This is a genomic window from Paraburkholderia sp. (genome assembly GCF_026225065.1).
In the GTDB taxonomy this organism is placed as follows: Bacteria; Pseudomonadota; Gammaproteobacteria; order Burkholderiales; family Burkholderiaceae; genus Paraburkholderia.
This window is the reverse complement of record NZ_JAMFSB010000289.1, coordinates 1-57671: the sequence shown is the minus strand read 5'-3', so window position 1 is coordinate 57671 and position 57671 is coordinate 1. Positions and strand designations below refer to the sequence as shown.

Here is a 57671-nt window from a genome sequence, read left to right as displayed (position 1 = left end):
GAACTTCTACCGTCCGCGCTCGGACAAGGTGCCGCCCGCGCTGACCGCGAAGTTTCCGAAGCTGAAGCTGTACACCGTGGATGACACGTTCGGCGGCTGGGCGAATGCGCAGAAAACGCACTTCGCGGATGGCGGCGTGTTCGATTCGATTTACTCGCCGCAGTAAGGCTGTCATTCGGCGCGCCTCAAGGGGCGCGCCGTTTGGCCATTTAGGTTTGTCCAGCCACGCGACACGGTTTTCACCCTGAAAGAGCATCCAGCATGACGACGTTGACCTTCCGCAAGCCGAGCGCCTTACCGGGTTTCGGCCTGACGCTCGGCATCACGGTGGCGTATCTGAGCCTCGTGGTGCTGGTTCCGCTTGCGGCGACCTTTCTCAAGACGGCCTCGCTCGACTGGGCGCAGTTCGTGCGCGCCGTCGCGTCGCCGCGCGTGCTGGCGTCGTACCGGTTGACTTTTTTTGCGGCGCTCGGTGGCGCGCTCGTCAATGCGGTATTTGGTTTTCTCGTGGCGTGGGTGCTGGTGCGTTATTCGTTTCCGTTCAAGCGGCTCATTGATGCCGTCGTCGATCTGCCGTTTGCGCTGCCCACCTCGGTGGCCGGGATCTCGCTCGCGGCGGTTTACTCCGGCAATGGCTGGATCGGCCAGTTTCTGGAGCCGCTCGGGATCAAGGTCGCTTTTACACCGTTGGGTGTGCTGGTCGCATTGACCTTCATCGGACTGCCGTTCGTGGTGCGGACCGTGCAGCCTGTGCTCGAAGAGTTCGAGCGTGAGCAGGAAGAGGCCGCTGCCTGCCTCGGCGCAACGCGCTGGCTGACGTTTCGGCGCGTCGTGCTGCCCGCGGTGTTGCCGGCGCTATTGACCGGTTTCGCGCTGGCCTTCGCGCGGGCGCTTGGCGAATACGGTTCGGTGATTTTCATTGCCGGTAATGTGCCGATGAAATCGGAAATCACGTCGCTCCTGATCATCACCAAGCTCGAACAATACGACTACGCCGGCGCAACGGCGCTCGCGGTCGTGATGCTGGTGGTGTCGTTCCTGATGCTGCTGCTGATCAATACGCTGCAGTGGTATTTGCAGCGTCGTACGCGTCGCGGTGCAGCGGCGCCTGCGCTGCCTGGTGGGGGGGCTGCCATCGGTGCTGCAGGTGGCGCTGCAGGTGTGACCGGAGGTGCCCAATGAGCCACGATTCTGCTGCGTTGCAGCCGGTGTCGCGTACCGGCTTGAACGCCGTGCGCCGTAACGATCCGGTGAGCGAGCCGCGTCTTGTGCGCTGGCTTCTGACGGGCATCGCGTTGCTGTTTCTCACGCTATTTCTGGTGGTTCCACTCGTTGCCGTGTTTTATCAGGCGTTGAGCAAGGGCGTTGGTTTTTACTTCGCAGCGCTCGCCGACCCCGACGCTATCTCTGCAATCAAGCTGACACTGTTGACCGCTGCGATTGCGGTGCCGTTGAATCTGGTGTTCGGATTGGCGGCGTCGTGGTGCATCGCGAAGTTCGAATTCAAGGGTAAGGCGTTGCTGACGACGCTGATCGACCTGCCGTTTTCCGTATCACCAGTCGTCTCCGGGCTCGTCTACGTCTTGCTGTTCGGCGCGCAGGGCTGGTTCGGTCCATGGCTGCAGGATCACGACGTGCAGATTATCTTCGCGGTGCCAGGCATCGTGCTCGCGACGATCTTCGTGACCTTCCCGTTTGTCGCGCGTGAACTGATTCCGCTGATGCAGGCGCAAGGCAATGACGAAGAGGAAGCGGCGCACGTGCTGGGCGCATCCGGCTGGCAGACCTTTCGCCGCGTCACCTTGCCGAACGTCAAATGGGGCCTGCTGTACGGGGTGATTCTGTGTAACGCGCGGGCGATGGGCGAGTTCGGCGCCGTCTCGGTGGTGTCGGGCCATATTCGCGGGCAGACCGACACGATTCCTCTGCACGTCGAAATTCTTTACAACGAATACAACTTCTCGGCGGCGTTTGCCGTGGCCTCGTTGCTGGCGCTGCTGGCGCTTGTCACGCTTGGCCTCAAGCTGCTCGCCGAGCGGCATCTGTCGGCAGAGCTGGCGGACTCGCGTGATGTTCCCGCACACGCCGGTCCAACAGTTTCGCAGTCGTCCGTGGCGCTTGCGCCGACGCAGCACCCGGTCCAGTAAGCAACAAAGTTGCATGGGAGTAGTCAATGGGCATCACCGTTCGTAACCTGCAAAAGCGCTTTGGCGATTTCACCGCGCTCGATAACGTCTCGCTCGACTTTCCGCCGGGCGAGCTGGTTGCGCTGCTCGGGCCGTCGGGTTGTGGCAAGACCACATTGCTGCGCGTGATCGCCGGCCTCGAATATGCGGATTCGGGTCAGGTTGTGCTACAAGGACAGGATGTCGCGACGGTGGGCGCCCGTGAGCGCCAGGTCGGCTTTGTGTTCCAGCATTACGCGCTGTTCCGTCACATGACGGTGTTCGAGAACGTCGCTTTCGGCCTGCGTGTGAAACCGCGCAAGGAGCGGCCATCGGAAGTGGTGATCCGCGAGAAAGTGCATGAACTGCTCAAGCTCGTGCAACTGGACTGGCTCGCACAACGCTACCCGTCGGAACTGTCGGGTGGCCAGCGTCAGCGCATTGCGCTGGCACGGGCTCTCGCGGTTGAACCGAAGGTGCTGCTGCTCGACGAACCTTTCGGCGCGCTTGATGCGAAGGTCCGCAAGGAATTGCGTAGCTGGTTGCGGCGCCTGCACGACGATCTGCATATCTCGACGATCTTCGTCACGCACGACCAGGAAGAGGCGCTCGAAGTGGCGGACCGCATCGTCGTGCTCAATCGCGGTCACGTTGAGCAGGTGGGCAGCCCGCAAGACGTGTACGATCATCCGCAGACTTCGTTTGTGTATGAATTTCTCGGCGCGGCCAACCGTCTGCACGGCAAGGTTGGCAGCAACGGTTTTGTGGTGGACGGCGCCGCGTTGCCGGTGGCCGCTGCGGCAGGGTTCGAAGGTCCGGCGTTCGCCTACGTGCGTCCGCATGACCTGCAGCTTTATCCGCAGGCGTTGGGTCATCGCGATGGGATTGTCGTCGATGTGCGGCGCGTCGTGACGCTCGGCGGCTCGGTGCGGGTCGAGCTGGCCGGCCGCGAAGGCAGCGTGCTCGAAGCAGAACTGGATCGCGAAGCGTGGCGCGCGCTGCAGCTGAATATCGGCGATGGCGTGACGGCTGTGCCGCGCGCCTTGCGCGTGTTTCCGGCGCATTGAGCGTGCGCCTGGCTCGCTACTACTCTATAACTTAACTCTGGCTGAACCGGAGACACACAGATGAACTTTCAGCAACTGCGCTTTGTGCGCGAGGCCGTGCGGCAGAACATGAACCTGACGGAAGTCGCGAACGTGCTGTACACGTCGCAGTCGGGTGTGTCGAAACAGATCAAGGACCTCGAGGACGAACTCGGCGTCGATATTTTCATTCGCCGCGGCAAGCGTCTTACTGGCCTCACGGAGCCGGGCAAGGCCGTGCATCAGCTGATCGAACGGATGCTGCTCGACGCGGAAAATCTGCGCCGCGTGGCGCGCCAGTATGCGGATCAGGATAGCGGCCACCTTGTCGTCGCCACTACCCACACGCAGGCACGCTACGCGCTGCCCAAGGTGATTCGCCAGTTCACCGAAGTGTTCCCGAAGGTGCATCTGGCGCTGCGCCAGGGCAGTCCGCAACAGATTGCGCAGATGATCATCAACGGCGAAGCGGATATCGGTATTTCGACCGAAGCGCTCGACCGCTTCCCGGACATCGTCACGTTCCCTTGCTATTCGTGGCATCACGTGGTGGTTGTGCCGAAGGGGCATCCGCTGGTTGGACGTGAGAACCTGACGCTCGACGAGATTGCCGAGTTTCCGATTGTCACGTACGACCAGGATTTTACCGGCCGCTCGCATATCGACCAGGCGTTCGCGAAGGCGGGTGCGCTGCCCGACGTCGTGCTGACCGCGATCGACGCGGACGTGATCAAGACCTATGTTGAGCTTGGCATGGGCATCGGCGTGGTTGCGGCGATGGCGTACGACCCGAAGCGCGACACGGAGCTGGTGGCGCTCGATACGCAGCATCTGTTCGAGGCGAGCACGACCCGTGTGGGCCTGCGCAAGGGCGCGTTCCTGCGGGCTTACGCGTATCGTCTGCTGGAAATGTTCGCACCGCAATTGAAGGAAGCCGAGATCGCTGCGCAGTTGCGCGCAGTGGATTGATGCTGGCGTGATAGAGAGCCGCCGCGTTGCATAAAGTGGCGTCGGTCATCTCCATCGAGCAGGGGCCGGATGGTCGACTAAGAGATCACTTTAACCCGGCAATTCTCGTTTGACCGCATGGCGGCGCGCAGCGCATCGCTTACAATCGCCGCCATGAATACTTCGACTCCTTCCTCTTCCGGCGCGCAGGGCGCCGGCTCTGCCGCCGCCGCTTCACCGGCCAGCGGCCCCCAGTCCGCCGCCGCGCACGCTTTGCCACGCATTGCGGTATTGGCTACGGGCGGCACGATTGCCGGTACCGCCGCCGATGCCGCCAATACCTCCGGCTATCAGGCCGGCGTGGTCGGCGTCGAGCGCCTGCTCGAAGCGGTTCCAGCGCTTTCGAGTGTCGCGCAGATTCAGCCTGAGCAGATCGCCAGCATCGACAGCAAGGACATGGCGCTTGCGCTGTGGACGACCCTCGCGCAACGTGTGAATGCGTTGCTGGCGAGCGACGACATCGACGGCGTAGTGATTACGCACGGCACCGATACGCTTGAAGAAACCGCGTACCTGTTGCATCTGACCGTAAAAAGCATCAAGCCAGTCGTGCTGACTGCGGCGATGCGGCCTTCGTCGGCGCTCTCCGCAGACGGTCCTCTGAACCTGCTGAATGCCGTAACTGTCGCGGCGAGCCAGGCTGCGCACGGGCAGGGCGTGCTGGTGGCATTCAACAACCGCATTCACAGCGCGCGCGATGTGGTCAAAACCAGCACCTATGCAGTGGACGCGTTCCAGTCTCCGGAAGTGGGCGCGCTTGGCTGGGTGCAGGACGGACGAGTGGAATTCCAGCGTAAGGTCGTGCGTCCGCATACGGTCGACACGGAATTCGTGATCGGCGCGAAGTGGCCGAATGTGGAGATCGTCGTGAGTTACGCTGGCGTATCGCGGATCGGCGTTGATGCCCTGGTAGCGGCAGGCGTACGCGGAATTGTGGTGGCCGGCACCGGTAACGGTTCGATTCACGCGTCGGTGCAGCAGGCGCTTGCCGATGCGGTGAGCCAGGGCGTGGTGGTGGTGCGCTCGTCGCGGGTCGGCTCGGGCCATGTGATGCGCAACGGCGCTGCCTCCGACGATGCGCTTGGCTTCGTCACAGCGGGCGCGCTCAATCCGTACAAGGCGCGTGTGCTGCTGATGCTGGCGCTCGCGGCGGGTGGTACCGGACCGGTTGCGCTGCAGAAGGCCTTCGACAAGTACTAACGTAGTGACCTGCGAAGTGTGCGTGATACTAATGAAGTATTGCGCGCGCTTCGAAACCTGCGTGCGAAACAAAAAACGCGGCGATAAGGGCTGATTGCCCTTATCGCCGCGTTTTTTTGCGTGGTATCAGTGTGCACTATCCGACAGCCGGACACCCGACGACGACGTCTGACCGACCAAGGCTTCCCCGCCGTCGACGGGTGCCGCTGCGGACCCCACTTGCCGCTCTCAGCCCAGAGCGGCACGATTTGTCCGATGCGCTACGCGTGCCGCGCACCGCACCGGACGCCCCACTTGCCGGTTGACGTGATGAATGGCATGGAGCTCACGCCAACCGATGTTGCAGCCGTTGATCGCCTCTAAACCTGTGGTCATACCGCAGGCAAAACCAGGGGCGTTTCAGCAGCGTATCCCTGCTATCGCGTCAAGCCGCCTTCGCTTCTTTGCCCGGTGCTTGAGCCACTTCGAAGTTCGCCATGATTTCAAGCGCACGCACCATCGCGGAGTGATCCCACGCCTTGCCACCGTTTGCTGCGCACACGCTGAACAGTTGTTGTGCGCTTGCCGTGTGCGGCAGCGCGATGCCCAGCTTGCGTGCGCCGTCGAGCGCGAGGTTCAGATCCTTCTGATGCAGTTCGATGCGGAAGCCCGGATCGAAGGTGCGCTTCGTCATCCGCTCGCCGTGCACTTCGAGAATCCGCGACGAAGCGAAGCCACCCATCAGCGCCTTGCGGACGCGTTCCGGATCGGCGCCCGAACGCGCAGCGAACAGCAACGCTTCTGCAACCGCTTCGATGTTCAGTGCGACGATGATCTGGTTCGCGACCTTGCAGGTCTGGCCCGCGCCGTTATCGCCGATCAGCGAGATGTTCTTGCCCATCAGTTCGAACAGCGGCTTGGCGAGTGCAAAGGCCTTTTCCGGACCGCCGACCATGATCGTCAGCGACGCTTCACGCGCGCCGACTTCGCCGCCCGACACCGGCGCGTCGAGATAGTCCACGCCGAGAGCGTTGATCTTCTTCGCGAAGGCCTGGGTGTCGAGCGGGGAGATCGAGCTCATGTCGATCACGAGCTTGCCTTTGGTGAGGCCGTTGGCGACGCCGTCGTCGGCGAACAGCACGTTGGCGACGTCCGGCGTGTCCGGCACCATGATGACGACGATGTCAGCAGCCTGCGCAACGGCCGTCGAGTTGGCGACCACCGTGGTCGTCTTGCTCAGGTCTTCCGGTACCGGATACGCGCCGTTCACGAACAGCGAATGGCCGCCCTTGATAAGGTTACGCGCCATGTGCGCGCCCATGATGCCGAGGCCGATGAATCCAATCTTTGCCATGTGTCTATGTCTCCAGTGGGTTGGGGTCGAGAGTGTTCAGGAGGGCGATCTGATCGATCAGCAGGCGACGTGCGCCGCGCCACGTGCCTGGCCCGCAACGCGCTGCACCCAGTCCAGACCTTCGGTGGTTGTCGTGCGCGGCTTGTATTCGCAGCCGATGTATCCGTCATAGCCGAGCGAATCGAGCAGGTCGAACAGGAACGGGTAGTTGATTTCACCCGTGCCCGGTTCGTTGCGACCCGGATTGTCGGCAAGCTGGATATGCGCGATCGACGCCAGGTTCTTCTTGATGGTGGCGGCGAGCTCGCCCTCCATCCGCTGCATGTGATAGATGTCGTACTGCAGGAACAGGTTGTCCGAGCCGACGGCGCGAATCACGTCGAGGCCCTCGGATGAGCGGTTCAATGCAAAGCCTGGGATGTCGTACGAATTGCACGGCTCGACCAGCAGCTTGATGCCTTCTTTCTTCAACGCGCCGGCGGCGAAGCGCAGGTTGTCGACCATCGTCGCGTGAGCGCGGCCGGCATCGACGCCTGGGCCAGGAATGCCGACGAGGCAGTTCAGCTGCGGCACTTTGAGGGCCTTGGCATATTCGATCGCGCGGCCGACGCCTTCCTGGAACTCGCCGACGCGATCCGGCAGGCAGGCAATGCCGCGTTCGCCGGCTTCCCAGTTGCCTGCAGGCAGGTTGTGCAGCACGAGCTTCAGACGGTTCTGCTGCAGGCGCTCGGCCAGCTCAGCGACTTTGTACGGATAGGGGAACAGGAATTCGACGGCGTTAAAGCCCGCGTCCGCAGCCGCTACGAAGCGGTCGAGGAACGGGACCTCGTTGAACAACATGGTGAGATTGGCTGCAAATTTCGGCATGGTGCTGGGGTCTCGCTGGTCGGTCAATGAAACAATTTCGATCCTGCGGGCAAGCGCCAACTACGCGCCGCACCGCCCGATCGATCAGGTCAAACTAGTCAGGAAAACTGAGCAAGATCAGTCGAGCATGCTGATGGCGCTCGGCGCATCTTCGCGCTTGGCCGCCAGTTCTTCGAACTCGTTGATGGCGTCGATTTCGGTGCCCATCGAGATGTTCGTCACACGCTCGAGAATCACTTCGACGATCACCGGCACGTTGAACTCGGACAGCATCGACTGGGCTTTTTGCAGGGCCGGCTTCAGTTCTTCCGGCTTGAACACGCGGATCGCCTTGCAACCGAGACCTTCGGCCACCGCAACGTGATCGACACCATAGCCATTCACTTCCGGCGCGTTGATGTTGTCGAACGCGAGCTGCACGCAGAAGTCCATATCGAAGGCACGCTGGGCCTGGCGGATCAACCCGAGGTACGAGTTGTTCACCACCACATGCACGTAGGGCAGCTTGAATTGCGCGCCGACGGCGAGCTCTTCGATCATGAACTGGAAGTCGTAGTCGCCGGAGAGCGCGACGATCGGACGTTGCGGGTCCGCGACACGCACACCGAGCGCTGCGGGAATCGTCCAGCCGAGCGGGCCGGCCTGGCCGCAGTTGATCCAGTTACGCGCCTTGTAGACGTGCAGGAACTGTGCACCGGCGATCTGCGACAAACCGATCGTGCTCACGTAGCACGTATCGCGGCCGAACACCTGGTTCATCTCTTCGTACACGCGTTGCGGTTTCATCGGCACGTTGTCGAAGTGCGTCTTGCGTTGCAGCGTCCGCTTGCGTTCCCGGCAGTCTGCGACCCATGCGCTGCGGTCCTTGAGCTTGCCGGCGGTCTTCCACTCTTTCGCCACTTCGACGAACAGTTCGAGCGCAGCCTTCGCGTCCGACACGATGCCGAGGTCCGGCCCAAACACGCGGCCAATCTGCGTCGGCTCGATGTCCACGTGCACAAACTTGCGGCCCTTGGTGTAGACCTCGACGCTGCCTGTGTGACGGTTCGCCCAGCGGTTGCCGATGCCGAGCACGAAATCGGAGGCGAGCATGGTCGCGTTGCCGTAGCGGTGCGACGTCTGCAGGCCGACCATGCCGGCCATCAACGGGTGATCGTCGGGAATCGCGCCCCACGACATCAGCGTCGGAATCACCGGCACGCCGATCGTTTCGGCGAATTCGACCAACAGGTCTTCCGCGGCTGCGTTGAGCACGCCACCACCGGAGACGATCAGCGGCTTCTCGGAATTGTTCAGGAGCGTGAGCGCCGCTTCGATCTGCTTGCGGGTCGCCTTCGGCTTGTAGACCGGCAGCGGTTCATACGTATCGATATCGAATTCGATTTCGGCGAGCTGCACGTCGATCGGCAGATCGATCAGCACCGGACCGGGACGGCCCGAGCGCATCAGGTGGAACGCCTGCTGAAACACGCGCGGCACCAGCGCCGGCTCGCGCACGGTGACGGCCCACTTGGTGACGGGCTTGGCGATCGATTCGATATCGACGGCCTGGAAATCTTCCTTGTACAGACGCGCGCGGGGCGCCTGACCCGTGATAGCCAGAATAGGAATCGAGTCAGCCTGAGCGGAGTACAAACCGGTGATCATGTCGGTGCCGGCGGGGCCGGACGTGCCGATACACACGCCGATGTTGCCCGGCTGCGCACGCGTATAGCCTTCGGCCATATGCGATGCGCCTTCGACGTGGCGCGCCAGCACGTGGCTGATGTTGCCTGCCTTGCGCATGGCCGAGTAGAACGGGTTGATTGCGGCGCCCGGTACACCGAAGGCGGTGTCGATGCCTTCTTTTTCGAGCACCAGTACCGCTGCGTCGACGGCTCTCATCTTGGCCATGAATGTCTCCTGAATGTCTTTGAATGCGGATCGAGGGGGTTGAGACAGACTTTAGGCCTCACCCAAAGGTTTGATAAGATCAGTCCGGGTCGCTTATTTCGAAACAAAAAGTATGGAATGGCAGTGACCGGGGAGACGGCGTGCAAGGCGGTTGCAACCCGCTTGCATGGGACCCGAGTAGCGCGCCAAAGGGCGAACTCGGGTCGACACAGGAGACGACAATGGACCGCTTCAAGCAGATCGAAACCTTCGTGCGGGTGGCCGACGCGGGCAGTCTGGCTGCCGCAGCGCTGGAGGAGGGTGTGTCGCCGGTGATCCTCGGACGGCGCATCGATGCGCTGGAAAAGCGCCTCGGCGTAAAGTTGATGTACCGCTCGACGCGGCGTCTCGTGGTGAGCGAAGAGGGCGCGGCGTTCCTGGAGCGCTGCCGCGGTTTGCTATCCGAATGGGATCAGGCGGAAAACGAGCTCGCAGCGGGCCGCCGGGCCGTGACTGGACACCTGATCGTGTCGGCGCCGGCAGCTTTTGGCCGCAAACATGTCGCACCGCTCGCGCCGCCGTTTCTTGCCGACAAGCCGGAACTGCAGTTGTCGTTCAATCTGACCGACCGGGTGGTGGATCTGGTGCGCGAAGGCTATGACCTGTCGATTCGCATCGGCGGCGCGGTCGATCAGAATTTCGTCGCGGTGAAGCTGGCCTCGAACCGCCGTGTGGTCTGCGGCACGCCGGAGTATTTCCGCAAGCACGGCAGGCCGAAGACGCTCGAAGACCTGCCGCAGCACAATTGCCTCGCCTTCAACCTGCAAGGGGGCCAGAACCGCGGCTGGTACTTCCGGCGCAACGGCAAGCTGGCGACAGTGCGGGTGGGGGGCACGCTCGATTGCAACGACGGCGAGTTGCTGCACCGCTGGGTCTCGGAAGGGCTGGGGCTTGGCTGGCGCTCGACGTGGGAGATCCAGCAGCAACTCGCGCGCGGCGAACTGGAAACGGTGCTCGACGAGTTCGCGCTGCCCGATTACGACATCCTCGCGGTCTACCCACAGCAACGTTACGTGCCGGCCAAGGTGCGTTACTTCATCGACTACCTGAAAGAAGTCTATGCGCGGCCAGGATATTGGAGCGGGGAGGCTTGATCAGAGGGCGCCGTGCGTGGTCAGGCGCGGGCTGGGAGCCGTCACATAGCCCTAAACCCTTGAAAACACACCCGAATCGCGTGGCAAATTAACGGGATATGTTGCAACCCGTCCCCATTCGGGCTACAATCTTCGGCTTCTCACTTGCCACACCGGTTCAGACGCCCGGGTGGCTCTAATCCACAAGTCCACAAGGAGTGTGTATGCGTCATTATGAAATCGTCTTTATTGTGCACCCCGATCAGAGCGAGCAAGTGCCCGCCATGATCGAGCGTTACAAGACCACGATCACCTCGCACGGTGGCCAGATCCACCGTATCGAAGACTGGGGCCGTCGCCAACTGGCCTACATGATCGAGAAACTCGCGAAGGCTCACTACGTCTGCCTGAACATCGAATGCGACCAAACCACGCTCGACGAGCTGGAACACGCATTCAAGTTCAACGACGCGGTTCTGCGTCACCTGATCGTCAAGCTGAAGAAGGCCGAAACCGGCCCGTCGCCGATGATGAAGGAAGTGCAGCGCGAAGAAGCCAAGAAGGCAGCTGCTACGACCACCACCACCACCACGCAGCCGTCCGAAGCGCAGGCTTAAGACACACTAATTTAAGCTACCAGGCAAAAGCGTCGCTCTCGCCAAAAGGTATATGAATCGGCTGCAACTTACGGCCAGCGTCGTTGAACGCGAACCGGTGCGGTACACCCCCGCCGGCGTTCCGATCGCAAGCTGCACGTTGCAACACCGCACTGAAGTCGTCGAAGCCGGCATAGCCCGGCAAGTTGAACTGACGATGGCGGCGGTGGCGGCCGGCGAGGCGAGCGGCAAGCTGGAAAGCTGTGCGATGGGCGTCGAAACGCTCTTCACCGGCTTCCTGGCGAAGAAAAGCCGCAACGCAAGAACCCTGGTATTTCACATCACAGCATTGCAGGACATTGGAAAGGACTGAACATGCCCCGCCCGACTGGTAAGAAATTCGACAAGCGTCGTCAGCAACAAAATCCGCTCTTCAAGCGCAAGAAGTTCTGCCGTTTCACGGCAGCTGGTGTCGATCAGATCGACTACAAAGACATCGAAACGCTGAAGGACTTCATTGGCGAAAACGGCAAGATCACGCCGGCGCGTCTCACGGGTACGAAGTCGCACTATCAACGCCAGCTGGATACGGCAATCAAGCGCGCACGTTTCCTCGCGCTGGTGCCGTACACCGACCAGCACAAGGCCTAACCCGACGACGCGACAAGGAGCATCAGAATGCAAGTTATTCTTCTGGAAAAAGTCGTCAACCTGGGCAACCTGGGCGACATCGTCAAGGTGAAGGACGGTTACGCACGTAACTTCCTGATCCCGAACAAGCACGCACGCCGCGCAACGAAAGACGCACTCGCTGAATTCGAAGTCCGCCGCGCAGAACTGGAAAAGGTTGCCGCTGAAAAGCTGGCAACTGCTCAAGCTCAAGGCGAAAAGCTGGCAGGCTCGACGGTTCAGATCGCTCAGAAGGCTGGCGTCGACGGCCGTCTGTTCGGTTCGGTGACGAACGCCGACATCGCTGAAGCCTTGGTCAAGCAAGGCTTCGCAGTGGAAAAGGCGCAAGTGCGTCTGCCGGAAGGCCCGCTGAAGCTGGTGGGCGACCACTCAGTGCAAATCTCGCTGCACACCGACGTTCTCGTCGATGTGACGGTGTCGGTGCTGGGCGAACACGTCTAAGCCGACTGCGTCAAAGCATCGAAGCAATATTTGCCGGGTAGTCTGACCGGTGAAAGGCAGGGGCCGGGTGACCGGCCCCTGCCTTTTTTGTTGGCCGTTCTATACCTTACGGGTAGCATTTGCCCGATAATTCCATCCCATGAACGCACCGTCCAAAGATCCCCAGATCGAGTCGCTAAAAGTCCCGCCGCATTCGATTGAGGCCGAGCAATCGGTGCTGGGCGGCCTGCTGCTCGACAATGCCGCGTGGGACCGCATCGCCGATTTCCTGTCGCAAAGCGACTTCTACCGCTATGACCACCGCATCATCTTCGAACACATCGGCAAGCTAATCGCGGCGACGCGTCCGGCCGACGTGATCACGGTCTATGAGGCGTTGGGCACTGCGGGCAAGGCGGAAGAGGTCGGCGGACTCGCTTACCTGAATGCGCTGGCGCAGAACACGCCGAGCGCGGCGAATATCCGGCGTTATGCGGAAATCGTGCGTGATCGCGCGGTCCTGCGCCGGCTGGTATCGGTCGCGGACGAAATCTCCGCCGACGCTTTCAATCCGCAGGGCAAGGAAGTTCGCCAACTGCTGGACGAAGCCGAATCGAAGGTGTTTTCGATCGCCGAGGATGGCGCGCGCGGTACGCAGGGATTCCTCGAAATCGGGCCTCTGCTCACACAGGTGGTCGAGCGGATCGACACGCTGTATCACACCGCCAATCCGAGCGATGTGACCGGCACGCCGACCGGCTTCGTCGACCTCGACCGGATGACCTCCGGCATGCACGGCGGCGAACTGATCATCGTGGCGGGTCGGCCGTCGATGGGTAAGACGGCGTTCTCGATGAATGTCGGCGAGTACGTGGCAGTTGAGTACGGTTTGCCGGTGGCGGTGTTTTCGATGGAAATGCCGGGCACCCAGCTCACGATGCGTATGCTCGGCTCGGTTGGCCGGCTCGACCAGCATCGGATGCGTACAGGGCGTCTCACCGACGAGGATTGGCCGAAACTGACGCACGCGGTGCAGAAGATGAGCGAAGCGCAAATCTTCATCGACGAAACCGGCGGTCTGAACCCGATGGAACTACGCTCGCGGGCGCGCCGGCTGTCACGCCAGTGCGGCAAGCTGGGTTTGATCATCATCGACTATTTGCAGCTGATGAGCGGCTCATCGTCGGCTGGCGAAAACCGCGCGACCGAAATTTCGGAAATTTCGCGTTCGCTGAAAAGTCTCGCCAAAGAACTCGACGTGCCGGTGATTGCCCTGTCGCAGTTGAACCGCGGTCTGGAACAGCGCCCGAACAAGCGTCCAATCATGTCGGATTTGCGTGAATCGGGCGCCATCGAGCAGGATGCCGACGTGATCCTGTTCATCTACCGCGACGAGGTCTACAACCCGGACAGCCCGGATAAGGGCACGGCGGAAATCATCATCGGCAAACAGCGTAACGGGCCAATCGGTCCTGTTCGCCTCACGTTCCACGGCCAATACACGAAGTTCGATAATTTTGCCGGCGCGCAAAACTTCTACGCCGAGTAAAGAGGAATCTGCCGCCCCTGTTGTAACGACGTTTTCAAAGGTGCGACCCTATCCCGGGGACGGTACAATATTGCCGTTTTATGTCAGTCGCAATGTGACCAATTCCCGGGATTCCAATGTTCGGTCGATTCATGCCCACCGAGGGCAAGTTCTTTGAAATCTTCAACCAGCACGCAAATTGCATTGTTTCGGCGAGCCACGAACTCGAGCTGCTGATCGACAACCTGCAAGACGCCGAGGTCCATAAGCAAAACGTGCAGAAGGCCGAAAAGGCTGCAGACAAGCTCACGCACGAAACCATTGACCTGCTGCACAAGACTTTCATCACGCCGCTCGACCGCGACGAAATCCACAAGTTGATCACCACGATGGACGACATCCTCGACCTGATGGAGGACGTTGCCACCGCGATTTCGCTCTATGACGTGCAGGCGGTGACCTCTGAGGCCAGCCAGTTGGCGCATATCTGCACAGCGACCGCCGAGCGCGTGCAGTTTGCGGTCAGCCTGCTGTCGGACATGAAGCAGGCAAGCCAGATCCTGAAGGCCTGCGAGGATATCGACCGTCTGGAATCCGAAGCCGACCGCGTGCTGCGCTCGGCCATATCGAAGCTCTTTCGCGAGGAAGACAACGTCAAGACGCTGATCAAGCTGAAGGCGATCTACGAACTGCTCGAAACCATCACTGACAAATGTGAGGACGTGGCGAACATTCTCGAAGGCATCGTGCTGGAAAACGCCTAATGCAATCGATACAACTCGCCATCTGGGTGGTCGTCACCCTGGTCGCCGTGTCGCTGGTGTTCGACTTCATGAACGGCTTCCACGACGCGGCGAACTCGATCGCCACCGTCGTCTCGACCGGCGTTCTCAAGCCGCAGCAGGCGGTTGCTTTCGCCGCAGCGTTCAACGTCATTGCCTACTTCATCTTTCACCTGAAAGTCGCGCAGACAGTCGGCAAGGGCACGATCGATCCGGCCATCGTCGACCACTACGTGATTTTCGGCGCGCTGGTCGGCGCGATCGGCTGGAACATCGTCACGTGGCATTACGGCATTCCGTCGAGCTCCTCGCATGCGCTGATCGGCGGTTTGGTGGGCGCCGCGCTCGCCAAATCGGGCTGGCATTCGCTCAACCTGGACGGATTGATGAAGACTGTCGCGTTCATCTTCATTTCGCCGCTGCTGGGTTTTGTGCTTGGCTCGTTCTTCATGCTGGCGGTGTCGTGGATCTACTTCCGCACACCACCGAGCAAGGTTGACGGACGCTTTCGGCGCTATCAGCTGATTTCGGCCGGCATGTATAGCCTCGGGCACGGCGGTAACGACGCGCAGAAAACCATCGGCATCATCTGGATGCTGCTGATCGCGACGGGCTATGCATCGTCGCTCGCCGACGCGCCGCCGCTGTGGGTGATCGGCGGCTGCTATCTTTCGATGGGGTTGGGCACACTGTTCGGCGGCTGGCGCATTGTCCGCACGATGGGGCAGAAGATCACCAAGCTCAAGCCGGTCGGCGGTTTTTGCGCGGAATCGGGCGGTGCGATTACGTTGTTTATTGCCTCGTTCCTCGGCATTCCAGTGTCCACCACCCATACGATTACCGGCGCGATTGTCGGCGTTGGCGCTACGCAAAAACTCAGCGCGGTGCGCTGGGGCGTGGCAGGCAATATTGTCTGGGCGTGGATTCTGACCATCCCCGCGTCAGCGGCGCTCGCTGCAGCGGGCTGGTGGCTCGGCCATCGCTTGCTGTAATTCTGGTCTTGCTTCCGAGGCTGGCTGGCGCGCCCGCGCTCAAATGATCGGCGCGCTGCACCCGTCCATCGGGACGATCGCGCCTGTTACGTAGCTCGCGCGGCGGCTCGCCAGAAACAGCGCGACGTCGGCGATTTCCTCGGGTTTGGCGAAGCGCCCGAGCGGCACCTTGGCTTCACCGCGTGCCAACGCCTCCTTGGTGTCGATCCCTTGCTGACCCGCTTCCAGTTGCAATGCCTCCTCGACGCGCTCCGTCAGCGTCGCGCCGGGATTGATCGCGTTGATGCGGATGCCATAGCGCGCGTAGTAGTGCGCGAGCCCGACCGTTGCCAGCATCAGCGCCGCATTGGCAGCGCCGCCGGCGATATGGATATCGCTCGCCATCTTGCCGCCCATGCCGATGATGTTGACGATCGTTCCCGGCTCGGCGCTGGCTCCTGATTTCACCCGTTCCGCCATGCGCTTCAACACTTCCTGCTGCGGATAGATGTACGGGAAGTATTTGGCTTCCATCGTCGCCCGGAAGGCTTCGGCATTGAGCGTTTCCGGGTCGTAGCGACGGGCGGCGCCGGCGCTATTGATCAGCACGTCGATCGGACCGACCGCGGTGGTGACTTCTTCGACGATATCGGCCGCGCCGTGCGGCTCGTGCAGGTCGGCGCGCGTGAGATGCACGTGCAGACCCTCGCTCGCCAGCTGCTCGCGGGCGCGGGCGAGATTCGCCGGATCACGCGAGACGATCGCAACTTTGGCGCCTTCGGCTGCAAACGCTCGCGCGCAGGCGAGGCCGATTCCTTTGCTGCCACCTGTGACCAGCACCACTTTGTTTTTCAGTCCAAGTTCCATGGTGAGTACCTTACCTGCCCGTCTTAGGAATATCGGAGACGATAGCAGATAGCTCAATCCTGCGTGTCAGACGGGGGCGAATGACCTTTCAGGCCACCAGCTACATTTCCGGCGGCGTCCGTCAGAAATTGCCGTTGGCGAAGTGCGCGATCGGATCGTCGCTGGACTGCGTAGGGGCCGTGATAGCACGTGACCCCGTTGAGGCTCGCATGATCTGCACACTGCCAGCGGAGCCCGTCGTGCCCACCTGTTGCTCCTGGCGAATAGCAACGGACGCGGGGGGCGGCGGTTCGAAAGCGTCGGCCGCGGCGTCGATCGGGTCTGGTGCGTGGGCGACACTCGCCGGCACGGGCGAGACCGCGCCTGCTTCACGCGCCTGCATCTGGGCGGCGCTCATTGCCGGAGGCGGCGGCTCGAACGCATCGTCAGACGCTGCGGCGGGCTGGCTCATGGCTCGAGCTGAAGTGTCGGTCAGTGGTGCCTGCATCGAGGCTGCTACCCGCTGCTGAGGCTCTTGCTGCAATGGAACTGCCGCAGGCGCAGTTTCCGTATAAGCCGGTTGCCGCGGTTCCGCAAGCGGCCGCTGCTGCTGCGCAGGGACTACCATCGCACCGTCCGCACCCGCATACGAAGCCTGTGGCAGCGCCTGCGACGGCACAGGAGCAACCTTCTCCGGCGGATTCGAAGCCTGATACGTCGGCGTCTCGAACGGAGCCGGCGCATGAGTTGGCGCGGCGACCCGGCGAATGCCGTCAAACCGCTTGGCCCAATACGGATTGGTCAGATAATCGATCCGCACCGTGCCGCCCGTCGACGGCGCATTGACGAAGCGCAGTTTGCCGACGTAAATACCGACGTGCGAATGGGGGCGTCCGGTGGTGTTAAAGAAAATCAGGTCGCCCGGCGCAACGCCATCGGGCTCGATCGATTCGCCGCTCCCGCTCATATCTGCCGTGGTGCGCGGCAGATTTACCGAGGCCGCGCGTGCCACCACATACCGAACCAGGCCGCTGCAATCGAAGCCGCTATCCGGCGTGTTGCCGCCCCAGCGGTATGGAATCCCGACGAGGCCCATCGCCTCAATGGAGATTTCCTCGCGTCCGACGCTGTGATCGACGAAGTTCGGGAAACCGGGCGGGGGAGTGCGATAAGCGCCGTTGGACGCCGAAGAAGAACCGCTTGAGCTGCGCGAAATCCGCTGCGGCTCGCTGGAACAGGCGGCGAGCAGCAAAAGGATAAGCAGCGAAAACCCAAGTCGACGCATTGAGACGAGGCGAGCGTAAACACTCGCTTAAAGCGGGCGATGTCGGGATGGTAGCCCGTCCACCATGGCGTGAGCAAGCAAAGTTGATAAATTACTTGAAGTTTACGCGCTAAGTGTGGCGCCACCGGGACGTAAAAGTGGGCCCGGGCGCGCCGGACATACAAAAAAAGCCGCGCCCGGTATAACCCTGGCGCGGCTTTGGAACAACTCGAAAACCGTGCAACAGCTCGGCTTGAGCTTGGCTTAGAGGATCTCGGACGCGTAATCCGCGAGACGCGACCTCTCGCCGCGCGCCAGCGTCACGTGCCCGCTATGCGCCCAGCCCTTGAAGCGATCCACCACGTAGGTGAGCCCCGAACTGCCTTCCGTCAGATACGGCGTATCGATCTGCGCGATGTTGCCAAGGCAGATGATTTTCGTGCCCGGACCGGCGCGCGTGACCAGCGTCTTCATCTGCTTCGGCGTCAGGTTCTGGGCCTCGTCGATGATCAGATACTTGTCGACGAAAGTCCGGCCGCGCATGAAGTTCATGCTCTTGATCTTCAGGCGCGAACGGATCAGTTCCTGGGTCGCGGCACGGCCCCATTCGCCGGCAGCGTCGTCGGTCTTCTGCAGCACTTCGAGGTTGTCGTCGAATGCACCCATCCACGGCTGCATCTTTTCCTCTTCCGTACCCGGCAGAAAGCCGATGTCTTCACCGACCGGCACGGTGGCCCGTGTCACGATGATTTCGTTGTAGCGCTTGTCGTCTAGCACCTGTGCAAGCCCCGCAGCTAGTGCGACGAGCGTCTTGCCGGTACCGGCCTGGCCAAGCAGCGTGACGAAGTCGATCTCCGGATTCATCAGCAGGTTGAGCGCAAAGTTCTGCTCGCGATTGCGCGCCGTAATGCCCCACACGTTGTTCTTGTGGTGGCCGTAGTCGCGCAAGGTCTGCAGCAGGGCGGTCTTGCCGTTCAGCTCACGCACCAGCGCGTGAAATGCCGGTTCGCCGTTCTGCGGCTCCAGATACACGAACTCGTTGACCAGCATCGAGGCGCACAACGGCCCGGTCACGCGGTAATACGTGGTGCCCGTCTTGGTGTCCTGCCAGCTTTCCATGCCCTTGGCATGTTTGGTCCAGAAGTCCTGCGGCAGCGCGCGAATGCCGGAATAGAGCAGGTCCTTGTCTTCGAGGACCTGGTCGTTGAAGTAATCCTCGGCAGGCAGACCCAGCGCATGCGCCTTGATCCGCATGTTGATGTCTTTCGACACCAGCACGACCTGGCGGTCCATGCGGTCGCGCTGCAACGCGCGCACCACGCCGAGAATCTGGTTGTCCGCCTTGCCTTGCGGCAGGCCTTCGACCGGTTCGATATCCGTCAGCTTGGTCTGGAAAAACAGGCGTCCGGCGGCCTCGCGGCTGCCCAGGCGCGACAGCGAAATGCCATCCGACATATTGCCGCCGTTGGCGACCAGCGCGTCCAGCGTGCGGCTGACCTGACGCGCATTACGCGCGACTTCCGACATGCCCTTCTTGTGGTTGTCGAGTTCTTCCAACGTCATCATCGGCAGATAGACGTCGTGTTCCTCGAAACGGAACAGGCAAGTCGGATCGTGCATCAGCACGTTCGTATCGAGCACGAACAGCTTGCGGGTTTCGACCTGTTCGGCTGCGCCGCCGCGCTTCTTGGCGCTGCCGCGGGTCGCTGCGGCCGGCGTGGCCGCCGTATTGGCCGATGGCTGCTTGCCGGCGCGGGCCACCACGGGTTCCGCGGTGGCAGGTTGCTCAGGCTCGACGTGCGCGGGCTGCTGGCGGACGGCAGGCGCCGGCACCGGTTGCAGCAACGCGGCGGTTTGTTTGCTTTTCCGGCTGCGAGCGGGAGCAGCCTGTTCAGCGGCGGTATCGGCAGAAGAAGACGCAGGAACCGGCCGCAAGGTAGTAGCGGCGTTGGCGGCGCGTGCCATAGGCGTCGCGACGTTGGCTTGGCCGAAATCGGCCGACTCGGCTTGCTCCCCGTCAACCGCCTGTTTTTTGGCGGACCGGGCCGGCGTGGCTTTAGCCTTGTATTCGTCAGCCGGTAAGAGATTGCCGAGCTTGCTGGGTGCGGTAGGCAAAGGCATGGTTTCCCTCGAAATAATCGGGTCACATATCGTGCGCCGCCTGTCGCATTCTGCTGGTGTGCCAAAAGGCCCACGCAGTTTGCGCCCGGAGGCGCGCTTCGGTCTAAAAATGCCGGTTCGCCTGGTTTTCGATCGGCTCCTTGACGAGAGCGCGTGGCCTGATAAAAGAACGGCTTCGCGCAATTAAAAAAGCCGCCGCCCCGGCAAACGGGGCAAGCGGCTCGACTTCGGTCATCGCGTTGCGCCTCACAGCCTCAACGACAGAGGCGTGACAAGCGGCGCAGCCGCGGAAAGTATGGGGTGGACAGGCACTCATTGCAGCCCAATATAACGCGCCTCACAGCGCTTGTACAGCCTCCAGAATGTCATCGACGTGACCTGGTACTTTCACGCCACGCCACTCCTGGCGAAGGACGCCCTCGCTGTCGATGACAAACGTCGATCGTTCGATTCCCCGTACTTCTTTGCCATACATTTTCTTCATTTTGATGACGTTGAAGAGCGCGCAGAGCGTTTCCTCTGGATCCGAGATCAGCGGGAACGGCAGTTCGAGCTTGGCCTTGAAGTTGTCATGCGAGCGCAGGCTGTCGCGCGAGACGCCGAGAATCTCTGCGCCAGCCTTCTTGAACTTCGGATACAGATCGCGGAACTGCAGACCTTCGGTCGTGCAACCTGGCGTGTTGTCCTTCGGGTAAAAATACAGCACCACCTTTTTGCCCCGAAGACTGGACAGCGTAATCTCGCCACCGGTTGCGGGGGCGGTAAAGTCGGGGACGGGTTGGTCGACTGCGATGGGCACGAGGTTCTCCGGTTGTTATGGTCAGGCGTCAGGCTGATCTGCCGCGCCCCGGCTCACGACGGCTGCACGATCAATTCGCCGGAACGGCCAGGAATTTCACCCCAGGTGACAGGGTACGATGGCAGCGTACTGCGGTCCAGCGCGGCATGATAGTCGCCCATCGTGGCGAACGTGTGGCCTTGAGCGCGCCAGCCGTCCAGCAGTTGTTCGAACACCGGCGCGAGCTTTTGTCCTTCGAGCTCGGCGTGCAGCGTGTACACCTGGTCGTGCGGATTGTTCTCGGTGCGCTTCAACATCCACGCGGCAACGTTGTCCAGGTCGACACCGTCGACGCCCAGCACTTCGTCGAGCGTGGGCAGCGTGGTGGGCATCTGTACGTGCGAGAGGGTCTTGCCGTCTACTACGGGGAAATACGGCGAATGACCGCGCCCGTCGGACGCATACTGCATGCCCCACGCGTCGATCTGCTCGAACGCGTGGCCGTTCATCTGCCAGCCGGCGGCGCCGTGCGTGACGGGCGGCGTGCCGAAAATTTCGATGAAACGGTTGTGACTCGCCTGCATCTGCGCGACGGTCCAGTCGCGAGCCCGCGTGCGCACGTTGTCCTGCCAGTAGACGTGGTCCCACGTGTGAATGCCGCACTCGAAGCCGGCCTCATGGATCGCACGCATGTCCGACGCGGCCCGCGCGCCGATATCCGGCCCGGGCAGCAGCACGCCGTACATCAATTGCTTGATACCGTAATGCTCGACTACCGAAGTGCGCGATACCTTCTGTAGAAAACCCGGCCGCAGCACGCGGCGCATCGCCCAACCGGTGTGGTCGGGCCCGAGGCTGAACAGGAAGGTGGCGCGCGCCTTGAAACGGTCGAAGATGCGGGCGAGGTTCGGCACGCCTTCGCGAGTACCGCGCAGCGTGTCGACGTCGATCTTCAGGACGATACGAGCCAAGGATCAGCCCTTAATTATTGCTGTTCGACAAGAGCGCGTGCTTCCGCGACGTGGCCGCGATACGCTTCGAAAATCTTGCGCAGCGCTTCGTCGAAGGTCGACTTCGGCGCCCAGTGAAGCTCCTGCATCGTGTTGTCGATCTTCGGCACGCGGTTCTGCACGTCCTGATAGCCCGCGCCGTAGTAAGCGCCGGACGAGGTTTCGACCAGTTGCACCTGCTTGGCCGTTTCCGCGTATTCCGGGAATTCGGCGGCGAGCGCCAGCATCTTGTGCGCGAGCTCGCGCACCGAGAAGTTGTTGGTCGGGTTGCCGATGTTATAGATCTTGCCGGTGGCGATGCCGTCCTTGTTCTCGATGATTTTCATCAACGCGCCGATGCCGTCATCGATATCCGTGAAGGCACGCTTTTGCGCGCCGCCGTCGACGAGGCTGATGTTCTCGCCACGCACGATATGGCCGAGGAACTGCGTGACCACGCGCGAGCTGCCTTCCTTCGGCGTGTAGATCGAATCCAGACCTGGGCCGATCCAGTTGAACGGACGAAACAGCGTGAAGTTGAGGCCCTCCATGCCGTAGCCCCAGATCACGCGGTCCATCAACTGCTTCGAGCACGCGTAGATCCAGCGCGGCTTGTTGATCGGGCCGTACGTCAGTTGCGATTCTTCCGGGTCGAACTGCTCGTCCGTGCACATGCCGTACACCTCGGAGGTGGACGGAAACACGAGGTGCTTGCCGTACTTCACAGCCGAACGCACGATGGGCAGGTTCGCCTCGAAGTCGAGCTCGAACACGCGCAGCGGTTGCTTAACGTAAGTGGCCGGCGTGGCGATCGCAACGAGCGGCAGGATCACGTCGCACTTCTTCACGTGATACTCGACCCACTCCTTGTTGATCGTGATATCGCCTTCGAAGAAATGCATCCGCTCGTGATTGATGAGATCACCAAGGCGTTCGGTCTGCATGTCCATGCCGAACACTTCCCAGTCGGTCGTTTCGAGAATGCGCTTGGACAGGTGATGGCCGATGAAGCCGTTGACACCCAGAATCAGGACTTTTTTCATTGATGACGGGAAGATTGAATGAGCTGGGAGAATTCGGCAGGGGAGACGACGGGCTCTTGGCCTTCGTGCTGGCGCCGCAATTCGTGGATGGCGATGGCGCGGCCATCGCCGCACACCGCGAAAAACGCATTATCGCTTACGTGGAGGCCGGGGGGCAAATCTGAGCGAAGCGCGCCGGGACGGGCAAGACGCGCCCGCGCGACGATGAAGCGCTGGCCGTCGATCTCGGTGAACGCGCCGGGATAGGGCGGCGCCACGGCGCGAATCAGGTTGTAGACATCCTGAGCCGGCTGGTTCCAGTCGATCCGGCCGTCTTCGGGCTTGCGCCCGCCGAAGTAGCTGCCATGCGCCAGATCGTTCGGCAGATGCGGCGCTTCGCCTGCGAGCAGCGCCGGCAGCACGCGCCAGAGCGTCTGCTCGGCGGCCACCGTGACCTTATCGAACACCTGCGCGGCGGTATCGTCCGGCAGGATCGGCACCGGCGTTTGCGCGATGATCGCGCCTGCATCAGGTTTGGCGGCCATTTCGTGCAGCGTGGCGCCGGTTTCGGCTTCGCCCTTTAGCACGGCCCAGTTGGTCGGCACGCGGCCACGGTACTTGGGCAGCAGCGAGCCGTGCATGTTGTAGGCGCCGCGCGTGGCCAGCGCGAGCAGGTCGACCGGCAGCATGTGGCGGTAGTAGAACGAGAAAACGAAGTCGGGCCGCGCGGCGCTCACCGCGGCGCGCAGCTCCTCGCTCTTCGGATCGGCCGGCGTCACCGTGGGAATCCCATAGCTCGCCGCCACCGAAGCAACGCTGCCGAACCAGATGTTCTCGGTCGGGCTGTCCTCGTGGGTGACCACCAGCGCCACCTCCACGCCGCGCGCCAGCAGCACTTGCAGGCAGCGCACGCCGACGTTGTGATACGCGAAAACTACCGCGCGTGGCTTCATGAATTCGGTCCCTGATCGATGAGCGGCGCGGCCTGAACGGCCTGCACCAGCGCCTGGCGGGGCGCCTCGGCGACGGCGGCGCCGTCGCGCTGTTCGAGAATCGTTTGCACCAGATAACGGGGGCGGGCGCGCACCTGCTGGTAGATCCGGCCAATGTACTCGCCGAGCAGCCCAAGCGCGAAGATGATCACGCCGAGCAGGAAGAACGTGATAGCAAACAGCGTGAACACACCTTGCACTTCCGCGCCGATGATGAAGCGGCGAATCAGCAGTAGAACGAACAGGCCAGCAGAGCCAAGCGAGAGGATCACCCCGATGAACGACAGCCACTGCAGCGGCACCACCGAGAAGCCGGTGACGAGGTCGAAGTTCAGACGAATCAGCGAGTACAGCGAATACTTCGATTCGCCCGCAAAGCGCTCTTCGTGGGCGACTTCGATTTCCACCGGATTCTGCGCGAACGTGTAGGCGAGCGCCGGAATGAACGTGTTGATTTCACCGCAGCGGTTGATCGTGTCGATGATGTGCCGGCTGTAAGCGCGCAGCATGCAGCCCTGATCTGTCATCTTGATCCGGGTGATGCGTTCGCGCAGACGGTTCATCGCCCGCGAGGCCTTGCGGCGCCACAGGCTGTCCTGACGCTGCAGGCGAATCGTGCCCACGTAGTCGTAGCCTTCGCGCATCTTCGTGACCAGCTTGGCGATTTCTTCGGGCGGGTTCTGCAAGTCGGCGTCGAGCGTGATGATGATCTCGCCGCGCGCCTGCTCGAAGCCGGCGAGAATCGCCATATGCTGGCCGTAGTTGCCGTTCAGAAGGATCACGCGGGTCGTGTCCGGCCGGTTGCGGAACTGGTCGGCCAGCAACGCCGGGGATTTGTCGCGGCTGCCGTCGTTGATGAAGATCACTTCATAGCGGGTGCCGAGCGCGTCGAGCGCCGGATACAGGCGCGCGAACAACGCGGCCAGTCCGGCTTCCTCGTTGTACACCGGAATGATGATCGAAACTTCCGGCGTATCAGACATCGGGGAGCGATGTTCCGTTTGACTCATTTCCGCTTATTTTCCGTATTGTTCGCAAATTTCGTTGACCGCCTGGCAGACCCGCGCCACGTCGCCTTCGTTCATCAGCGTGAATAGCGGCAGCGTGACCGTGGTGGCGCCGAAGCGCTCTGCATGCGGGAACATGCCTTCCTTGAAACCGCGCGCGCGATACAGCGTGAACAGGTGGATGGCCGGATAGTGCACGCCCGAGCCGATGCCGCGCTCCTTCAACTGGCCCATGAAACCGGCGCGGTCGATGGACAGCTTCTCGAGCGGCAGCGTGATCTGGAACATGTGCCAGTTGCTGTTATCGAAGTCAGCAAACGGCAGACCTATGCCCAGTTTGACCGCTGCGCCGCCTTCAAGACCCGCGAAGTAGGCCCGCACTAGCTTCTTGCGCTGCGCAAGGAAGCGCTCCAGATGCGGCAACTGGCCGAGGCCGACGCGCGCCGCCACATCCGTCAGATTGTATTTGCCGCCGAGCACGTCGCAGTCCATGCCGTCGAACCCAGTACGGGTGACGCCTTGCAAGCGGTATTTCTGGGCGAGGATGGCCTCTTCCTCGTTGTTCAGCACCAGCGCGCCGCCTTCGATCGAAGTCAGGTTCTTGTTGGCATGGAAGCTGAACGACACCATGTCGCCAAGCTTGCCGATACGCTCGCCTTTCCACGTCGCGCCGAACGCCTGCGCCGCGTCTTCGACCACACGCAGCTTGTGGGCGCGGGCGATCTCATAGAGGCGGTCCATGTCGACCGGCAGACCCGACAGATACACCGGGATGATCGCCTTGGTGCGCGGCGTGATGGCCTTCTCGAGCAGATACAGATCGATGTTGCGGGTCTTTGGATCGATGTCGACGAACACCGGCGTCGCACCGGTTTCGTAGATCACGTTGCTGGTGGAGACCCACGAGGCGGGCGTGGTGATGACTTCGTCGCCTTCGCCCACACCGGCGATGCGCAGGCCGATCTCGAGCGTGGCCGTGCCGGAGTTGAAGGTGCGCACGGGACGGCCGCCGCAGAACTCCGACAACGCGGCTTCGAATGCCTGGTTCTGCGGGCCGGTGGTGATCCAACCGGAGCGCAACACCTCGGCTACGCCCTGGATGGTCTCTTCATCGATTTCCGGACGGACAAACGGCAAAAACGGGACTGATGACTGGCTCATGAATGCTTCGCTCGATAGAAATAGGGCGGCAACCAACAACAACGACGTCCGGCAAGGATACTTCGGCAATCCGGGGCGCGGTCAGCGGGTATAACGCCGCCTGCGCGGGGTGCTTACCACCTCTTACATCCCCGCTTGCCACGCCGGCCCTCAACGGTAACAAACTGCTTGCGGCAACTGGCAAAAACCGGCTCACACCGGGCCAAAGTCCGACGGCGCCTAGCTTCGCGCCAGTACGACGACGCCAATCAGAATGATGCCGATACCGACGAGCCGCTGAACCGACAGCACCTCGCCGAACAGATACCAGGCGGCGAAGGCGTTGACGACGTACCCGAGCGAGAGCATCGGATAGGCGATCGACACATCCACTCGCGACAGTCCGACCACCCACACCGCGACGCTGATCACATAGCAACCGAGCCCGCCGATGATCGGCAACTGGGTCGCCAGCTTGAAGCCAATGGGCAGGATGTTCGCACGGGTGAATTCGAAGTGTCCAACGGCATTCGTGCCGGCCTTAAGCAGGAGCTGGGCGCAGGCATTCAGCGTGACGCCTGCAAGAATGCAAAAGAGCGAAATCGGGTTCATCAAGGGTTCAGGTCCTGATATGGGGTCATTGCTGCGGGTTTGCTAGAGCGGGGGTCGCCGCGCCGGGCGCTGCGGCGCTGGCGTTGCCCACGTCGCCGGCCACGGGCTTTTCGACGATCACGCGGCGCGGGTCGCTGGCGACGACCTGCATCGGCACATGCTGGGCCAGCAGCTTCTGGTAACGGTCCGGCGGAATCAGCGCGAGGGCGTAGCGGTCCGCGTCCCAGCGCTTGATCCACTCGTCGACCGTCGGGACCCACTTCTGCGGTTCGACGGACACGCCGAACGCCAGTTCATCCGGATGTTCGACCATGATCATCGTGTGGTCGACATAGAACGGCAAGGTGTGATCGAGCACGCCGACCGAGTAGAACGGCGTATCGGGCGGCAGCCTGGCGATGGCAGCCTTGATGGCGGGGGCAAGCGGAGCGCCCGAGCTGAGACGCCCGAACACGTCATGCCCGGTGCCGGCAATGGTGCCCATCAGCAGCCACGCCGCGCCGAACGTTGCCGTGGCGCCGAGAATGCCGGCGCGGCTGTGGCGGTTCAGCCACAGCGCGGCGAGCGTCAGGGCAAACGCGACGCCGAGAGCGGCCAGCACCCAGACGCGGTAGGCGATGTACAGCTCGGTCGGGTTGCGGTCGTCGCCGAGGCGGCTCATGAATAGCGCGCCGACGGCAGCGATCACCAGAAACACCGCGTAGCCGGCCAGATGGCGGCGCAGCATGGCCGGGCTCACCAGCGGCAGGTACATGCCGATCACGAGCGCGAGCGCCGGGGCGATCGGCAGCGTGTAGGACAGCAGCTTCGAATGCGACGCGCTGAAGAACAGGAAGATGAATACCGTCCACACCAGCAGCATGGCGACCGGCGAGAAGCCGTTCGGCTGGCGCGGCAGGCGCAGCGCGTGGCGGATGCTCTGCACGCTCACGGAGAGCCAGGGCAGGAAACCCACCAGGATCACCGGCACGAAGTAATAGAACGCACCAGGGCGGTTCTGCTCGGGCGTCAGATAGCGCTTGAACTGCTGGACGATGAAGAAGAAGTTCAGGAATTCAGGATTGCGTTGCTGCACCAGCACGAACCACGGCGTGACGATCGCGAAGAACAGGATCAGGCCGCCGATCAGATGCAGGCGCTTCCAGACGGCCCAGTCGCGGGCGATCAGCGTGTACAGCACCAGCACCGCGCCCGGCAGGATCACGCCGACGAGGCCCTTCGAGAGCACCGAGAGCGCCATCGACGCCCAGCAGATCCACATCCACAGCCGCACCTGGCCGGTGGGCAGGTTGGGGCGCTGCGCGAGCAGCAGCGCGCAGAGGGTTAGCTCCATCCAGAACGACAGGCCCATGTCCAGCGTGTTGAAGTGGCCCATCAGGTTCCAGTACGGCGAGGTCGCGAGCACGATGGCCGCGAACACGCCGGTGGCGGCATTGAAGACGCGCGCGCCGGTGAAACCGATCAGCAGGACGCCCGCGAAGCCGGTCAAGGCCGTATAAAACCGCGCCTGCCATTCGCCGATGCCGAACCACGCGAACGTCAGCGCATTCGCCCAGGTTTGCAGCGGCGGCTTCTCGAAGTACTTGTAGCCGTTGTAACGCGGCGTGATCCAGTCGCCGGTCAGGAACATCTCGCGCGCCATTTCGGCGTAGCGGCCTTCGTCGCTCGGCAGCAGGTGGCGCCAGCCGAGCGGCACGAACCAGATGAGGGCAAGTGCCAGCACCAGCAGCAGGATAGTGGTGCGCTTGAGCGGTAGCCGGGACGGCATATCGTTCATGGATGATCAGCCTGTTCTTTTGCGATGCCGCATGGGCGGCGTTTCGGTATTGTTAGGGGAGACGCCGGGGTGCGCAGGGCTGGCCGCCGACAGCTGTCGCGCAGTTCATGCGCAAGTGACGCGCAGTTGACGATCACGACGGCCACGGCCTGGGGTGCGCCGCGCCGGCTAGGCTTCGATCAGCAAGGCGGCCGCGACCTTGCGGCCCTCGGCCATCAGAATGTTGTAGGTGCGGCAGGCGGCCTTGAAGTCCATCGTCTCGACGCCGATCCGGTGTGCCGCGAGCGCAGCGGTCAGCCGCGGATGGGGAAAACGCAGCCGTTCGCCGCTGCCGAAGATCACCACTTCGGGCGCCGGCTCGATCAGCATGGCGAAATGTTCCGGGCTCTGGGCCTCGAAAGAAGCCACCGGCCAGGCGATGACGGGGCTTTCCGGCATCACGAGGATGCTGCCCACATGGCGCTCGAGGTTGATTTCGACATAGCCGGCGCCGTAACCGGTCACGGTGTTCAGGGCGCCGCTCGAATCCTGGTGTAATTTCAAATTGGTTTTCCGAAGTCGTTCGTTCCGCGGCAAAAAAGCGTCGCGCAATGGACACGAAGGGGCCGAAAGGGCTTCTGCATGCACTTGGTGCATTGCGGAAGTCGGCCAAAATCCGCTAAATTATAACTTTTTAGCCGCCCAGCGGCGCCCCCCGCTTCGCGTGCCGCCATAAGCCGCGCCCGAAGCAGCTGCTGGACCCCGGTCGACGTGCCGGGTCAGGCTTGGTCAAACAGCTTATCAGACGCTCTCTTAAGGTTCGCTGAGTGATCCTTCGAGGGTGTCGATGGTTCCCTAAGCACCCGGCGCAACCCGCCGCAGGCGCCAATCAGACAAGTCCGCGGGAGCGCGCAAGAATCGCCGCTTCGCATTCAGACGCCCGATAGCCCACAGCCCGTGTATTGCGGGCCACCCCGACAGGCCCGCGAGGCCCGTTAATTACCCAGGATGAAGTGCCCGCCGTGAAACCGATTCTTAAATCCAACAAGCTGTTGAACGTCTGCTACGACATCCGCGGGCCCGTCCTCGAACATGCAAAACGGCTCGAAGAAGAAGGCCACCGCATCATCAAGCTGAACATCGGCAATCTCGCGCCGTTCGGTTTCGATGCGCCCGACGAAATAATCCAGGACATGATCCTGAATCTGCCGGGCTCGTCAGGCTATTCCGACTCGAAAGGTGTGTTTGCCGCACGCAAGGCGATCATGCATTACACCCAGCAAAAGGGCGTGCATGGCGTCGAGCTGGACGATATCTACATCGGCAACGGCGCGTCGGAGCTGATCGTGATGGCCATGCAGGGGCTGCTGAATGACGGCGACGAAGTGCTGCTGCCAGCGCCCGACTATCCGTTGTGGACCGCGGGCGTCAGCCTGTCGGGCGGCACGCCGGTGCATTACATCTGCGACGAATCGAACGGCTGGATGCCCGATCTGGACGATATCCGCGCCAGGATTACGCCCAACACGCGCGCGCTCGTCGTCATCAACCCGAACAACCCGACCGGCGCGCTGTACTCGGACGAACTGCTGCTCGGTCTGATCGAGATTGCCCGCAAGCACGGTCTCGTAATCTTTGCCGACGAGGTCTACGACAAGATCGTCTATGACGGCAAGCAGCACACGTCGATGGCGGCGCTTTCCGAAGACGTGCTGACGGTGACTTTCAACAGCCTCTCGAAGAGCTATCGTTCGTGCGGCTACCGCGCCGGCTGGATGTTTATCTCGGGTCTGGCCGGCGACAACCGCCGTCATGCCAAAGATTATTTCGAGGGCCTCGGCATTCTCGCGTCGATGCGCCTGTGCCCGAACGTGCCCGGCCAGTATGCGATCCAGACCGCGCTTGGCGGCTACCAGAGCATCAACGACCTGATCGTGCCGAGTGGCCGTCTGTACAAACAGCGTCAACTCGCGTATGACATGCTGACGGCGATTCCCGGCGTGAGCTGCGTGAAGCCGGATGCGGCGCTGTATATGTTTCCGCGCCTCGACCCGAAGATGTATCCGATCGAAGACGACCAGCAGTTCATCCTCGAGCTGCTGCTGGCCGAACGGGTGCTGCTCGTGCAGGGTACGGGCTTCAACTGGAAGACCCCGGACCACTTCCGTGTCGTGTTTTTGCCGAATGTCGACGACCTGGCGGATTCGATCAACCGGATCGCCCGCTTCCTCGACAGCTACCGCAAACGTCACACGGTTTAACGCGCCGGCCACGAACCGCGGCACTTCACGGCGCAACAGACCCGGACAACCGTTTCCCTTAATCCTTACTCGAAAACACACGCTGCATGGAACCGATCAAAGTTGGACTGCTGGGCTTCGGCACGGTAGGCAGCGGCACCTTCACGGTACTGCGCCGCAACCAGGAAGAAATCAAACGACGCGCCGGGCGGGGCATCGAGATTGCGCGCATTGCCGTGCGCAATCCGGCCAAGGCCACGGCGGCGCTCGGCACCGAAGCTGGCACGGTTGAGATCACCGATAACTTCTCCGCAGTGGTCGACGATCCGTCCATCGACATCGTCGCGGAAATGATCGGCGGCACGGGCATTGCGCGCGAGCTGGTGCTGCGCGCCATCGCCAACCGCAAGCATGTGGTGACGGCCAACAAGGCGCTGCTCGCCGTGCACGGCACCGAGATCTTCGAAGCTGCGCATGCCAACGGCGTGATGGTGGCGTTCGAAGCGGCCGTGGCCGGCGGCATTCCGATCATCAAGGCGCTGCGCGAAGGGCTGACGGCGAACCGGATCCAGTACATCGCCGGCATCATCAACGGCACGACGAACTACATCCTGTCCGAGATGCGCGACCGCGGGCTCGACTTCGCGACCGCGCTGAAGGCCGCGCAGGAACTGGGCTACGCCGAAACCGATCCGACCTTTGACATCGAAGGCGTCGACGCCGCGCACAAGGCCACCATCATGAGCGCGATCGCCTTCGGCATCCCGATGCAGTTCGACAAGGCCTACGTCTAAGGCATCTCCAGGCTGACCCGCGAGGACATCGGCTATGCCGAAAGCCTGGGCTACCGTATCAAGCTCTTGGGCATCGCGCGCCGCACCGATAAGGGCATCGAACTGCGCGTGCATCCGACGCTGATTCCCGAGAAACGCCTGCTGGCGAATGTGGAAGGCGCGATGAACGCGGTGGTCGTGCATGGCGACGCGGTCGGCACCACGCTGTACTACGGTAAGGGCGCTGGCGCCGAACCGACGGCATCGGCCGTGGTCGCGGATCTGGTGGACGTGACACGTCTGCATACAGCGGACCCGGAGCATCGCGTGCCGCACCTGGCGTTCCAGCCGGACAGCCTGTCGAACACGCCGATCCTGCCGATCGACGAAGTGACGAGCAGCTATTACCTGCGTCTGCGGGTGGCGGACGTGACTGGCGTGCTCGCCGATATCACGCGCATCCTCGCGGACACGGGCATCTCGATCGACGCGCTGCTGCAGAAGGAATCGGAGCAGGTCGACGCCAACGGCAAGGGCGAGACCGACATCATCCTGATCACGCACGAAACGGTTGAAAAGCACGTCAACGCGGCGATCAGGAACATCGAGGCGCTGACGACCGTTGTGTCGCGGGTGACCAAGCTGCGCATGGAAGCGCTGAACTAGGCCAGAGACTGATATGAACTACCTTTCCACGCGCGGCGCCGGAGCCGGCGAGCGCCACACGTTTTCCGAGATCCTGCTGGGCGGTCTTGCCAAGGATGGCGGCCTGTACTTGCCTGCGGAATATCCGCGGGTCTCGGCCGATGAACTCGCTCGCTGGCGATCGCTGCCGTATGCGGATCTCGCGTTCGAGATCCTGTCGAAATTCAGCGACGACATTCCCGCTGACGATCTACGCACGCTCACGCGCCGTACTTACACGGCCGCGACGTACTGCAATGTGCGCGACGATGAAGGCGCTGCACAGATCACGCCGCTGAAAACGCTGGGCGTCGAGAACGGCGCGCCGCTGTCGCTGCTGGAGCTCTCCAACGGTCCGACGCTGGCGTTCAAGGACATGGCGATGCAGTTGATCGGAAACCTGTTCGAATACGCGCTGGAAAAGCATGGCGAGACGCTGAACATCCTCGGCGCCACTTCCGGTGACACCGGCAGCGCCGCGGAATACGCGATGCGCGGCAAGAAGGGCATCCGCGTCTTCATGTTGTCGCCGCATCAGAAGATGAGCGCGTTCCAGACGGCGCAGATGTACAGCCTGCAGGACCCGAACATTTTCAACCTCGCCGTGGAAGGCAATTTCGACGACTGCCAGGACATCGTCAAGGCCGTCTCGAACGATCACGCGTTCAAGGCGAAGTACAAGATCGGCACGGTCAATTCGATCAACTGGGCGCGTGTGGTGGCTCAGGTCGTGTACTACTTCAAGGGCTATTTCGCCGCGACGAAGTCGAACGACGAGCGGGTTTCGTTCACTGTGCCGTCGGGCAATTTCGGCAACGTCTGCGCTGGCCATATCGCGCGGATGATGGGCTTGCCCATTGAGAAGCTGGTGGTCGCGACCAACGAGAACGACGTCCTCGACGAGTTCTTCCGTACCGGCATCTACCGCGTGCGCAAGGCGGCCGAAACGTATCACACCAGCAGCCCGAGTATGGACATCTCGAAGGCGTCGAATTTCGAGCGCTTCGTGTTCGACCTGCTGGGGCGCGATCCGGCGCGCGTGCTGCAACTCTTCCGTGACGTCGAAGAGAAGGGCGGTTTCGATCTGGCGGCGAGCGGCGATTTCGCGCGGGTGCAGGAGTTCGGCTTCGTGTCGGGCCGCAGCAGCCATGCGGACCGCGTGGAGGCGATCCGCGATGTGTTCGAACGCTACGACACGATGATCGACACCCATACGGCCGATGGCCTGAAGGTGGCGCGCGAGCATCTGCAGCCGGGCATCCCGATGATCGTGCTGGAGACGGCACAACCGATCAAGTTCGGCGAGACGATCCGCGAAGCGCTGCTGCGCGAGCCGGAGCGGCCGGCGGCATTTTCGGGGCTCGAATCGCTGCCGCAGCGTTTTGAAGTGCTGCCGGCGGATGTGCAGCGCGTGAAGGACTTTGTGGTCGCGCATACGGGCGTCTGAGGGGCGCTTTGGGGTGGGGCTTGTGGGGTGCTTTGGGGCCACGCGGCCCACCTGCAGTGCGCCATGTTATGACGCACTGTTGTCTCCCCGTCGGTTCCCGCAGACCGCTACAATATTCCTTTCGGTTCTGCGCGCCTTCCCCTCGATGTCCACGCCCACCTCTCCCACGTTCTCCGCGCCTCGCGCCCCGATGCTGTCCACCTCCGACGCCCTCGCGACGCTGCTGGGCGCCGCTAGCGCCGTTGCCGGCGCAGAAACGCTGCCGACGTTCGATGCGCTAAACCGCGTGCTCGCCGCCGACGTGGTTTCGCCACTCGACGTGCCGCCGATGAACACCAGCGCGATGGACGGTTACGCGGTGCGCATCGCCGATCTGACCCAGGGCGAGCGCCGTCTGCCGGTCTCGCAGCGCATTCCGGCGGGTCACTCGCCGCAGCCGCTTGCGGCCGGCACGGCGGCGCGCATTTTCACCGGCGCAACGGTGCCGCCCGGTGCCGATGCGATCGTCATCCAGGAGCAGACCGAAGCTGCGGGCGACACGGTGACGATCCTCCATCTGCCGAAGGTGGGCGAATGGATCACGGCGCAGGGTGCGGACATCCGCAGCGGTTCGGTGATCCTGCCAGCCGGTACGCGTCTGACCCCGCAGGCCTTGGGACTGGCCGCATCGGTCGGCTGTGCGGAGCTTTCCGTGATGCGACGCGTCAAGGTCGCGGTGTTCTTCACCGGCGACGAACTGACCATGCCTGGCGAGCCGCTCAAACCTGGCGCCATCTATAACTCGAATCGCTACACGCTGCGCGGGCTGCTCGAAAAGCTCGGCTGCGAAGTGACCGACTACGGCATCGTGCCCGACCAGCTCGATGCGACTCGGGCAACCCTGCGCGAAGCGGCCCAGGGGCACGACCTGATTCTGACCAGCGGCGGGGTCTCTGTCGGCGAGGAAGACCACGTGAAGCCCGCTGTCGAGGCGGAAGGGCGGCTCTCGATGTGGCAGATCGCCATGAAGCCCGGCAAGCCGTTGGCGTTCGGCGCGGTGCGGCGAGTGCAGGGCGAGACGTTCTTCATCGGCTTGCCCGGCAACCCAGTATCGACGTTCGTCACCTTCCTGCTGTTCGTGCGGCCGTTCGTACTGCGTCTGTCCGGCGTGCGCGTCGTGACGCCGCGGGCGCTTTCGCTGCGCGCCGACTTTACACAGTCCAAAGCCGACCGGCGCAACGAATTTCTGCGCGCGCGGATCAACCCCGCGGGCGGCCTCGATCTGTTCCCGAACCAGAGTTCGGCGGTGCTGACTTCCACGGTGTGGGGCGACGGCCTGATCGACAATCCGCCCAATCACGTCATCAGCGCCGGCGAGACCGTGCACTTCATTCCTTTTTCCGAACTGTTGAACTGACGCCGGCACCGGCCGGCGGCGACCCCGATGAAGATCGATCTGAAATATTTTGCCAGCGTGCGCGAAGCGCTCGGTACCGCCGACGAATCGGTGGATGTGCCCGACGGCATTGCCACGGTAGGCGACGTGCGGGCGTGGTTGCGCGTGCGCGGTGGCATCTGGGCGGACACGCTCGCCGAGGGCCGCGCGTTGCGCATGGCCTGCAACCACGTGATGACCGACGCCGGCACCCGGATTACCGAGGGCTGCGAGGTAGCGTTCTTTCCGCCCGTGACGGGCGGCTGAGGGAGAGGCGATGACGGTTCGCGTCCAGACAGAAGACTTCGACCTCAGCACCGAGGTGGCCGCCTTGCGCGCGCAAAATCCGAAGATCGGCGCGGTGGCCTGCTTCGTCGGAACAGTGCGCGATCTGAACGACGGCAGCGCGGTCGAAACGATGGAGCTCGAGCACTATCCAGGCATGACGGAAAAGTCGCTGGCGGCGATCGTCGAGGCGGCGCGCGGGCGCTGGCCGGGTATCGAGGTGCTGATCGTCCACCGGGTGGGCAAGCTGGTTCCGCTCGACCAGATCGTGCTGGTGGCGACCACCGCGGCGCATCGCGGCGATGCATTCGCGTCTTGCGAATTTGTGATGGACTATCTGAAGACCGAGGCGCCTTTCTGGAAGAAGGAAAAGACCGATCAGGGCGAGCGCTGGGTCGACGCCCGTGTGACCGATGACGCCGCACTTGCGCGCTGGGGCCGCGGCCCGGTTAATACGAAGTCCGAATGACGCGTCTCGCGGCGCGTCCGCTGGCGTCGCTCGCTTTCGGGCCTGGTGCCGGTTCTCTCTAGTCTTCAGTCGCCGCTCTAGCGCCGATGATCTTCGCTGGATTCAGTCTTCAGTCGCCGCTCGAGCGCCCGATGATCTTCGCCGGAAACGGCTCGCTACGCGCGCTTGTCTGTGGCGTTACCGCAGCATCCGCGTGCTCTTTGCCCTCGCGCCTGCGCGGGGCAACCCGCTCTAGCAACGCCTGTTGCTCGGCAGGAATCGTGTAGTCCCATCCGAAACGGCTCAATTGCAGGCTCTGCGCGATCCGCAACGCGGGTTCCATGAAGCGGATGGCAGCAGCGGGTTCGTAGCGCGACTCTACTGTGTCGAGAAACAGATAGAGCCAGTGGCTGAAATGCCGTGGCTCGATGCCAGGCAGCGGCTGGTGCGCCTGTTGCACATTGCCGCGGTACTGCTTCGCGCCAAGCACGAGGCTGGCCCAGAAGGTGCACATCTTCGGCAAATGCTCATCCCAGCGTCCCGCCAGTTTCTGCTCGAAAACCGGGCCGAGCAGCGGGTCCGCGCGTACCCTGTCATAAAACGCGTAGACGAGCTCGCGGATATTGGCGTCAGTGGGTTCGGCGTGGCGCGGCGCGGCGGACGCGGCGTCTAAGATTGGGTTCATGCAGTGACCACGGAAAAACCACGATGCAATGAGTAAGGCGCGAAATCCTCCCGCGTCATCGCATTAATCAGAAAAACAACGCTAGCCGCAAACGATACCATTCAGAATGACACAGTTTTACCGGCCACCGGCGCAATAACATGCGCAGCCCCCGCATGTTATTGCGAGACGTCGGGACCGGCAACCCTTGCGTCGACACGGTTTTTTCAGTGGATCGCGCTCGTCGCTCATCGTGACCTTGCCCTCGCCCTTATGAGACTGACCGACTACACGGACTACTCGCTACGCGTCATGCTGTATCTCGCGGTGCGCCGCGAAGGATTGGCGACCATCCAGGATATCTCGGATGCCTACGGCATTTCGAAAAACCATTTGATGAAGGTGGTCCAGCGACTCGGCGAACTCGGTTGGGTCGAGACCGTGCGCGGACGCAACGGCGGCTTGCGGCTTTTCGAGCATTCGGGCTCGGTGACGGTCGGCGAACTGGTGCGGGCGACCGAGAGCGATTTTGCGCTGGTCGGCTGCTTCTCCGATGAGAAGGGGAGCCACCGGCATTGCGTGATCGAGTCTCAATGCCGGCTGAAGGGCGTGCTCGAGGTGGCGCGTCACGCCTTTCTATCCGAACTGGATAGCCATACGATTGGTGAACTGGCCGAGCCTGCGGGACCCTTGGGTGCGTTGCTCGGTATGAGGCCGATCATCCCGATCGCGTTGGCGGCCCCCGGCGACGGCGGGATCGCACCGGCCGATTGAGCAGACCAGAGCGGTTGTTCGTCTCAATTGTTAAATACTTGCTGCCGAGTGCAAAAAAGCGCTTGAAACCCGCAGAAAACGCCTCATTTTGGTGATATTCGAAAATTGGAGGTCTCTTGATGAGAGTCGACAAGCTCACCACTAAATTCCAGGAAGCGTTGGCGGATGCGCAGAGTCTGGCCGTCGGCCGTGACAATCAGTACATCGAGCCTGTCCACCTGCTCGCGGCGCTCGTCGCGCAGCAGGACGGCTCGGCACGCTCGCTGCTATCGCGCGCTGGAGTGCATGTTCAGGCGCTGCAAACGGCCCTGAACGAGGCCATCACGCGTCTGCCGCAAGTGCAGGGCACCGATGGCAACGTCCAGATCGGCCGCGATCTGACCGGACTGCTGAATCAGGCCGATAAAGAAGCACAGAAACTCAACGACACGTTCATCGCGAGCGAAATGTTCCTGCTCGCGGTCGCCGACGACAAGGGCGAGGCAGGGCGTATCGCGCGCCAACACGGCCTGTCGCGCAAGTCGCTCGAAGCGGCGATTGCCGCCGTGCGCGGCGGCTCGCAGGTGCATAGCCAGGACGCCGAAAGCCAGCGCGAAGCGCTGAAAAAATACACCGTCGATCTGACCGAGCGTGCGCGCGCGGGCAAGCTCGATCCGGTGATCGGCCGCGACGATGAAATTCGCCGCTCGATCCAGATCCTGCAACGCCGCACCAAGAACAACCCGGTGCTGATCGGCGAGCCGGGCGTCGGCAAGACGGCCATCGTCGAAGGTCTCGCGCAGCGTATCGTCAACGGCGAAGTGCCGGAGACGCTCAAGGGTAAGCGCGTGCTGTCGCTCGATATGGCGGCGTTGCTGGCCGGCGCCAAGTATCGCGGTGAGTTCGAGGAACGCCTGAAGGCCGTGCTGAACGATATCGCCAAGGACGAAGGGCAGACCATCGTTTTTATCGACGAAATCCACACCATGGTCGGCGCGGGCAAGGCCGAGGGCGCGATGGACGCGGGCAATATGCTCAAGCCGGCGCTCTCGCGCGGCGAGCTGCACTGCGTGGGCGCTACCACGCTCGACGAGTATCGCAAGTACATCGAAAAGGATGCGGCGCTCGAACGCCGCTTCCAGAAGGTGCTGGTCGACGAGCCTTCGGTGGAGGCGACCATCGCCATCCTCCGTGGCCTGCAGGAGAAGTACGAACTGCACCACGGCGTGGATATCACCGACCCGGCGATCGTCGCGGCGGCGGAACTGTCGCATCGCTACATCACGGACCGTTTCCTGCCGGACAAGGCCATCGACCTGATCGACGAGGCTGCCTCGAAGATCAAGATGGAAATCGATTCGAAGCCCGAAGAAATGGACCGGCTCGACCGCCGCCTGATCCAGTTGAAGATCGAGCGCGAAGCCGTCAAGAAGGAAAAGGACGAAGCCTCGCAGAAGCGCCTGCAGTTGATCGAGGAAGAAATCGAGCGGCTGAACCGCGAATATTCGGACCTCGACGAAATCTGGACCGCTGAAAAAGCCGCGGTGCAGGGCAGTGCGCAGCTGAAGGAAGATATCGAGAAGACCCGTGCGGAAATCGTTCGCCTGCAACGCGAAGGCAAGCTGGAAAAGGTCGCCGAGCTGCAGTACGGCAAGCTGCCGGGACTCGAAGCGCAACTGAAGGAAGTCACGAAGGCTGAAGCGAAAGAGCAGAACAACCCGACCCGGCCGCGTTTGTTGCGCACGCAAGTGGGTGCCGAAGAAATCGCCGAAGTCGTGTCGCGTTCAACTGGGATTCCGGTTTCGCGGATGATGCAGGGCGAGCGCGAAAAGCTGCTGCAGATCGAGGAAAAGCTGCACGACCGTGTGGTCGGTCAGGACGAAGCCATCACGGCTGTCGCGGATGCGATTCGCCGCTCGCGTGCGGGCTTGTCGGATCCGAACCGGCCGTATGGCTCGTTCCTGTTCCTCGGCCCGACGGGTGTAGGCAAGACCGAACTGTGCAAGGCGCTGGCGTCGTTCCTGTTCGATTCGGAAGATCATCTGATCCGCATCGACATGAGCGAGTTCATGGAGAAGCACAGCGTCGCGCGCTTGATCGGCGCGCCGCCGGGCTATGTCGGCTATGAGGAAGGCGGTTACCTGACCGAAGCGGTACGTCGCAAGCCGTACAGCGTGATCCTGCTCGACGAGATCGAGAAGGCCCACCCGGACGTGTTCAACGTGCTGCTGCAGGTGCTCGACGACGGTCGCATGACGGACGGTCAAGGGCGTACCGTCGACTTCAAGAACACGGTGATCGTGATGACGTCGAACCTCGGCTCGCAGGTGATCCAGGCGATGGTCGGCGAACCGCAGGAAGCCATCAAGGATGCGGTGTGGGAAGAAGTGAAGCTGCATTTCCGCCCCGAATTCCTGAACCGGATCGACGATGTCGTCGTGTTCCATGCGCTCGATCGCTCGAACATCCAGTCAATCGCTAAGATCCAGTTGCAGCGGCTGCATGACCGGCTAGCGAAGCTCGATATGCAACTGGTGGTCTCGGATGAGGCGCTGGAGTTGATCGGCAAGGTCGGCTACGATCCGCTGTTCGGCGCGCGGCCGTTGAAGCGTGCGATCCAGCAGGAGATCGAGAACCCGGTCGCGAAGCTGATTCTGGCCGGCAAGTTCGGTCCGAAGGATGTGATTCCGGTCGAGGTGGAGAACGGCAAGCTGGCGTTCGACCGGGTCGTGCATTAAGGCGGCTTTGGGTCATACGCGTTGCATCTATGGCGCGTGTGAAGCCGGCGGCGGCCGTGGTATGTCTGACACGCCCGTAAAGGGCAGCAGTGGTTGAGCTGCCCTTTACGGGGCGAAGCAAAAAAGGGCAACGAATTTCGATTCGTTGCCCTTTTTATTTGCCGCGCCGTGCCGCGCCGTGCCGCGCCGTGCCGCACCGTACCGCTTCTCGATCAGCGGGCAGCAGCCGATGCGGTCAAACGTTACGCTCCTTACGCGTTACGCTTGCCGAACAGCGACTCCAGACCGCCGAGTGCGCCGAGCACGCTCGTTGCGTTCAACTGGCCTTCGGCGGGCACTTCACCGGTGGGCGTGGCCGCATTGACGACGTGCGGCAGGACCTGCGACAGCAGTCCCGTAATCTGGTCGGGCTGCACGCCGGCCTTGGCGGCGAGGTTGGTGACGGTATCCGAGCCGAGCACGCTATGCAGCGCGTCTGCCGAGATCGGCTGATTTTCGCCGTTGCTGATCCACGAGCTGATGACATCGCCGGCGCCTTTGTCCTTGAACTGCTGGATCAGGCCGTTCAGGCCGCCCGGCTGGTTGTTGACGAATTCGAGCGCGGTGCTGATCAGGGCTTGCTGGCTGCCGCCGCCTGCGGGCGACTGGCCGAGCATGGAACCGAGGGAATCGAGTAGGCTCATGACGGTCTCTCTTGAATGCCGACGCTCCGTAGAGACGCCGGCGGGTGAAAACGCCGCGCGGTTGCGCGGCACCGGGTGGAGATGCGACGGGCTTTCGTGATGGGGCTAGAGGTGGTCAGGCGCATTACACAGTACGCCTGACCATCTGGCGAAGATCACGTGCCCGATGCTGCGGCGGCCGATGCGGCCTTGCTCTTTTTAGCCTTTTTCTTCGACGCCTTGCTGCCTGATGCGTCTGCCGGCGCGCTTGCAGCGGCTGCGGCAGGAGCGGAGGCGGCGGCTGCGTCGGATGCTGCGGTCTTGCTCTTTTTCTTCTTCGAAGCTTTGCCACCCGATGCTGCCACAGGGGCGTTCGCGGTTGCAGCAGCCGGTGCCGCCGTGGTCGTTGCGGCAGGTGTGGTTGCCGCCGGCGTTTTCGCTGCCGGCGTGCTCGTGTTCGTGCTCGCGGTGTTCGCACCGCCCGATTTCGCGGTGGCCTTCGCGCCGGTCGGTGGCGTCGCAGAGCCGTTAATCGTCAGGCCAGCTGTTTCGAGATTGGTTACCGACTTGGTGCCGAGACCCTTGACGCGTGAGGCGAGATCGTCGGCATCCTTGAACGGGCCGTTCTTGGTGCGTTCGTCGATGATCGCTTTCGCGTGGACGGGACCGATGCCCTTTACCGTCTCAAGCGTGGCCTGATCGGCGAAATTGACTTCGACCGCGGCGGCGGCGAAACCGGCTGACAGCGACAGAGCCAGAACGACGCACAGCATGAGCAGCTTCTTCAGCATGGCGGACACTCCATTGAGGGCAAAAAAGTTAGCCGGGAACGGACGGCGCATTCAGTCAGCAGGCGCTGCGCTTAAGCATAGGATAAACCGCGCGCCCTTTTTACTAAAAGCCGACGATTTATACCGATCGATTCGTGACAAGTAAATCACTCGGACAATATTTAAACCATTCGCCTATTGCGTAGGCCGTTGTGACGTTATCGTGTGTTGGCCCGGGGCCGCCCCGCGGGCCACCGCGCCGCGCACTTCGAAACGCACTGAATCGGCGACGCTACCGTCGACATTGAGCAGTTCCAGCAGATGACGCCCAGGCCAGGGCAGCCACGGCACACGGGGCGTGTGTCCGAGTGTCTTGCCGTCGAGGCGCCATGTGCTTAGCGCCGAGGCGCCGCTAGCGCGCTCGAAGGAGATACGCTGGCGCGTCGCAGGAATGTCAGGGTCGAGCGCGAAGATCGTGCCGTCGGCGGGCGAACCGATCCGCACTGCACCGTGCGTCGAAACACGCTGTGCGGCTGCATTCGCGTCGGCGGCGAGTCCGACCGTCGGGGTTTCGGTGCCGCGGACAAACCAGTCGTCACGCGCAGGTTCCACGTTGTTTTCAAACGTGACGTGCGTCTCGATCACTCCGGTGGGTAAGGCCGGCGGTGTGCTTGGCAAACGCCGATGCAGATAGCCGACTATCGCAGCCCACACGGGCGCCGCGCCCGTCACACCGGAGACGTCCCACATCGGCGTGCCGTCTGCGTTGCCGACCCACACGCCCACCGTATAGCGCGAGGTAAAGCCTACCGTCCAGTTATCGCGCATATCTTTGCTGGTGCCCGTCTTGACAGCGGAGAAAAAGCGTGTGGCAAGTGGGCTGTCGAAGCCGAAAGTGCGCGTGCGTGCGTTGTTGTCCGATAGCACGGTAGTGACGATAAAACTCGCGTCGGCGCTAAATACGCGCTGCGTGGGCTTCGTTCCGCCATTACGTGGCATGGACGGCCGGTGCGGGAGATCGGCCGTAGGCCCGGCAACGCCGCCATTCGCCAAGGCCCTGTATGCGTTGGTCAGTGCGAGCAGGGTGACGTCGGCGCTGCCGAGTGCGAGGCTGTAGCCGTAGTAGTCGCCGCTTTGCGTGAGCGGCAGGCCCAGCGCGGTGAGCGTCTTCGCGAAACGATGTGGCGTCACCATCACCAGCGTGCGCACGGCCGGCACGTTTAGCGAGGAGCCGAGGGCGGTGCGCACGCTGACCCAGCCCTTGAAATCTTTGTCGTAATTCTGCGGGATATACAGGCCGCCGCCGGTAGCGAGATCGAGCGGCGCGTCATCGAGCAGGGAGGCTGTGGTGAGCCGCCGTTCGTCGATGGCCTGCGCATACAGGAACGGTTTGAGCGTCGAGCCGGCCTGGCGCAGGGCGAGGACTGCATCTACATCGCGAGCGCCGGACAGCGCACCCGACGAACCGACCCACGCCAGCACCTCGCCCGTGACGTTGTCGAGCACGACCATGGCGCCGTCCTGCACGTTGCGCGGATGCGCGCGAGCGTTCAGTTCGATCAGCGTTCGCGTTAGCGTGTCGCGCGCAAAGCGTTGCAGGTTCGCGTCGAGCGTGGAGGTGACGCGCGTGCCGGCGACCGGATGGACCTCGAGCGCTATGCGGCGTGCAAAGTGCGGCGCAAGCGTGTCGCTATCGGGCGTGATGGAGAGGGTCGCGGGAGCAGGGCGTGCAAATGCCAGTTGCACAAAGCTGGCGAGGTTCGCGCATTGGCTGGCCGCCTGCATGTCGCGCAAAATCCGGCAGGCGCGTTCGCTGACTTTCGCGTAGGAGGCATTTGGCGCGCGGATCAGCGCGGTGGCCACCGCGGCTTCGCGCTCGTTAAGCCCGGAGGGCGCCTTGCCGAACAGCGTCATCGAGATGGCCGACAGGCCGATCGTCTCGCCGCGAAACGGCACCAGATTCAGATAGGCTTCGAGGATCTGGTCCTTGCGCCAGCTGCGCTCGAGCCATAACGCGTTGACGGCCTGGCCGGCTTTCTGTGTGATCGAACGTTGTCCTGAACGTTGCGGGTCGTCGTCGAGCAGGCCGGTCAACTGCATCGTCACGGTCGAGGCGCCGCGCGTGCGTGTGTTCCACAGATTCGCCCATGCTGCGCCGGCGGCGCCGCGCCAGTCGACGCCGCTGTGCTCGTAGAAGCGTTTGTCTTCGGAGACGACGATCGCCTCGCGCAGCGCGGGGGAGACATCGGCGAGAGCGACCCAGTCGCCGCGCCGCTCGGTGTTATCGATGCGCGTGCGTTCCAGCGGCTGGCCGTCGCGCGCGAGCAGCATCCAGTCCGAGCTGTGCCAGCGGGTGTGGACTTCGTCGAACGAAGGGAGGGCGACGGCACTGAGCGAGGTGGCGGACAGACTGATGCAAAGCGCGATGCGTGCGCGCGGCAGCGACGCACGTGAGACACCATTGCGAAGGTTGGCGAGCCAGGAGGCGAGTGCACGCATCGCTGCGCTTGATGCGCTAACAACACCGAATATGCCACGCCGCTGCCGGCGCACGTTTTGCGCGTGGCGGCGAGTGCTGGGCAGTGTGTCGTCCTTGTAGCTCATTGCTTCGATTCACGCCGCAATCCCGGCGCACCTCACTTCGATGCCGCAGGGGCGGTGCCAGCGCCGGCTGCGGGCACCACCACCAGCGGTGCATTCGGCAAGGCGCCGAACGTCGACGGTGCGTACAGCGCTTCGACCCGCGTCGGCGGCAGACCAAACGTCCCGACGTTGTTAAGCCGCACCGTGTATTCCACCGAGAGTTTGCCCTTCGGCAAGTAATCGTAGTACGCGCGGTAACCGTCGAAGCCGCGTTCGATGAACGCCGGCCACGCCTGTTGGTCAGTGTTGGCTCCGCTGTTTTCTCCCTGGGTTGCCGCCTCTGAATCGCGTCCGAGACCCGAGCCCAGGATCGTCGCACCAGCCGGCACCGGATCGTTCACGACCACCCACGTCATGTCGGTTTGTGCGTCGATGTCCAGATGCACGCGCACCACGTCGCCTCGCGTGTAGACGCCTTTGACGGCTGGGTCGATTGGTGTGATCGTTTTTGTGATGCGGTAGCCGGCCGCAAACGGTGCTTTCAACGGCACCGCGGCGAGGCTTTCGATGGTCGCCCACGGTTTGCCGGCGCCGTCGTGCGTCAGCGTCAATGGTGATGCGGTCCCCTGATTCGCCAGTGGCCATGGCAGAAGCTGGCTGTGGGTGTCCTTCGTCTGCGTGACGGGTGTGGCGTGCGTAGCGCTCGTCGCAGGTGTAGCGGACGTGGTTGACGCTGCTGACGTCACAGCATTCGTCGCAGTCGCTGGCGTGATCACCGGGGTCGGGGTCGCACCAGCGCCCGCGCTTGGGCTCCACGAAACCGTCTTGTCGAGCGCGCCGAGTTGCACCCGGGTCTGCCCGGTAACCGGTGTGCTCTCGAATACCTGCGAGAATCGCTCGACTGCGAGCGACCCCCACACGTTGGACGTCGTGGTCTCCCACGCACCGTTGCGTTGCAGCGCGAGCAGGCCGGCGACCAGGCGCGGCATCTCGTCCTTCCATGCTGGCGAGTCGACAAACGTCAGCGCGGTGCGGGCCGCGTTGTCTTCGGTGCCGGTCATGAGCCACCACAGATCGTCGTCCGCCTCGGTCGAGAACGTGAGGCGCGTGCCCTGATACGTCAGCCGTGCGCGCAGGATCTGTTCGAGCTGCGCGCGCTTGTCGTCGCGTTGAGGAATGCCTGGCACGCGCGACAGGATTGCGTAGTAATCGAGCACCGCCGAAGTCGGCCACTGGTTCGGCGCAATTTCGATCGACTCGAGCATGCTGGGCTGTGCCATTCCGAACCGTGACAAGGCTTCGAGCGCTTCGAGCTTGCGCAGGTCGAGATCCTTGCGCGGCGCCCAGACATCGCGCTGGATCTTGCCTTCCACAAAACTCACGAGGCCCGCTTCGAGTTTGCCGCGCAGATCGTCGGGCAGTGTGAAGCGCGGATCGAGCTTGGCCGTTTCATCGCTGACGGCGAGCAGATACGCCGACAGCGTCGAACTGCCGTGGCTGCCGCTGTCGTCGCTCGGCGGGAAGTAGTTGGCGAGGCCGTCGCGGTCGAGATAGACCGGCATTCTCGCGATCACCGCTTGCCATTGAGCCGGATCACGCAGCCCGATGGCGCGCGAGGTCTGCTGCTCGAGGCAGTTGTACGGATAGCGCTCGAAAAAGCGGCGCACGCCCGGCAGACCGTCGGACAGCTTCGATTGCAGCGACACTGCGATGCCGCCGCGGATCGCCCCGGCCTGGGTCGTGCTCGCGTCCGGCGGAGCGGCTACCGGTAGCGACAACGTGCCGTCGACTTGCGCGAGCGTCGCCTGCTGGACAGTGACAGGAATAGCCGCAGTGACATGCTGCGCGATCTTCAGCGCGTCGCTGGCATGCGGGCCGCCTTGCTCGGCCGCCGTCACGTTCCACGTGAGCGCGCCGGACGGAGTATCGGCGAGGCCATTGGGCGTCGTTACGGTCCATGCGATTTCTTGCGCCGAATCCGCGGCGAGATCCACCGTTTGCGCGGCGAGCGTCAAGCCCGGCACATTCGGTGTCGCGACTACTTTCATCGCGCGGGCCGTCGTATTGCGAACGGTGAACTGGGCGCGGAACTGGTCGCCTTCGCGCACGAGCGGTGGCAGACCGGAGATCAGTTGCAGATCCTGGGTGCTGCGAATCGATGTGCTGCCGGTGCCGAACGTGCCCGGACCGACCGCCGCGATCGCGACGATCCGGAAGCTCGTCAGCGCATCGTTGAGCGGCACGTCGAGCGACGCTTCGCCGTTCGCGTCGAGCGTGACGCGCGGGTTCCACAGCAGCAGCGTATCGAACAGTTCGCGGGTCGAGCTGTGGCCACCGCCGCCGCCCGCCGGCACCGCCTTGCGCCCGAAGTGGCGGCGCCCGACGATTTCCATCTGCGCGGTCGATGTCTCCACGCCGTAGGCGCGCCGCTCGAGCATCGCATCGAGTACGTCCCAGCTCTGGTTGGGCATCAGTTCGAGCAGGGCCTCGTCGACCGCGGCGACGGCGACTTGCGTGCCGGCCGGCGCGGGCTTGCCGCCGGGCATCTGCACGTGTAGCTTGATGTGCGCCTTGCCGCGTACGGTGTACGACTTCGCATCCGGGGTGACCGTCACGGCGAGCTTGTGCGCCGCCGTGCCCACCTTGATTTCGGCCATGCCATAGCGGAAGGCCGGCTTCGACAGATCGACGAGCGGCGTCGGCGCTTCGTATTGACGCCCCTCGTACCAGAACGCGCGCGCCCATTCGAGCGGCGCCTTCCAGCCCCACGTGAAGAACGAATACCACGGCACTTCGTGGATCCGTCCGCGCAAGGCCAGCACCGATACGTAGACGTTCGGCCCCCAGGCCTCGTTTACCTTGAGCTCGACGGTTGGATCCTTGCCGTCCAGCTGCACCACATGCGTCTCGAGGATGCCCTCGCGTTCGACCGCGACCAGCGCAGTAGCGAAGCGGAACGGCATGCGTACCTGGAAGCGGGCGGTCTCGCCGGGTTCATACGTGTTCTTCTCGGGCAGCACGTCGATGCGGTCGGTGTTCTCGCCGCCGAACCACAGCTCGTCTTCGCGCGTGACCCACACTGAACTGCTCGCCGTCGATATGTTGCCATCGCCGTCTTTGGCCGTGACGACGAGGTCGATGTTGCCCGCGTCGCGCAGCTTCGCGTCGCACGTCAGGAGACCGTGATCGTCGCTCTTGCCGCTGCACAGCGAGCCGAGATCTTTGGTTTCGGTATGGTTGTCGTAGGCGTAGAAGCCGCCGACCATGCGCTTTCTTGAGGTCGTTGTGATACGCGCGTAGCCATGCACGTCGAGCGCCACGCCGGCGCGCGGCTTGCCTTGCAGGTCCACGGCAAGCGCCTTGACCGGCACCGTGTTGCCAACTGAGACCCATTGCCCCGACTTGATGCCGGCAACCACCGCGGCAGGCCACAACGTCGCGCCGCCGGAAAGCGTCTGCACTTCGCCGTTCGGATCGGCAAAGGTCGCTTCGAGTGCGAGGCGTTTCGGCGCGTCGACATGCGGTAGATTCTTCAGCGTCAGGCCGCCGGAGCCGTTGCGATCGAGCGTCACCGCTTCCTTGTCGGCGATCAGTTTTGCGCCGTCGTCGGCAGGTTGCTGTGTGTCGCTGTCTTCGTCGTCGGCGTTCGAGGTGTCGTCGCCGGTTTGCGGGGTGTAGGGCGTGAAGCTGAAGTCAGGGAAACTGTCGGTGAAGTCGGGCGTCGTGTTCTTGAGCAAGGCCGACATCTGCACCGGCAGATTCGATGCCGCGCCACCCGACACGTAATCGATCTGCACAGCGAGCGGCGCCTGTTTCGCGGCGACCAGCGGATGTGATTTTTCGTCGCGCACGGCGACCGTGCCTTTGAACACCGGTAAGCGGAATTCCTCGACACGGAAGCTGCCGGACTCGTAGCTCATCTGCGGCGAGGCGGTGCTGTCGTCGCTGTTATTGGCGCTGTTGTCTGTATTGTCGCTATCGTCACTGGCGTCGTTGTTCCCGCTGCCGTTGCCACTGTTACCGCTCGCGGCTCCCGTAGAAGCCTTCGCATTCGGATCGCCGTCGTCGAGCGTGACGCTGTATTCGCCCAGTTTCGCTGCCACCGGGATCGTGAAGCTCGAATCCGCGCTGTGATCGGCCGCCCATTTGAGCGGCAGATGATAGGTCTGGCCGCTGCCAAGATGACGGATCGTCACCCGCGTCGGATACTTCTGCGGATAAGCGAAGCCATGCAACGTCTCGACGCGGATCAGATGTTTCATCGAGACTGTCTCGCCCGCGCGCAACAGCGTCCGATCGAAGATGGTATGCGCGCGGACCGTCTGCTCGATGCTGGTGTCGGTCGGTACGTTGAAGCGCCAGGACTCGATGCCGCGATTCCAGTCCGAGCGAACGAAGGCCATGTCGGATCCGGTCTTGTGGTCGTCGACGCGCGCCGAGACAAAGAAACCCTCGAAGCTCTTCTCGCCGCATTCCTTGAGCGCAGCAAGCGGTTTGTCTATTGTCAGCACGCCGTGCGCGTCAGTCTTGCCGTCGGCGAGCGGTGCGCCGTTGCAGTCGCTCACCTGGATGGCGGCATTCGGTACCGGTTGACCTTTGTCGAGCGAGGTCACCCACACCACGCTGTTCTCGCGCCCTTGCTTGAAGTGCACGCCGAGGTTGGTGACGAGCACCGCAGTGCGCACGTACATGGGCGCTTTTTTGCTCAACAGTGAGGCTCCGAGCGCAGGCGAAGCCAGTTCAATTACGTAGAAGCCAGGCTTCGTCACCGGCACGCCGACCACTTCGAACGGCCGCAGCGCCTTCGGGTCTTCCTTGGGCAACGCAAGCGTTTCTACTCCGCGTTGTCCCGCGAGAAGCGACAGCGAGCGGATGTCGATCTGGGGGTCTTTCTTGTTGTCATCGTCGCTGGATTCATCCGGTGAGCGCGGCACGTACACCGGGTTCTTCACGTGCTGCAGCAGTCCGGGCATCAGCGAGTCGATGTTCGAGCGGTTCATCGAGTAGCCGTCGAACTGGTCGACAAGGCGCATCCACTTGCGAATATCGGTGTCCGCGTCGACGCGCAGTTTGGTGAATTGCGCATCCCCCGCATTGAGGCCTGCCACGTGCAAATCCGCTTCGACGTTGCGCAGCGTCACGGGAACGAGCGCGGGCATATCCGGTTCCGCGAAGCGTTCGATGATGCCGAAGGTCCCCGACGAGAACTTGGCGAGCGGCGGCATCGGCGCCGTAGTGGTCTTGAGCGGGAAAAGATCCGCGTTGGTGAGTGCGCGGCCGCTGACGTCTTTCAGGTTTGCCGGGATGTCGATCGTGAGTTCCACATGCTCGGGCAGCGGCGCGGCGAAGTCGACCGTAGTCGTTTCGGAATCCTTGTCGTCGGCTTTGAAGGTCGGTGCGATCGTGCCGCCGGGTCCTTTGAGTGTGAGCTTTTCCGCATCGGTGCGGCTGATCGGTGCATTGAAACGCACTTCCACCGGACGCAGTGGCGTACACGGCGCCTTGGCGTTTTCGCGCTCGCAAGAGAAGCTGGCGGCGAACGGGGCGCGCACGGTGTAGTCGAAACGGCGCTCGACGTCGTTGGCGAGGCCGCTCGGACTTGCCACACCTGCTCCGTACACCAACTGCATCTTGGCGGAGGAGGGCAGCGTCTGCTGACATTGCAGCGTCAAGATGCGAGCGGCATCTTTCTTCAGGTGAAAGTGTTTGAGCAGAGCGGCACGCGCCGCGTCGTCGAGATTCTTGATGGGGATGCGGTTGCCGAGGCCGCTGGATTCGCACCAGACATGGTCGTGCACCGATGCAGCCGTGGCCGGCCCGTTGAGCGTCAGTACGAAGGCCTGATCTTCTTCGATCTCGCCGGAGTCCGGGCGGATCTCCTGCACGAATGGGCCGCCGGTTTCAAACGCATAGCGGTGCGGGCCGGTGATCGCGTGGCCGGCAAAGGACTTCAGCCCGTCGTTGAGATCGACCGTGCAGCTCACACCCGGTGGCAGGTTTGCGGCGAAGTCCCATGCCCAGGTTTTGTCGTCGATCCAGCGAGCCTGACCGCTGCTCGCGGCCGCGTCGTTGCAATGCACCTGGGCGGGAGCGGGGGCTGCGGCCGAACCGAACGCGATCATCGCTTCGTCAAACTTGACGACGACCTGTCTGACCTGCGTCACCTTGCCTTGCGGCGAGACGCTGGTGATGCGCGCTGCATCGGCTCGCCATGTGGATGCGCTTAGCAGGCCGAGCGCCGCTACCGTTGCCCACATCCACTTCCGACTGAGGGTGCCGCTTCGCATCGACCATGCTCCTGTCGCTTACAGAATGCTGGCGATTCTACCGGACGATCATCAGTATCCCCAACCTTGTTAAGTGTCAGAAGTTTCTGATGGGGATCGTGGATGCGGAAGGGGATTCAGACGGTTTGATGCACCTTGGGAAGCGGTGCACCTGAACCGTTTACGCGGCGTTATCCGCTTGCGCCTCGACGCCAGCACGAAGATACCGCCGGCTCACCGTGCGCAGGTAAATCAAAAGGCCGGACCCGGCGATTCCCAGGCTCGCCATATTGGCGAACCAGAACCCGCGTGCGCCCGTAAGCCAGACAGGTATCGCGCCGCCAATGTCGAAGCCGAGCAGATACCCGCCGCCCAGGCCGACGCCCCACAGCGCGACCGCATAGATGACAGTCGGGATGACCGCCACCTTGTAGGCGCGTAGCACGAAGGCGGTGGTCACCTGCAGCGAATCGAACACGTGATAGAACACCACGATCAACACGAGCGGCATAGCCGCTGCCGCGACCTGAGCGTTGGGCGTATAGCCTTCGATGATGAGGGGCCGCAGCGCCAGAACGATCGCCCCATAGCTGCACGCGATCAACACCGCCATCAAAATGCCGTGGCGTGACAGCGTGCGTGCCGCTTCAGGCCGATGCGCGCCGAGCGCCTGGGCCACGAGCGTGGAGGTGGCGATACCGATCGACAGCGGCGTCATATACAACACCGCGCCGACGTTGCCGGCGATCTGGTGTCCCGCGAGCGTCGTCGTGCCGAAGCGCGCGATAAACAGCGCCATGAACGTGTAGGAGGTGACTTCGATCAGATACGAGAGTCCCATCGGAATGCCGAGCTTCAGTTGCGCGACTTGGCGGTGCCACTCGGGCCAGCAGAAGTGCGAAAAGATCGCAAACGGCTTGAACACGTCGATCCTGCTCATCAGCAGCATGCCGACGATCGCGAGCGTCCAGTTGATGCCGGTGCTGGCGAGCGCACATCCAGGACCGCCGAGCGGCGGAATGCCCAGGCCGCCGAAGATGAACCACGTGTTGAGCGGAACCTTTAGCAGCAGGGCGCCAATCTGCAGGATCATCACGAGCCGCGGTTTGCCGACCGCGTTGGCGAGCGAACCGTAGACGCGAAACACGAGACCTGCCGGCAGGCCGAACGCGAGGATCTGCAGATAGGCGAGCGTGCGTTCATAGAGCGCGGCCGGGACGCGTGCGAGATGCAGCAGAGGACCGGGGAAATACAGGATCAGGAAGCCGATGATCATCAGCGCGAAGGCGAGCCATAGCGACTGGCGCACCTGCTCGCCGATCTCAGGGTATTGGCGCGCGCCATAGAGTTGGCCCGCGATCGGCTGCAGCGCGGTGAGGATGCCGGTCAGGCCGATATAGACCGAGATGTAGATCGACGAGCCGAGGCCGAGCGCCGCAAGATCGACCGCCGAATAGCGTCCGACCATCGCCGTGTCCATGACGCCGAAGGCGATGATGGCCAACTGGCCAATCAGCACGGGCCACGCGAGCCCGGCGATTTTGCGCACATCGGCGAACATCGTCAGTTCGCAGAGGCCGCGGCGCCGTGTCTCGGGCGCCAGGCGCGGTGGGTGACGGGCGGCTTCGGACGGTCGATGCGCACATACAGACGGAAGCGTTCGTCGCGGTCGGCAACCCGGCGGCCTTCCCACACCAGCTTCCAGACGAAATTCGACATCGCACTGGGGTCCCCGTAGTCCTGACTGTCCTGGCGCAGGATCACATCGCAGTCTTGATCGAACGCGAAATGCATGTGGCCGAAGTAGGCGAACGTCGCGATCTGCGCGTTGCCAAGGCGTACCGGCGAGATGCAGCTATAGTCGTCCGGCAGGTGGCTGGCAATCTGCTCGGCCACGTCTTTGTAGGTCCGGCTGTAGTTGATGATGGGCAGCCACAGCGTCATCACCAGCACCCACATCAGCGTCGTGCCGGCGCTCGAAAGCACCACACTGCGCCACAGCACTTTCGGATGACGTGCGAGGCGCCAGCGGACCAGCACGAACCAGCACACGGTCACCGCGACTGCGCAGACGAACGACAGCATCTTGAACTGCGGGACGAACCCCGGCGCATAGCGCGCCATATTGCGGGCGAGCGGCGCCGGGAAGCCGGTGAGACCCGCGATCCAGAAGAGCCAGACAGTGCTGCCGAGGATCGTGAAGCTGAGGAGCGCAAACCAGTCGATCGCATTGATGGTGCCGCGATTGAGCGTGGGCAGCGCGAACGTCGCGAGCACCGCGAGGGCAGGCAGCAACAGCATGAACAGCAGGTTGGTCTGATGGCTCTGCAGCACGACGAGGATCAGCAGCGGCGTGATCACCGAGACCGGAATTGCGACGTGCGGCGCGCGCCGCAGACCGGACCAGCTGAACCACGACCAGATCGCCAGCGGCCAGGCGGGCCAGGTGAAGAGCGGCAGGTTTTTCAGCGCGTAGCGGGCCACGGAACCGGGCGGCCCGGCAAAGGCATTGAGACTGGTGCTCACCCACTGATTGAGATACCAGACGGCATCGTCGGGGTAGGCGGAGAGGGCCGCCACTGGCCACGACAGCGACAGCACGAGGGCGACCGGCAAGCCCGCAAGCAGGAGCCAGCGCGTGCGTGTCTCGGGCACGACGATTGTCATCGCGAGCGTGCCGACCAGCAACGCGGCTACCAGCACGGGGTTGCTTGCCAGTGCGACGAGGCCGAGTGCGAGGCCCCATACCAGCGAGCCCTGGATCGGCTTGTCGATCATCCGCACCAGGCCGTAGACGAGCATCGCGATGCAGATGAACTGTGCGAGTTGCGGCGTGGTTTCGTGGCCGCGTTCGGCAAGGCCGAAGCAGGCGAGCAGGATCAGCAGCGCGCCGTCGGCCAGCGTACGGCCGTAGTCACGCGGTTCCGGCTCGCCGCCGAACGCGTATTTGAACGGCTGAACCTCGGGGCGGCGACCAAGCAGATAGGCCGCGTACCAGACGAACGCACAGGCCCCGCAAAACAGCAGCGCGGTAAAGACGCGCGAAGCATCGCTGGCATCGACCCACGGCGCCAGCGCGCGGATCGAACTGGCGCCGAGCCAGTAGCCGAGTGGCCCGTTATCCGTGAGGTATTTGCCGACCAGGTTGGGAAACAGCCAGTCGTGGGCGTTGCCCTTGGCCATCGTCCACATGACGCCGAAACCGGCCGCATCCTCGTTCTTCCACGGATCGCGGCCGAACAGGCCGAACGCGGCGTAGACAATACTGAGGGTCAGCAACAGCCAGCGCGGTAGGGCGCTTGTGGCGGATGCAGTGAGGCGAACGACTGATCTCATGCGGATTTGTTGATCTCGGATAAGCGCGTCGGCCGGCGCGGGGCAGGGTGCCCGGTAGCATGGCCGATTCGTGGCATCCGGCATTGTAGACGTGGCGCACGGCGCGCGTCACGACCAGTAACAGAGCGCAACGTTGTGCGAAGTGCTGTAACCATGCAGTGAACGTCCGGATAGAGCGCTGAGTGGACGCGCGTGATGTCGTGTGGTTGTTGCGTGGTCGTCGCGCGTTGGCGGCCCGGTTGCCGTACATCGGGTGACAAACCCGGTGACAAAAAAGGGCAGCTTACGCTGCCCTTCTGTGCTGGTGCCTGGGCACCCGTCCGGCCTGCGGCCAGTGACGACGCGAGTATTACTTCGCTGCCTTGCCGGTAGCGCGCGTGCCGAACTTCTTGTTGAACTTCTCGACGCGGCCTGCCGTGTCCATGATCTTTTGCTGACCCGTGTAGAACGGATGCGATTCCGACGACACTTCGATCTTGGCGAGCGGGTAGGTCTTGCCTTCGAATTCGCCGGTTTCGCGCGTCTGGATGGTCGAGCGGGTCACAAACTTGAAGTCGATCGACATATCGACGAACAGGACTTCGCGGTAATCGGGGTGAATGCCTTCTTTCATGGTAAATCCTCTAGTCTGGCGGTAGCCAACCCGCGTGCAGCCGCAAATCTTTGTTGGATTCGCGAAAGCATTTTGGCGCGAGCCACTTGCCTAAGGTCGAAAAACGGCGATTATGCCAGAAAATCAGTCGGTTGACGACTTTTGGGGAGGTTTTTCGCCAGCTGACGGGCGGTTTCGCTGAGCGGCGGGTCCGTGCTAGCCAGTTTGCTCCTGCAGCACGCCCACCCGGGCTGGATCCTGCCGGTAATAGCGGGCCAGCAGCCGGTACAGCTCCGGATACTCGGCTTCGAAGGCGTGCGGCTGGACAAATAGCGCCTCGCTGCAAACGGCAAAAAATTCCGATGGATGGTCCGCTGCATACGGGTCGATCAGCGATTCCCGCTCGAAGCGCGCCCAGCGGCGCTCGGGGACCGCATCGACGCGGTTGCAGAAGTGATCGTAGGCATGGTCGAAGACATCGGCCCATGCGGTGGCATCGAGCGGGGCATGCCAGCGCCGGAACAGCGGCGGGTGACCGTCGGCTTCGCCCGTCAGCATGTCGATCTTGTGGGCGAATTCGTGGATCACGACGTTGTACGCGTCCGTCCCGTCCGTCATCTGCGCGTCCTCCCACGAGAGGACGACAGGACCGCCTTCCCAGGCTTCGCCGCTGGCGTCGTGCTCGATCTCATGCACGACGCCGTCTTCGTCCTCGACCGTTTTGCGTATCACGAACTCGCCCGGGTAGACGATCACGCCGACCCATCCGCGATACAGGTCCAGTCCGAGGTTCAGCACTGGCAGGCAGGCCTGAGCGGCGATCGCGACGGTCATTGGGTCGGTCAGTTCGAGTCCATGCGCGGTGGAGAATTCCTTTTGCGCGATGAACAGGCTGCTCAGTTCGCGCAGCCGCACGAGATCTTCTGCATCCAGATGGGCGAGGAAAGGCAAGCCGGCAAGCGTGGCCTGCCAGAGCGGATCTTCGATCGCATGATCGCGCAGTGCGCGCTCGCGGCGGCGCGAGTCAAACCAGTTAGTGAGTTTCGATAACATCGCTCAGTCGATCTGTTTTTGCCACGCGGCGAAGATTCCACCGCAGACCGCTACGCCAATAAGGTAATAGAAACCATCGAGCGAAGTCAGAAAGCTTGCCTGCTGCGCAACCGTCCGGGCGATCTGTCCGATCGCCAGCGCGTGCGCCTCGGCGAGCGAGCGGCCGCTCGCGGCAAAACCATTGGTCAGTACCGCGAGCGTGTTCTGGAACACCGGGTTGAACGGATTGACGAACTCGGCGAGGCGCGCCTGATGCAGCGCCTCACGGTGCTGCTCGATGATGATCATGGACGCCGTGGCGAACGAGATCGTCAATTGCCGCACGATATTCTTAAGCCGGTAGCCGTGCGTGAATTCCTCGATAGCGAAGATTCTAAACGTCAGATTGGCAACCGGCAGCACGATAAACAGTAACAGCAGGCCACGCAGCAGCAACGGCACTAGCAGGGCACTCTCACTGACGCCGGGCTCCATGCGCGTCATCCACGCTGCGGCGAAGGCGGCGAGCGCGAAGCCCGGCACGATGATCCACTTTTTGCGCGGCAGCAGCTTCGAGTAGCGCAGATAAACGAACAACGCGCTGGCTGAAATCAGTGAGGTCACGCCGACGAGGCGCCCCGTGTTCTCCACGGGATAGCCGAGGCCGCTTTCGAGGAAACGCGAGATCAGATAGCTGAAAGCGGTCGACTGGTAGTAATAGAACATGTAGAGCACGATGCCGGCCTGAAAGGTCTTCTCGCGCAAGGCGTGCAGGCGGACGAGCGGGTTCGGCTCGTGCCATTGGTGATACGCAAACCAGGCGAGAGCGCAGATGCCAAGGACAGTCAGCAGGATCAGCCCGGGCGAACTGGTGAACAGCTGGAAGCGCAACTGTTGCATGACGATTTGCAGTGCGCCTTGTGCGAACGCGAAAATCAGATATGGCCAGAAGTGCGCCGAGCCGCGTTCTTCGGGCTGGCGATCGCCTGAGTCCGGCAACGCGAGCAATGCCAGCACGGCGAACAGGACGCCCACCGGTGCGGTGCAGGCGAATAGCGCGCGCCAGTCGAAATGCGCGACCAGTTGGCTGCCGACAAGCGGCGCGAGCGCGCTGCTCAGCACGATCAAAAGCAGAAAGGCCCGCGTGGCAACCGGGCGTTGTTGTGTCGTGAAACTGATCTGGATCAGGATGCGGCAGGTGCCCATCATCGGGCCGATGAAGTAGCCCTGAAAGCCGCGCGCGAACGCGAGTTCGAAGGAGGTTTCGCACAACGCCGCGGCGACGGCGCCCGCCGAATACAGCAGCATGCAGCCGGCCACATAGCGACGGTAGCCGAAGCGCTCGACCCACCATTGCTGTTGCAGGATGCCGAGTACCGCGGCCACGGCATAGGCGCTCGAGGACCATACGAGTTCGTCGGGCGACGCATTGACGCCGCCGGCGATGTAGCTCGTGAAGAACGAGAAGATGGCGTTGTCGAAATAGTCGAGGCCGGTGACGACGGCCAGCACCCAGGGGAAGAAGTCGCCACGCAGTTTTTCGACGCTAAACAGTGCGACGCGGGTTGACGCGGCACTCATACCGGTTCGTCCGGTGTTTTGGGCTTTTTCGGCGAACGCTTTGCGTGCGCTTCGCGGCGTTGTTTGAGCAAGGTGTCGGCGTTCTCGCCGGCGAGGCGCCGCTCGACGTAGTCGAGGTCATGGCCGAGTTCGCTCTTCAGCGTTTGCGCCTCTTTCAATTCACGACGCATGGCTTCGATGCGTGTGTCGAACGCATTGATCTGTTGCGTGAGTGCGTCCCGAATCTCTTGCAGCGACTCGGTGGAAAAGCGGTTGCTGCCGCTTTCATCCGGTTCGAGCGGGCGCTTGAGCATTTCGGTGATGCCGTGCAGGGAGAAACCCAGCGAACGCAGTCGCAGGATGCGGGCGAAACGCTCGAGGTCATCTTCGTCGTAGAGGCGGTAGCGTCCCTCGCTGCGCGTGGGCGAAACGAGCCCGCGTTCCTCGTAGTACTTGAGCGTGCGCGGCGTGACGTTCAGTCGCTCGGCGGCGTCGCGCACGGTGAGCAGGATGGGGCGGTCCTTTGACATGAGGGCGTGCAGCGGTGTGAAGGTGGTGTGCGTATTGTAGTGCAACGTGAACGTTCACGTATATGTTGAGGTGGTACTTTGCCTTGCTCGGCGGTTCGACCTGATCGCGTTCCTCTGCAATGAGGTACGCACACCGTGTAGTCGTGAAAACCAGAGGATTTCACGCCAGGCAATCTGGCTTCGAAGGTGGGAAATCCGGCGAGGGCGAGGGCGAAAAAAAACCGCCCGCGAGAAAGGCGGGCGGTTTTTTGGCGCGCGGCGCGTTGCGTACTGCAGCGCGCCGGCTATCAGCTGCCGCCACCGCGCCGCATCATGTCGAAGAACTCGGAATTGCTCTTCGTCTGGCGGATCTTGTCGAGCAGGAATTCCATCGACTCGACTTCGTCCATGTCGTGAATGAACTTGCGCAGCACCCAGATCTTCTGCAGAACTTCGGGCTTGATCAGCAGTTCTTCGCGACGCGTGCCGGACTTGTTCAGGTTGATCGACGGGTAGACGCGCTTTTCAGCCAGACGGCGCTCGAGGTGCACTTCCATGTTGCCGGTGCCCTTGAACTCTTCGTAGATCACGTCGTCCATGCGGCTGCCGGTTTCGATCAGCGCCGTGCCGATAATGGTGAGCGAACCGCCTTCCTCGATGTTACGGGCCGCGCCGAAGAAGCGCTTCGGACGTTGCAGCGCGTTGGCGTCCACACCGCCGGTCAGCACCTTGCCGGAG

The 57671-nt window shown here is 62.7% G+C and carries 48 protein-coding genes and 2 pseudogenes (1 of these 50 running past the window's edge); 22 read left to right on the top strand and 28 right to left on the bottom strand.

Features of this window, described 5'->3' with window-relative positions; genetic code table 11:
- The 6 genes from M0954_RS20700 to M0954_RS20675 form a co-directional block, all read left to right on the top strand.
- Positions 1 to 166: the 3' end of a sulfate ABC transporter substrate-binding protein gene (locus tag M0954_RS20700; protein WP_297355227.1), read on the top strand. It extends 875 nt beyond the left edge of the window; 166 of the gene's 1041 nt are visible here — the last part of the coding sequence; its start codon lies off the left edge, out of view; it ends in the stop codon at positions 164 to 166.
- Positions 167 to 261: 95 nt separating this feature from the next.
- Positions 262 to 1182 carry a sulfate ABC transporter permease subunit CysT gene (cysT, locus tag M0954_RS20695; protein WP_123384156.1) on the top strand — a complete coding sequence of 307 codons (921 nt, stop codon included), beginning with the start codon at positions 262 to 264 and terminating at the stop codon, positions 1180 to 1182.
- Positions 1179 to 2147 carry a sulfate ABC transporter permease subunit CysW gene (cysW, locus tag M0954_RS20690; protein ID WP_297355225.1) on the top strand — a complete coding sequence of 323 codons (969 nt, stop codon included), beginning with the start codon at positions 1179 to 1181 and terminating at the stop codon, positions 2145 to 2147. The genes cysT and cysW overlap by 4 nt, the downstream gene beginning before the upstream one ends.
- A 26-nt stretch (positions 2148 to 2173) precedes the next feature.
- Complete coding sequence (locus M0954_RS20685) at positions 2174 to 3232, top strand: sulfate/molybdate ABC transporter ATP-binding protein (protein ID WP_123384154.1); 1059 nt, start codon at positions 2174 to 2176, stop codon at positions 3230 to 3232.
- A gap of 60 nt (positions 3233 to 3292) precedes the next feature.
- Positions 3293 to 4219, top strand: coding sequence for a CysB family HTH-type transcriptional regulator (locus M0954_RS20680; protein ID WP_074264860.1), 927 nt, complete (start codon positions 3293 to 3295; stop codon positions 4217 to 4219).
- A 117-nt stretch (positions 4220 to 4336) separates the two neighbouring features.
- Positions 4337 to 5458 carry an asparaginase gene (locus tag M0954_RS20675; protein WP_297355222.1) on the top strand — a complete coding sequence of 374 codons (1122 nt, stop codon included), beginning with the start codon at positions 4337 to 4339 and terminating at the stop codon, positions 5456 to 5458.
- Positions 5459 to 5882: 424 nt separating this feature from the next.
- Here M0954_RS20675 and M0954_RS20670 read toward each other — a convergent pair whose 3' ends face one another.
- The 3 genes from M0954_RS20670 to gcl form a co-directional block, all read right to left on the bottom strand.
- The gene (locus M0954_RS20670) at positions 5883 to 6791 is read right to left on the bottom strand and encodes a 2-hydroxy-3-oxopropionate reductase (RefSeq protein WP_123384153.1); all 909 of its coding nucleotides are present in this window, start codon (positions 6789 to 6791) and stop codon (positions 5883 to 5885) included.
- A 57-nt stretch (positions 6792 to 6848) separates the two neighbouring features.
- Positions 6849 to 7658, bottom strand: coding sequence for a 2-oxo-tetronate isomerase (otnI, locus tag M0954_RS20665; protein WP_297355220.1), 810 nt, complete (start codon positions 7656 to 7658; stop codon positions 6849 to 6851).
- A 117-nt stretch (positions 7659 to 7775) separates the two neighbouring features.
- Positions 7776 to 9551, bottom strand: coding sequence for a glyoxylate carboligase (gene gcl / locus M0954_RS20660; protein ID WP_297355218.1), 1776 nt, complete (start codon positions 9549 to 9551; stop codon positions 7776 to 7778).
- Between the two features lie 221 nt (positions 9552 to 9772).
- On the opposite strand from gcl, the gene M0954_RS20655 reads away from it, so the two are divergent.
- The 8 genes from M0954_RS20655 (at position 9773) to M0954_RS20620 (ending at position 15671) form a co-directional block, all read left to right on the top strand.
- Positions 9773 to 10684 carry a LysR family transcriptional regulator gene (locus tag M0954_RS20655; protein ID WP_122154563.1) on the top strand — a complete coding sequence of 304 codons (912 nt, stop codon included), beginning with the start codon at positions 9773 to 9775 and terminating at the stop codon, positions 10682 to 10684.
- Between the two features lie 203 nt (positions 10685 to 10887).
- Positions 10888 to 11280, top strand: coding sequence for a 30S ribosomal protein S6 (gene rpsF, locus M0954_RS20650; protein WP_297355216.1), 393 nt, complete (start codon positions 10888 to 10890; stop codon positions 11278 to 11280).
- Between the two features lie 52 nt (positions 11281 to 11332).
- Positions 11333 to 11632: a primosomal replication protein N gene (priB, locus tag M0954_RS20645; protein WP_122154565.1), complete on the top strand. Its 300-nt coding sequence runs from the start codon at positions 11333 to 11335 to the stop codon at positions 11630 to 11632.
- A gap of 2 nt (positions 11633 to 11634) precedes the next feature.
- The gene (gene rpsR / locus M0954_RS20640; protein WP_074264854.1) at positions 11635 to 11910 is read left to right on the top strand and encodes a 30S ribosomal protein S18; all 276 of its coding nucleotides are present in this window, start codon (positions 11635 to 11637) and stop codon (positions 11908 to 11910) included.
- 27 nt (positions 11911 to 11937) lie between these two features.
- On the top strand, positions 11938 to 12390 hold the full coding sequence (gene rplI, locus M0954_RS20635; protein WP_122154566.1) for a 50S ribosomal protein L9: 453 nt from the start codon (positions 11938 to 11940) through the stop codon (positions 12388 to 12390).
- Positions 12391 to 12529: 139 nt separating this feature from the next.
- The gene (locus M0954_RS20630) at positions 12530 to 13918 is read left to right on the top strand and encodes a replicative DNA helicase (protein WP_122154567.1); all 1389 of its coding nucleotides are present in this window, start codon (positions 12530 to 12532) and stop codon (positions 13916 to 13918) included.
- Positions 13919 to 14034: 116 nt separating this feature from the next.
- Positions 14035 to 14661, top strand: coding sequence for a DUF47 domain-containing protein (locus tag M0954_RS20625; protein ID WP_122154568.1), 627 nt, complete (start codon positions 14035 to 14037; stop codon positions 14659 to 14661).
- Positions 14661 to 15671 (top strand): inorganic phosphate transporter, encoded by a 1011-nt coding sequence (locus M0954_RS20620; RefSeq protein ID WP_297355213.1) that lies wholly within the window; start codon positions 14661 to 14663, stop codon positions 15669 to 15671. The genes M0954_RS20625 and M0954_RS20620 overlap by 1 nt, the downstream gene beginning before the upstream one ends.
- 39 nt (positions 15672 to 15710) lie before the next feature.
- Here the strand turns inward: M0954_RS20620 and M0954_RS20615 are convergent, their stop codons facing one another.
- The 13 genes from M0954_RS20615 to M0954_RS20555 all read right to left on the bottom strand — a co-directional run bounded on the left by M0954_RS20615 (position 15711) and on the right by M0954_RS20555 (position 28741).
- Positions 15711 to 16517, bottom strand: coding sequence for an SDR family oxidoreductase (locus M0954_RS20615; RefSeq protein WP_122154570.1), 807 nt, complete (start codon positions 16515 to 16517; stop codon positions 15711 to 15713).
- 121 nt (positions 16518 to 16638) lie between these two features.
- Positions 16639 to 17781 carry an NlpC/P60 family protein gene (locus tag M0954_RS20610; RefSeq protein ID WP_297355211.1) on the bottom strand — a complete coding sequence of 381 codons (1143 nt, stop codon included), beginning with the start codon at positions 17779 to 17781 and terminating at the stop codon, positions 16639 to 16641.
- 243 nt (positions 17782 to 18024) lie between these two features.
- On the bottom strand, positions 18025 to 19881 hold the full coding sequence (locus M0954_RS20605) for a PhoH family protein (RefSeq protein WP_297355209.1): 1857 nt from the start codon (positions 19879 to 19881) through the stop codon (positions 18025 to 18027).
- 103 nt (positions 19882 to 19984) lie between these two features.
- Complete coding sequence (locus tag M0954_RS20600; protein ID WP_297355207.1) at positions 19985 to 20116, bottom strand: hypothetical protein; 132 nt, start codon at positions 20114 to 20116, stop codon at positions 19985 to 19987.
- A gap of 102 nt (positions 20117 to 20218) precedes the next feature.
- On the bottom strand, positions 20219 to 20680 hold the full coding sequence (locus tag M0954_RS20595) for a peroxiredoxin (protein ID WP_122154573.1): 462 nt from the start codon (positions 20678 to 20680) through the stop codon (positions 20219 to 20221).
- Between the two features lie 53 nt (positions 20681 to 20733).
- Positions 20734 to 21630: a polysaccharide deacetylase family protein gene (locus tag M0954_RS20590; RefSeq protein WP_297355205.1), complete on the bottom strand. Its 897-nt coding sequence runs from the start codon at positions 21628 to 21630 to the stop codon at positions 20734 to 20736.
- A gap of 14 nt (positions 21631 to 21644) precedes the next feature.
- The gene (locus M0954_RS20585) at positions 21645 to 22691 is read right to left on the bottom strand and encodes a bifunctional UDP-4-keto-pentose/UDP-xylose synthase (RefSeq protein WP_122154575.1); all 1047 of its coding nucleotides are present in this window, start codon (positions 22689 to 22691) and stop codon (positions 21645 to 21647) included.
- Positions 22688 to 23623 (bottom strand): formyltransferase, encoded by a 936-nt coding sequence (locus M0954_RS20580; RefSeq protein ID WP_297355203.1) that lies wholly within the window; start codon positions 23621 to 23623, stop codon positions 22688 to 22690. The genes M0954_RS20585 and M0954_RS20580 overlap by 4 nt, the downstream gene beginning before the upstream one ends.
- Positions 23620 to 24672 (bottom strand): glycosyltransferase, encoded by a 1053-nt coding sequence (locus tag M0954_RS20575; protein ID WP_122154577.1) that lies wholly within the window; start codon positions 24670 to 24672, stop codon positions 23620 to 23622. The genes M0954_RS20580 and M0954_RS20575 overlap by 4 nt, the downstream gene beginning before the upstream one ends.
- A gap of 6 nt (positions 24673 to 24678) precedes the next feature.
- On the bottom strand, positions 24679 to 25830 hold the full coding sequence (locus M0954_RS20570; RefSeq protein WP_297355201.1) for a DegT/DnrJ/EryC1/StrS aminotransferase family protein: 1152 nt from the start codon (positions 25828 to 25830) through the stop codon (positions 24679 to 24681).
- Positions 25831 to 26049: 219 nt separating this feature from the next.
- Positions 26050 to 26421 (bottom strand): EamA family transporter, encoded by a 372-nt coding sequence (locus M0954_RS20565; protein ID WP_122154579.1) that lies wholly within the window; start codon positions 26419 to 26421, stop codon positions 26050 to 26052.
- 25 nt (positions 26422 to 26446) lie between these two features.
- Positions 26447 to 28198 carry a glycosyltransferase family 39 protein gene (locus M0954_RS20560; protein WP_123384149.1) on the bottom strand — a complete coding sequence of 584 codons (1752 nt, stop codon included), beginning with the start codon at positions 28196 to 28198 and terminating at the stop codon, positions 26447 to 26449.
- Between the two features lie 168 nt (positions 28199 to 28366).
- Complete coding sequence (locus tag M0954_RS20555; protein ID WP_297355239.1) at positions 28367 to 28741, bottom strand: Mth938-like domain-containing protein; 375 nt, start codon at positions 28739 to 28741, stop codon at positions 28367 to 28369.
- A gap of 449 nt (positions 28742 to 29190) precedes the next feature.
- Here M0954_RS20555 and M0954_RS20550 point away from each other — a divergent pair, with 449 nt between their 5' ends.
- The 6 genes and pseudogenes from M0954_RS20550 (at position 29191) to M0954_RS20525 (ending at position 35489) form a co-directional block, all read left to right on the top strand.
- Complete coding sequence (locus M0954_RS20550) at positions 29191 to 30438, top strand: pyridoxal phosphate-dependent aminotransferase (protein WP_122154582.1); 1248 nt, start codon at positions 29191 to 29193, stop codon at positions 30436 to 30438.
- Positions 30439 to 30524: 86 nt separating this feature from the next.
- Positions 30525 to 31856: pseudogene (locus tag M0954_RS20545) on the top strand (homoserine dehydrogenase).
- 13 nt (positions 31857 to 31869) lie between these two features.
- Complete coding sequence (gene thrC / locus M0954_RS20540) at positions 31870 to 33321, top strand: threonine synthase (RefSeq protein ID WP_297355199.1); 1452 nt, start codon at positions 31870 to 31872, stop codon at positions 33319 to 33321.
- Positions 33322 to 33511: 190 nt separating this feature from the next.
- Positions 33512 to 34717: a gephyrin-like molybdotransferase Glp gene (gene glp, locus M0954_RS20535; RefSeq protein ID WP_123384146.1), complete on the top strand. Its 1206-nt coding sequence runs from the start codon at positions 33512 to 33514 to the stop codon at positions 34715 to 34717.
- A 27-nt stretch (positions 34718 to 34744) separates the two neighbouring features.
- Positions 34745 to 35002, top strand: coding sequence for a molybdopterin converting factor subunit 1 (gene moaD, locus M0954_RS20530; RefSeq protein ID WP_122154586.1), 258 nt, complete (start codon positions 34745 to 34747; stop codon positions 35000 to 35002).
- 10 nt (positions 35003 to 35012) lie between these two features.
- Positions 35013 to 35489: a molybdenum cofactor biosynthesis protein MoaE gene (locus M0954_RS20525; protein WP_122154587.1), complete on the top strand. Its 477-nt coding sequence runs from the start codon at positions 35013 to 35015 to the stop codon at positions 35487 to 35489.
- 109 nt (positions 35490 to 35598) lie between these two features.
- Here M0954_RS20525 and M0954_RS20520 read toward each other — a convergent pair whose 3' ends face one another.
- The gene (locus M0954_RS20520) at positions 35599 to 36153 is read right to left on the bottom strand and encodes a group III truncated hemoglobin (RefSeq protein WP_122154588.1); all 555 of its coding nucleotides are present in this window, start codon (positions 36151 to 36153) and stop codon (positions 35599 to 35601) included.
- Positions 36154 to 36405: 252 nt separating this feature from the next.
- Between M0954_RS20520 and M0954_RS20515 the strand changes: the two genes are divergently transcribed.
- Entirely contained in the window at positions 36406 to 36906 is a 501-nt protein-coding gene (locus M0954_RS20515) for an Rrf2 family transcriptional regulator (RefSeq protein ID WP_123384145.1), read from the top strand.
- Positions 36907 to 37025: 119 nt separating this feature from the next.
- Positions 37026 to 39623, top strand: a complete 2598-nt coding sequence (clpB, locus tag M0954_RS20510; protein WP_122154590.1) for an ATP-dependent chaperone ClpB — start codon at positions 37026 to 37028, stop codon at positions 39621 to 39623.
- Positions 39624 to 39874: 251 nt separating this feature from the next.
- Here clpB and M0954_RS20505 read toward each other — a convergent pair whose 3' ends face one another.
- The 11 genes and pseudogenes from M0954_RS20505 to rho all read right to left on the bottom strand — a co-directional run.
- Complete coding sequence (locus tag M0954_RS20505) at positions 39875 to 40306, bottom strand: YidB family protein (protein WP_122154591.1); 432 nt, start codon at positions 40304 to 40306, stop codon at positions 39875 to 39877.
- Between the two features lie 155 nt (positions 40307 to 40461).
- Positions 40462 to 41076, bottom strand: coding sequence for a helix-hairpin-helix domain-containing protein (locus M0954_RS20500; protein ID WP_297355197.1), 615 nt, complete (start codon positions 41074 to 41076; stop codon positions 40462 to 40464).
- Positions 41077 to 41250: 174 nt separating this feature from the next.
- Complete coding sequence (gene pbpC, locus M0954_RS20495; protein ID WP_297355194.1) at positions 41251 to 43659, bottom strand: penicillin-binding protein 1C; 2409 nt, start codon at positions 43657 to 43659, stop codon at positions 41251 to 41253.
- A 32-nt stretch (positions 43660 to 43691) separates the two neighbouring features.
- The gene (locus M0954_RS20490) at positions 43692 to 49925 is read right to left on the bottom strand and encodes an MG2 domain-containing protein (RefSeq protein ID WP_297355192.1); all 6234 of its coding nucleotides are present in this window, start codon (positions 49923 to 49925) and stop codon (positions 43692 to 43694) included.
- 160 nt (positions 49926 to 50085) lie between these two features.
- On the bottom strand, positions 50086 to 51465 hold the full coding sequence (locus tag M0954_RS20485; RefSeq protein WP_123384142.1) for an MATE family efflux transporter: 1380 nt from the start codon (positions 51463 to 51465) through the stop codon (positions 50086 to 50088).
- Positions 51466 to 51467: 2 nt separating this feature from the next.
- Complete coding sequence (locus M0954_RS20480; RefSeq protein ID WP_122154595.1) at positions 51468 to 53240, bottom strand: glycosyltransferase family 39 protein; 1773 nt, start codon at positions 53238 to 53240, stop codon at positions 51468 to 51470.
- Between the two features lie 349 nt (positions 53241 to 53589).
- A complete protein-coding gene (locus M0954_RS20475; protein WP_074264825.1) occupies positions 53590 to 53853 on the bottom strand; it encodes a type B 50S ribosomal protein L31 in 264 nt (87 codons plus the stop codon).
- A gap of 195 nt (positions 53854 to 54048) precedes the next feature.
- On the bottom strand, positions 54049 to 54885 hold the full coding sequence (locus M0954_RS20470) for a zinc-dependent peptidase (RefSeq protein ID WP_122154596.1): 837 nt from the start codon (positions 54883 to 54885) through the stop codon (positions 54049 to 54051).
- Positions 54886 to 54888: 3 nt separating this feature from the next.
- On the bottom strand, positions 54889 to 56445 hold the full coding sequence (locus tag M0954_RS20465) for an MFS transporter (protein ID WP_297355190.1): 1557 nt from the start codon (positions 56443 to 56445) through the stop codon (positions 54889 to 54891).
- Positions 56442 to 56954, bottom strand: coding sequence for a MerR family transcriptional regulator (locus tag M0954_RS20460; RefSeq protein WP_122155671.1), 513 nt, complete (start codon positions 56952 to 56954; stop codon positions 56442 to 56444). The genes M0954_RS20465 and M0954_RS20460 overlap by 4 nt, the downstream gene beginning before the upstream one ends.
- Before the next feature lie 287 nt (positions 56955 to 57241).
- Positions 57242 to 57671, bottom strand: a pseudogene (gene rho / locus M0954_RS20455) (transcription termination factor Rho); the annotation flags it as partial.

Excerpts from the sequence above, each read along its gene's own strand:
- cysT (WP_123384156.1), top strand. The coding sequence starts at position 262 with ATGACGACGTTGACCTTCCGCAAGCCGAGCGCCTTACCGGGTTTCGGC.
- cysW (WP_297355225.1), top strand. The coding sequence starts at position 1,179 with ATGAGCCACGATTCTGCTGCGTTGCAGCCGGTGTCGCGTACCGGCTTG.
- M0954_RS20685 (WP_123384154.1), top strand. The coding sequence starts at position 2,174 with ATGGGCATCACCGTTCGTAACCTGCAAAAGCGCTTTGGCGATTTCACC.
- M0954_RS20680 (WP_074264860.1), top strand. The coding sequence starts at position 3,293 with ATGAACTTTCAGCAACTGCGCTTTGTGCGCGAGGCCGTGCGGCAGAAC.
- M0954_RS20675 (WP_297355222.1), top strand. The coding sequence starts at position 4,337 with ATGGCGGCGCGCAGCGCATCGCTTACAATCGCCGCCATGAATACTTCG.
- M0954_RS20670 (WP_123384153.1), bottom strand. The coding sequence starts at position 6,791 with ATGGCAAAGATTGGATTCATCGGCCTCGGCATCATGGGCGCGCACATG.
- otnI (WP_297355220.1), bottom strand. The coding sequence starts at position 7,658 with ATGCCGAAATTTGCAGCCAATCTCACCATGTTGTTCAACGAGGTCCCG.
- gcl (WP_297355218.1), bottom strand. The coding sequence starts at position 9,551 with ATGGCCAAGATGAGAGCCGTCGACGCAGCGGTACTGGTGCTCGAAAAA.
- M0954_RS20655 (WP_122154563.1), top strand. The coding sequence starts at position 9,773 with ATGGACCGCTTCAAGCAGATCGAAACCTTCGTGCGGGTGGCCGACGCG.
- rpsF (WP_297355216.1), top strand. The coding sequence starts at position 10,888 with ATGCGTCATTATGAAATCGTCTTTATTGTGCACCCCGATCAGAGCGAG.
- priB (WP_122154565.1), top strand. The coding sequence starts at position 11,333 with ATGAATCGGCTGCAACTTACGGCCAGCGTCGTTGAACGCGAACCGGTG.
- rpsR (WP_074264854.1), top strand. The coding sequence starts at position 11,635 with ATGCCCCGCCCGACTGGTAAGAAATTCGACAAGCGTCGTCAGCAACAA.
- rplI (WP_122154566.1), top strand. The coding sequence starts at position 11,938 with ATGCAAGTTATTCTTCTGGAAAAAGTCGTCAACCTGGGCAACCTGGGC.
- M0954_RS20630 (WP_122154567.1), top strand. The coding sequence starts at position 12,530 with ATGAACGCACCGTCCAAAGATCCCCAGATCGAGTCGCTAAAAGTCCCG.
- M0954_RS20625 (WP_122154568.1), top strand. The coding sequence starts at position 14,035 with ATGTTCGGTCGATTCATGCCCACCGAGGGCAAGTTCTTTGAAATCTTC.
- M0954_RS20620 (WP_297355213.1), top strand. The coding sequence starts at position 14,661 with ATGCAATCGATACAACTCGCCATCTGGGTGGTCGTCACCCTGGTCGCC.
- M0954_RS20615 (WP_122154570.1), bottom strand. The coding sequence starts at position 16,517 with ATGGAACTTGGACTGAAAAACAAAGTGGTGCTGGTCACAGGTGGCAGC.
- M0954_RS20610 (WP_297355211.1), bottom strand. The coding sequence starts at position 17,781 with ATGCGTCGACTTGGGTTTTCGCTGCTTATCCTTTTGCTGCTCGCCGCC.
- M0954_RS20605 (WP_297355209.1), bottom strand. The coding sequence starts at position 19,881 with ATGCCTTTGCCTACCGCACCCAGCAAGCTCGGCAATCTCTTACCGGCT.
- M0954_RS20600 (WP_297355207.1), bottom strand. The coding sequence starts at position 20,116 with ATGACCGAAGTCGAGCCGCTTGCCCCGTTTGCCGGGGCGGCGGCTTTT.
- M0954_RS20585 (WP_122154575.1), bottom strand. The coding sequence starts at position 22,691 with ATGAAAAAAGTCCTGATTCTGGGTGTCAACGGCTTCATCGGCCATCAC.
- M0954_RS20580 (WP_297355203.1), bottom strand. The coding sequence starts at position 23,623 with ATGAAGCCACGCGCGGTAGTTTTCGCGTATCACAACGTCGGCGTGCGC.
- M0954_RS20575 (WP_122154577.1), bottom strand. The coding sequence starts at position 24,672 with ATGAGTCAAACGGAACATCGCTCCCCGATGTCTGATACGCCGGAAGTT.
- M0954_RS20570 (WP_297355201.1), bottom strand. The coding sequence starts at position 25,830 with ATGAGCCAGTCATCAGTCCCGTTTTTGCCGTTTGTCCGTCCGGAAATC.
- M0954_RS20565 (WP_122154579.1), bottom strand. The coding sequence starts at position 26,421 with ATGAACCCGATTTCGCTCTTTTGCATTCTTGCAGGCGTCACGCTGAAT.
- M0954_RS20560 (WP_123384149.1), bottom strand. The coding sequence starts at position 28,198 with ATGAACGATATGCCGTCCCGGCTACCGCTCAAGCGCACCACTATCCTG.
- thrC (WP_297355199.1), top strand. The coding sequence starts at position 31,870 with ATGAACTACCTTTCCACGCGCGGCGCCGGAGCCGGCGAGCGCCACACG.
- glp (WP_123384146.1), top strand. The coding sequence starts at position 33,512 with ATGCTGTCCACCTCCGACGCCCTCGCGACGCTGCTGGGCGCCGCTAGC.
- moaD (WP_122154586.1), top strand. The coding sequence starts at position 34,745 with ATGAAGATCGATCTGAAATATTTTGCCAGCGTGCGCGAAGCGCTCGGT.
- M0954_RS20525 (WP_122154587.1), top strand. The coding sequence starts at position 35,013 with ATGACGGTTCGCGTCCAGACAGAAGACTTCGACCTCAGCACCGAGGTG.
- M0954_RS20520 (WP_122154588.1), bottom strand. The coding sequence starts at position 36,153 with ATGAACCCAATCTTAGACGCCGCGTCCGCCGCGCCGCGCCACGCCGAA.
- M0954_RS20515 (WP_123384145.1), top strand. The coding sequence starts at position 36,406 with ATGAGACTGACCGACTACACGGACTACTCGCTACGCGTCATGCTGTAT.
- clpB (WP_122154590.1), top strand. The coding sequence starts at position 37,026 with ATGAGAGTCGACAAGCTCACCACTAAATTCCAGGAAGCGTTGGCGGAT.
- M0954_RS20505 (WP_122154591.1), bottom strand. The coding sequence starts at position 40,306 with ATGAGCCTACTCGATTCCCTCGGTTCCATGCTCGGCCAGTCGCCCGCA.
- M0954_RS20500 (WP_297355197.1), bottom strand. The coding sequence starts at position 41,076 with ATGCTGAAGAAGCTGCTCATGCTGTGCGTCGTTCTGGCTCTGTCGCTG.
- pbpC (WP_297355194.1), bottom strand. The coding sequence starts at position 43,659 with ATGAGCTACAAGGACGACACACTGCCCAGCACTCGCCGCCACGCGCAA.
- M0954_RS20490 (WP_297355192.1), bottom strand. The coding sequence starts at position 49,925 with ATGCGAAGCGGCACCCTCAGTCGGAAGTGGATGTGGGCAACGGTAGCG.
- M0954_RS20485 (WP_123384142.1), bottom strand. The coding sequence starts at position 51,465 with ATGTTCGCCGATGTGCGCAAAATCGCCGGGCTCGCGTGGCCCGTGCTG.
- M0954_RS20480 (WP_122154595.1), bottom strand. The coding sequence starts at position 53,240 with ATGAGATCAGTCGTTCGCCTCACTGCATCCGCCACAAGCGCCCTACCG.
- M0954_RS20475 (WP_074264825.1), bottom strand. The coding sequence starts at position 53,853 with ATGAAAGAAGGCATTCACCCCGATTACCGCGAAGTCCTGTTCGTCGAT.
- M0954_RS20470 (WP_122154596.1), bottom strand. The coding sequence starts at position 54,885 with ATGTTATCGAAACTCACTAACTGGTTTGACTCGCGCCGCCGCGAGCGC.
- M0954_RS20465 (WP_297355190.1), bottom strand. The coding sequence starts at position 56,445 with ATGAGTGCCGCGTCAACCCGCGTCGCACTGTTTAGCGTCGAAAAACTG.
- M0954_RS20460 (WP_122155671.1), bottom strand. The coding sequence starts at position 56,954 with ATGTCAAAGGACCGCCCCATCCTGCTCACCGTGCGCGACGCCGCCGAG.